Origin of the sequence: Paraburkholderia sp. SG-MS1 (genome assembly GCF_012275575.1) — a bacterium.
Taxonomy (GTDB): Bacteria; Pseudomonadota; Gammaproteobacteria; order Burkholderiales; family Burkholderiaceae; genus Paraburkholderia.
This window is the reverse complement of sequence record NZ_NPIH01000242.1, coordinates 1-57,671: the sequence shown is the minus strand read 5'-3', so window position 1 is coordinate 57,671 and position 57,671 is coordinate 1. Positions and strand designations below refer to the sequence as shown.

46 protein-coding genes (1 of these 46 running past the window's edge) are annotated in these 57,671 nt (G+C 60.9%); 21 read left to right on the top strand and 25 right to left on the bottom strand.

The genetic code is table 11. The features are described 5' to 3' along the window. On the top strand, positions 1-896 hold the 3' portion of the coding sequence (locus CIC12_RS23850; RefSeq protein WP_168667577.1) for a chondroitin 4-O-sulfotransferase. Its footprint begins 316 nt before the window's first position; the window shows 896 of its 1,212 coding nt (coding positions 317-1,212); its start codon lies beyond the left edge, outside the window; it ends in the stop codon at positions 894-896. 17 nt (positions 897-913) lie between these two features. Next, positions 914-1,540, top strand: a complete 627-nt coding sequence (gene cysC, locus CIC12_RS23845; RefSeq protein WP_168667576.1) for an adenylyl-sulfate kinase — start codon at positions 914-916, stop codon at positions 1,538-1,540. A gap of 144 nt (positions 1,541-1,684) precedes the next feature. Here the strand turns inward: cysC and groL are convergent, their stop codons facing one another. From groL to CIC12_RS23830, 3 genes are all read right to left on the bottom strand, one after another. After that, positions 1,685-3,325, bottom strand: coding sequence for a chaperonin GroEL (gene groL / locus CIC12_RS23840; RefSeq protein WP_168667575.1), 1,641 nt, complete (start codon positions 3,323-3,325; stop codon positions 1,685-1,687). A gap of 54 nt (positions 3,326-3,379) precedes the next feature. Then, complete coding sequence (groES, locus tag CIC12_RS23835) at positions 3,380-3,670, bottom strand: co-chaperone GroES (RefSeq protein ID WP_168667574.1); 291 nt, start codon at positions 3,668-3,670, stop codon at positions 3,380-3,382. A 398-nt stretch (positions 3,671-4,068) separates the two neighbouring features. Continuing rightward, a complete protein-coding gene (locus CIC12_RS23830; RefSeq protein ID WP_238812854.1) occupies positions 4,069-4,395 on the bottom strand; it encodes a proline dehydrogenase family protein in 327 nt (108 codons plus the stop codon). Positions 4,396-5,046: 651 nt separating this feature from the next. Here CIC12_RS23830 and CIC12_RS23825 point away from each other — a divergent pair. Continuing rightward, on the top strand, positions 5,047-5,628 hold the full coding sequence (locus tag CIC12_RS23825) for an NnrU family protein (RefSeq protein WP_168667573.1): 582 nt from the start codon (positions 5,047-5,049) through the stop codon (positions 5,626-5,628). Positions 5,629-6,149: 521 nt separating this feature from the next. Here CIC12_RS23825 and CIC12_RS23820 read toward each other — a convergent pair. Then, positions 6,150-7,091 (bottom strand): LysR family transcriptional regulator, encoded by a 942-nt coding sequence (locus CIC12_RS23820; RefSeq protein ID WP_168667572.1) that lies wholly within the window; start codon positions 7,089-7,091, stop codon positions 6,150-6,152. A 105-nt stretch (positions 7,092-7,196) separates the two neighbouring features. On the opposite strand from CIC12_RS23820, the gene CIC12_RS23815 reads away from it, so the two are divergent. The 3 genes from CIC12_RS23815 to CIC12_RS23805 are packed head-to-tail and all read left to right on the top strand — an operon-like array spanning position 7,197 to position 9,340. Further along, positions 7,197-7,931: an SDR family NAD(P)-dependent oxidoreductase gene (locus tag CIC12_RS23815; RefSeq protein WP_168667571.1), complete on the top strand. Its 735-nt coding sequence runs from the start codon at positions 7,197-7,199 to the stop codon at positions 7,929-7,931. 13 nt (positions 7,932-7,944) lie between these two features. After that, positions 7,945-8,712, top strand: a complete 768-nt coding sequence (locus tag CIC12_RS23810) for an SDR family NAD(P)-dependent oxidoreductase (RefSeq protein ID WP_168667570.1) — start codon at positions 7,945-7,947, stop codon at positions 8,710-8,712. 28 nt (positions 8,713-8,740) lie between these two features. After that, positions 8,741-9,340, top strand: coding sequence for an NADPH-dependent F420 reductase (locus tag CIC12_RS23805; protein WP_168667569.1), 600 nt, complete (start codon positions 8,741-8,743; stop codon positions 9,338-9,340). A 399-nt stretch (positions 9,341-9,739) separates the two neighbouring features. On the opposite strand, the gene CIC12_RS23800 is transcribed toward CIC12_RS23805, so the two are convergent. Further along, entirely contained in the window at positions 9,740-10,411 is a 672-nt protein-coding gene (locus CIC12_RS23800) for a TetR/AcrR family transcriptional regulator (RefSeq protein ID WP_168667567.1), read from the bottom strand. A 140-nt stretch (positions 10,412-10,551) separates the two neighbouring features. Between CIC12_RS23800 and CIC12_RS23795 the strand changes: the two genes are divergently transcribed. Together CIC12_RS23795 and CIC12_RS23790 are read left to right on the top strand one after the other, a co-directional pair. Continuing rightward, a complete protein-coding gene (locus tag CIC12_RS23795; protein WP_168667565.1) occupies positions 10,552-11,844 on the top strand; it encodes an NAD(P)/FAD-dependent oxidoreductase in 1,293 nt (430 codons plus the stop codon). A gap of 31 nt (positions 11,845-11,875) precedes the next feature. Beyond that, positions 11,876-12,307: a DUF3331 domain-containing protein gene (locus CIC12_RS23790; RefSeq protein WP_174772168.1), complete on the top strand. Its 432-nt coding sequence runs from the start codon at positions 11,876-11,878 to the stop codon at positions 12,305-12,307. Between the two features lie 168 nt (positions 12,308-12,475). Here CIC12_RS23790 and CIC12_RS23785 read toward each other — a convergent pair whose 3' ends face one another. Then, positions 12,476-13,267, bottom strand: coding sequence for an SDR family NAD(P)-dependent oxidoreductase (locus CIC12_RS23785; RefSeq protein WP_168667728.1), 792 nt, complete (start codon positions 13,265-13,267; stop codon positions 12,476-12,478). 73 nt (positions 13,268-13,340) lie between these two features. Further along, positions 13,341-14,105, bottom strand: coding sequence for an SDR family oxidoreductase (locus tag CIC12_RS23780; RefSeq protein WP_168667563.1), 765 nt, complete (start codon positions 14,103-14,105; stop codon positions 13,341-13,343). A gap of 133 nt (positions 14,106-14,238) precedes the next feature. On the opposite strand from CIC12_RS23780, the gene CIC12_RS23775 reads away from it, so the two are divergent. Next, on the top strand, positions 14,239-15,183 hold the full coding sequence (locus CIC12_RS23775) for a LysR family transcriptional regulator (RefSeq protein WP_168667561.1): 945 nt from the start codon (positions 14,239-14,241) through the stop codon (positions 15,181-15,183). Between the two features lie 574 nt (positions 15,184-15,757). Then, positions 15,758-16,879, top strand: a complete 1,122-nt coding sequence (locus tag CIC12_RS23770; RefSeq protein WP_168667559.1) for a porin — start codon at positions 15,758-15,760, stop codon at positions 16,877-16,879. Between the two features lie 796 nt (positions 16,880-17,675). Here the strand turns inward: CIC12_RS23770 and CIC12_RS23765 are convergent. Beyond that, the gene (locus CIC12_RS23765; protein WP_168667557.1) at positions 17,676-17,843 is read right to left on the bottom strand and encodes a hypothetical protein; all 168 of its coding nucleotides are present in this window, start codon (positions 17,841-17,843) and stop codon (positions 17,676-17,678) included. A gap of 243 nt (positions 17,844-18,086) precedes the next feature. Between CIC12_RS23765 and CIC12_RS23760 the strand changes: the two genes are divergently transcribed. From CIC12_RS23760 to CIC12_RS23750, 3 genes are all read left to right on the top strand, one after another. Next, the gene (locus tag CIC12_RS23760; RefSeq protein ID WP_168667555.1) at positions 18,087-19,232 is read left to right on the top strand and encodes a glycosyltransferase; all 1,146 of its coding nucleotides are present in this window, start codon (positions 18,087-18,089) and stop codon (positions 19,230-19,232) included. 22 nt (positions 19,233-19,254) lie between these two features. Further along, positions 19,255-20,343 carry a glycosyltransferase family 4 protein gene (locus CIC12_RS23755; RefSeq protein ID WP_168667726.1) on the top strand — a complete coding sequence of 363 codons (1,089 nt, stop codon included), beginning with the start codon at positions 19,255-19,257 and terminating at the stop codon, positions 20,341-20,343. Between the two features lie 87 nt (positions 20,344-20,430). Then, positions 20,431-21,627, top strand: a complete 1,197-nt coding sequence (locus tag CIC12_RS23750; RefSeq protein WP_168667553.1) for a glycosyltransferase — start codon at positions 20,431-20,433, stop codon at positions 21,625-21,627. A 264-nt stretch (positions 21,628-21,891) separates the two neighbouring features. On the opposite strand, the gene CIC12_RS23745 is transcribed toward CIC12_RS23750, so the two are convergent. The 8 genes from CIC12_RS23745 to CIC12_RS23710 all read right to left on the bottom strand — a co-directional run bounded on the left by CIC12_RS23745 (position 21,892) and on the right by CIC12_RS23710 (position 34,283). Beyond that, positions 21,892-23,373, bottom strand: a complete 1,482-nt coding sequence (locus CIC12_RS23745; RefSeq protein ID WP_168667551.1) for an MOP flippase family protein — start codon at positions 23,371-23,373, stop codon at positions 21,892-21,894. A 140-nt stretch (positions 23,374-23,513) separates the two neighbouring features. Further along, positions 23,514-25,748 carry a polysaccharide biosynthesis tyrosine autokinase gene (locus tag CIC12_RS23740; RefSeq protein WP_274597572.1) on the bottom strand — a complete coding sequence of 745 codons (2,235 nt, stop codon included), beginning with the start codon at positions 25,746-25,748 and terminating at the stop codon, positions 23,514-23,516. Between the two features lie 145 nt (positions 25,749-25,893). Further along, positions 25,894-27,243, bottom strand: a complete 1,350-nt coding sequence (locus tag CIC12_RS23735; RefSeq protein WP_238812853.1) for a cellulase family glycosylhydrolase — start codon at positions 27,241-27,243, stop codon at positions 25,894-25,896. 72 nt (positions 27,244-27,315) lie between these two features. Further along, positions 27,316-28,569: an O-antigen ligase family protein gene (locus CIC12_RS23730; protein WP_168667547.1), complete on the bottom strand. Its 1,254-nt coding sequence runs from the start codon at positions 28,567-28,569 to the stop codon at positions 27,316-27,318. Beyond that, positions 28,566-30,065 carry a N,N-dimethylformamidase beta subunit family domain-containing protein gene (locus tag CIC12_RS23725; RefSeq protein WP_238812851.1) on the bottom strand — a complete coding sequence of 500 codons (1,500 nt, stop codon included), beginning with the start codon at positions 30,063-30,065 and terminating at the stop codon, positions 28,566-28,568. Before CIC12_RS23725 ends, CIC12_RS23730 begins: the two co-directional genes overlap by 4 nt. A gap of 20 nt (positions 30,066-30,085) precedes the next feature. Beyond that, on the bottom strand, positions 30,086-31,171 hold the full coding sequence (locus CIC12_RS23720; protein ID WP_168667545.1) for a glycosyltransferase family 2 protein: 1,086 nt from the start codon (positions 31,169-31,171) through the stop codon (positions 30,086-30,088). Positions 31,172-31,565: 394 nt separating this feature from the next. Continuing rightward, entirely contained in the window at positions 31,566-32,924 is a 1,359-nt protein-coding gene (locus tag CIC12_RS23715; protein ID WP_168667543.1) for a glycosyltransferase family 87 protein, read from the bottom strand. A 177-nt stretch (positions 32,925-33,101) separates the two neighbouring features. Continuing rightward, positions 33,102-34,283 carry a hypothetical protein gene (locus tag CIC12_RS23710; protein WP_168667541.1) on the bottom strand — a complete coding sequence of 394 codons (1,182 nt, stop codon included), beginning with the start codon at positions 34,281-34,283 and terminating at the stop codon, positions 33,102-33,104. Between the two features lie 258 nt (positions 34,284-34,541). On the opposite strand from CIC12_RS23710, the gene CIC12_RS23705 reads away from it, so the two are divergent. Both CIC12_RS23705 and CIC12_RS23700 read left to right on the top strand, forming a co-directional pair. Next, entirely contained in the window at positions 34,542-35,963 is a 1,422-nt protein-coding gene (locus CIC12_RS23705; RefSeq protein WP_168667539.1) for a UbiA family prenyltransferase, read from the top strand. 162 nt (positions 35,964-36,125) lie between these two features. Continuing rightward, the gene (locus tag CIC12_RS23700) at positions 36,126-36,407 is read left to right on the top strand and encodes a hypothetical protein (protein ID WP_238812850.1); all 282 of its coding nucleotides are present in this window, start codon (positions 36,126-36,128) and stop codon (positions 36,405-36,407) included. A 404-nt stretch (positions 36,408-36,811) separates the two neighbouring features. Here CIC12_RS23700 and CIC12_RS23695 read toward each other — a convergent pair whose 3' ends face one another. After that, the gene (locus CIC12_RS23695; protein WP_168667535.1) at positions 36,812-39,943 is read right to left on the bottom strand and encodes an acetoacetate--CoA ligase; all 3,132 of its coding nucleotides are present in this window, start codon (positions 39,941-39,943) and stop codon (positions 36,812-36,814) included. Between the two features lie 493 nt (positions 39,944-40,436). Between CIC12_RS23695 and CIC12_RS23690 the strand changes: the two genes are divergently transcribed. Continuing rightward, positions 40,437-41,162 (top strand): hypothetical protein, encoded by a 726-nt coding sequence (locus tag CIC12_RS23690; protein ID WP_168667533.1) that lies wholly within the window; start codon positions 40,437-40,439, stop codon positions 41,160-41,162. Positions 41,163-41,650: 488 nt separating this feature from the next. Beyond that, complete coding sequence (locus CIC12_RS23685; RefSeq protein ID WP_168667531.1) at positions 41,651-41,971, top strand: hypothetical protein; 321 nt, start codon at positions 41,651-41,653, stop codon at positions 41,969-41,971. A gap of 398 nt (positions 41,972-42,369) precedes the next feature. On the opposite strand, the gene CIC12_RS23680 is transcribed toward CIC12_RS23685, so the two are convergent. Next, on the bottom strand, positions 42,370-42,546 hold the full coding sequence (locus CIC12_RS23680; RefSeq protein ID WP_168667514.1) for a hypothetical protein: 177 nt from the start codon (positions 42,544-42,546) through the stop codon (positions 42,370-42,372). 277 nt (positions 42,547-42,823) lie between these two features. Here CIC12_RS23680 and CIC12_RS33320 point away from each other — a divergent pair, with 277 nt between their 5' ends. Further along, complete coding sequence (locus CIC12_RS33320) at positions 42,824-43,417, top strand: hypothetical protein (RefSeq protein ID WP_238812847.1); 594 nt, start codon at positions 42,824-42,826, stop codon at positions 43,415-43,417. A gap of 366 nt (positions 43,418-43,783) precedes the next feature. Here CIC12_RS33320 and CIC12_RS23670 read toward each other — a convergent pair whose 3' ends face one another. Continuing rightward, the gene (locus CIC12_RS23670; RefSeq protein ID WP_168667528.1) at positions 43,784-44,707 is read right to left on the bottom strand and encodes a hypothetical protein; all 924 of its coding nucleotides are present in this window, start codon (positions 44,705-44,707) and stop codon (positions 43,784-43,786) included. Positions 44,708-44,714: 7 nt separating this feature from the next. Further along, a complete protein-coding gene (locus tag CIC12_RS23665) occupies positions 44,715-45,146 on the bottom strand; it encodes a hypothetical protein (protein ID WP_168667526.1) in 432 nt (143 codons plus the stop codon). Between the two features lie 319 nt (positions 45,147-45,465). Here CIC12_RS23665 and CIC12_RS23660 point away from each other — a divergent pair, with 319 nt between their 5' ends. Further along, positions 45,466-46,968 (top strand): hypothetical protein, encoded by a 1,503-nt coding sequence (locus CIC12_RS23660; protein ID WP_168667524.1) that lies wholly within the window; start codon positions 45,466-45,468, stop codon positions 46,966-46,968. Between the two features lie 735 nt (positions 46,969-47,703). Here CIC12_RS23660 and CIC12_RS23655 read toward each other — a convergent pair. The 5 genes from CIC12_RS23655 to CIC12_RS23635 form a co-directional block, all read right to left on the bottom strand. After that, entirely contained in the window at positions 47,704-49,938 is a 2,235-nt protein-coding gene (locus tag CIC12_RS23655; protein WP_168667522.1) for a polysaccharide biosynthesis tyrosine autokinase, read from the bottom strand. Positions 49,939-49,989: 51 nt separating this feature from the next. Further along, complete coding sequence (locus CIC12_RS23650; protein WP_168667520.1) at positions 49,990-51,129, bottom strand: polysaccharide biosynthesis/export family protein; 1,140 nt, start codon at positions 51,127-51,129, stop codon at positions 49,990-49,992. Between the two features lie 64 nt (positions 51,130-51,193). Then, complete coding sequence (locus CIC12_RS23645; protein WP_168667518.1) at positions 51,194-52,579, bottom strand: undecaprenyl-phosphate glucose phosphotransferase; 1,386 nt, start codon at positions 52,577-52,579, stop codon at positions 51,194-51,196. A 66-nt stretch (positions 52,580-52,645) separates the two neighbouring features. Next, positions 52,646-54,208 carry a mannose-1-phosphate guanylyltransferase/mannose-6-phosphate isomerase gene (locus tag CIC12_RS23640; protein ID WP_168667516.1) on the bottom strand — a complete coding sequence of 521 codons (1,563 nt, stop codon included), beginning with the start codon at positions 54,206-54,208 and terminating at the stop codon, positions 52,646-52,648. 89 nt (positions 54,209-54,297) lie between these two features. Further along, the gene (locus CIC12_RS23635; protein ID WP_168667722.1) at positions 54,298-55,281 is read right to left on the bottom strand and encodes a helix-turn-helix domain-containing protein; all 984 of its coding nucleotides are present in this window, start codon (positions 55,279-55,281) and stop codon (positions 54,298-54,300) included. A gap of 1,105 nt (positions 55,282-56,386) precedes the next feature. Between CIC12_RS23635 and CIC12_RS33695 the strand changes: the two genes are divergently transcribed. Further along, positions 56,387-56,518, top strand: coding sequence for a hypothetical protein (locus tag CIC12_RS33695; RefSeq protein ID WP_274597571.1), 132 nt, complete (start codon positions 56,387-56,389; stop codon positions 56,516-56,518). A gap of 563 nt (positions 56,519-57,081) precedes the next feature. Then, positions 57,082-57,671 (top strand): LysE family translocator (locus tag CIC12_RS23630; protein WP_168667515.1); only part of this gene is annotated, 590 nt, incomplete at its 3' end.

Genomic DNA, 57,671 nt, shown 5'->3' with positions numbered 1-57,671 from the left:
CGCCCGAGGCCCTCGTTCAGCAAGGCGCGATGTCCCTCGACGAATGGGTCGGTGAATCGCTTGCGGGCAAAAATCTGTTTGTCCAGATGCTGAGCGGTCACTCCTCGCTCAACCAAAGCAGCCTTGCCCTCGCGCAAAGCCATCTACGCCAGCATATCGGCACGGTCGGCCTCTGCGAGAACATGAGCGAATTTTTACTTCGGCTCGCCGGCATGAGCGGATTGAAATTGCCGTTCTATTTCGAAGCCAATAGAACGATCGGCACGCCGAAAGGCGACAGTCCTTTAAGCGATGCAGCCAGACAAAAGTTTCTGGACGACAATCGCCTCGATTACGAACTCTTTCACGACGCCAAACGGCTGATCAAAACCCAGGTGGATAATGCGGGTCCCGTCTTTTCTAATGCGCTGGAACTGGTCCACGTCATTCAGAAGGAAATCAATCAGCTTGAAAACCCGCACATCTACAGTTCGACGGTTTTCGGCTTTGACGAAGCGTTCCTCGCCAAAGTCGAGAGCGTTATCCGCCGATTCGATCTCGCACCGATCAATGCCTATCTGGAGTTCGCGCAAAGCCGCCAGCCCGTTCTCGCGGACATGTTCGAAGGCTTTGTCGACACGGTTGGCGACGGCGCGGTGACGGGCTGGGCCGTCAATCTCAGCCGGCCAGAAGAAAAAGTGCCGCTCGAGGTTCGGGTGGGCGACGAGGTCGTCGCGAGAGGCTGGAGCGGCGAGCCGCGCCCCGACGTGGCTGGCGCAGGCTACCCGAGCGCCCACAGCGGATTCTCCATTCCGCTGCCGGCCCATGTTCTGGGCGGCTTTCACGTTGCAATCGCCAATTCGCCAGAGAGCCTGAACAACGCGGGAATCTGGCGGCAAGGCTGGCACTGCGCCTGAGCGCCGAGGAACTCACCATGGAACAGTCCCCCACTTTCGTGCAACGTTGCCACGGCGCAATCGGCACTCAGGACCGGATGCGCATCTTTCGTCAAAGACCGGTCACCGTCTGGCTCACCGGTCTCTCCGGAGCGGGCAAATCCACGATCGCCTTTGAACTGGAACGGCAACTCGTCGGCTTGGGCCATGCGTGCTACGTGCTCGACGGCGACAACGTCCGCCACGGCCTGGCTCGCGATCTCGGCTTTGACAGGAAAGATCGACATGAAAATATCCGCCGCGTAGCGCATGTCGCCCAACTGATGAACGACGCGGGCCTCATTGTCATCGCCGCCCTCATCTCGCCGATGCGGGAAGACCGGACGATGGCGCGCGACATTATCGGGCGAGACAAATTTATCGAAACCTATCTCTCCGCGCCGCTCGATACGTGCGCACGTCGCGATCCGAAAGGCCTCTACGCGAAAGCCTTGTCCGGCGAAATCAGTTCGTTTACCGGCGTGTCGGCCCCTTATGAAACCCCCGACGACCCCGAGCTTCGCATCGATACGGCCGCGCTGACGCCAGGAGAAAGCGTCGCCCGCATATTTGCCCACTTGCGCGAGCACTCGCTGGCGACGGCGGGCCAGGAAGCCGGCGCGTAACATCGCAAGCCCGCCACCCTCTCTTTCACTGCGCTCAAAAGAAAAAACCCGCATTTCTGCGGGTTTTTTCTTTTGAGAAGCACGCCTTGCGGCGTACTTCCCCATGCGCTTCCAACCGGGCCTCGCAAGGAGGCCCAAGCGGAATTACATGTCCATGCCCATGCCGCCCATGCCACCGGGCATGCCGCCAGGCATCGGTGCATCTTCCTTCGGCAGTTCGCAAACAGCTGCGTCGGTCGTCAGCAGGAGGCCAGCGACCGATGCTGCGTTTTGCAGCGCCGTGCGCGTCACCTTCGTCGGATCCACGACACCTGCGTCAACCAGGTCGACATACTCGCCGGTTGCCGCGTTGTAGCCGTAGTTGCCCTGGCCAGCAGCAACAGCTGCCACCACGACGCTCGCTTCTTCGCCACCGTTCGTGACGATCTGGCGCAGCGGCTCTTCCATCGCGCGCAGCACGATCTTGATACCTGCGTCCTGATCGGCGTTAGCGCCCTTCAGGCCGGCGATTGCCGTACGTGCACGGATCAGCGCAACGCCGCCGCCAGCCACGATGCCTTCTTCCACAGCTGCGCGCGTTGCGTGCAGTGCGTCTTCGACACGTGCCTTCTTTTCCTTCATTTCGACTTCGGTCGCAGCGCCGACCTTGATCACCGCAACACCGCCTGCCAGCTTGGCCACGCGCTCTTGCAGCTTTTCACGGTCGTAGTCCGACGTTGCTTCTTCGATTTGCGTGCGAACTTGCTTCACACGTGCTTCGATGTTGGCAGCTTCGCCAGCGCCGTCGATGATCGTCGTGTTTTCCTTGCCCACTTCGATACGCTTTGCCTGGCCCAGTTCAGCCAGCGTTGCCTTCTCGAGCGTCAGGCCGGTTTCTTCAGCGATGACCTGACCGCCGGTCAGGATCGCGATGTCTTCCAGCATTGCCTTACGACGATCGCCGAAGCCCGGAGCCTTCACAGCAACGGTCTTCAAAATGCCGCGGATGTTGTTCACCACCAGCGTTGCCAGTGCTTCGCCTTCGACGTCTTCGGCGATGATCAGCAGCGGACGGCCAGCCTTCGCGACTTGCTCAAGTACCGGCAGCAGATCACGGATGTTCGACACCTTCTTGTCGTGCAACAGCACGAACGGGTTGTCGAGCACAGCAACTTGCTTGTCCGGGTTGTTGATGAAGTACGGCGACAGGTAGCCGCGGTCGAATTGCATACCTTCGACAACGTCCAGCTCGTCTTGCAACGACTTGCCGTCTTCGACGGTGATGACGCCTTCCTTGCCGACCTTGTCCATCGCTTCAGCGATACGGTCGCCGATCGACGAATCGCTGTTCGCCGAGATCGCGCCGACCTGAGCGATTTCCTTGTTGGTCGTGCACGGCTTGCTGATCTTGCGCAGTTCTTCGATCGCAGCTGCAACAGCCTTGTCGATACCGCGCTTCAGGTCCATCGGGTTCATGCCCGATGCGACGTACTTCATGCCTTCACGGACGATCGACTGAGCCAGAACCGTTGCGGTCGTGGTGCCGTCACCTGCGTTGTCGCTGGTCTTGGAAGCAACTTCCTTGACCATTTGCGCGCCCATGTTCTGGAGCTTGTCTTTCAGTTCGATCTCTTTTGCGACCGACACACCGTCCTTGGTGACCGTCGGGCCGCCGAAGCTGCGTTCCAGGACAACGTTGCGGCCCTTCGGACCCAGCGTGACCTTCACAGCGTTCGCGAGAATGTTCACGCCTTCAACCATCTTGGCACGGGCGGAATCACCGAATACGACGTCTTTAGCTGCCATCTTCTAACTCCTTGAAATCTTTGGATATGACCGGGAAAAGTAGCGGATTTGCGCTTACTTCTGCACCACGGCCATGATGTCTTCTTCGCGCATCACGAGCAGTTCGTTGCCGTCGACCTTGACGGTCTGACCTGCATACTTGCCGAACAGGACACGGTCGCCAACCTTCACGTCGAGCGCGACTTGTGCGCCTTTGTCGTCACGCTTGCCCGGGCCGACTGCGAGGATTTCGCCTTGATCCGGCTTTTCCGCTGCGGCTTCGGGGATCACGATGCCCGACGCGGTCTTGGTTTCTTGATCCAGACGTTTGACGATCACGCGATCATGCAAAGGACGAAGGTTCATACATACTCCTCTCTTGATTGAGACTGAAGAACGCTGAGAAAACCCGATTGGCCGAGCCAACCGGCGATGTTGTTAGCACTCTCGTGCAGCGAGTGCTAATTATATGGATGCGTGGTGACAAATTCAAGAAGGTTGGCGCGGCGTTGGCGGGACTCATGTCGAGTGTCGAGATTCACTCAACTTTGAACCTGGTTCACTTAAGGTTGAACTCGCGACCCGCGTCGGGGATTCCGCGACAGGGCACACCCCTGAAAAAACAATGGCTTAGATGCCGAGTCGCCGCGCTGCCGGGTTGCACGCTGCTGGGTCACCTAGCGACTTCTGACGACAATCGCCTTGCAAAAGTAACGCTTGCGATTGCGTTCAGGGTAAACCCTCTCAATTCATCTCACTCTTATCTACACTCGGAAAGTGGAATACATGACGCGGTCCGCGGCAACGATCTGCTCGGTCCCGATCCACCGCTCGCGCTGTAACTGCTGGCGAGTCCGATGGCTACGTATCATCGCCGACAGGATATATCCCGCAATACGTGGATTTTCTTTGATTCGCCGAGTGCTGTAGCCATACCAGTCATGCCCGTGCGGCACGGAGACGCGAACGTTAAATCCTTGCGCATGCAGAGCGTCACGCAGCGGTTCACACACCCCCAGCAACATCTCGAACTCGAATCGTGACCTGTCGATTTGTTCGCGCTGCAGCCAATTGGTCAGAGGATCGATCAATTGTGCATCGTGCGTTGCAATGCCGACGAATGGTCCCGCCTAATTGCGGTCGAAACGTGCCGAACGAAGAGTGGGTTGATCGCGGCCCGATCCATTGATGCACCGTCGACAAGATGCTCCTTCGCCTCTGGCAGCCGAGTGCTCGATCGATGTCCGTGCCATTGCAACGGCCACGGAAATGGCTTTCTCGAACCCCTGCGTCTGATGCGGCACCCAGTCGAGCATTTCGTTGATCTCCGCGGGGTCCAGCGAAGCCGGGCGCCGGCGATACGGTTCTTCCAGTAGCGCGACAGCCAAGACTGCCAACATGATTGCTGGCGATCGGCATCCAGGTTCCGGAGCATGCAGCCAAGGACGCCTGCGAACGAAGCCCGATCCACGATCGAGGCGGCCTCGAAATACGGCGGAATCCATTCAAGCAGCGGTTCGTCGACATAGCCGCTTGCGCCCGTACTGCGTTCCTTGCCTACTCGACCGGAACCAGCGACCCGGCCCAAAGTCCGCGTGTCTCCGACGCGATCGGCCAATACCGCAAATAGTGGCGATGGGGGTCGCACGAGTGTCCGCGCCCATGTTGGCACAGCCGGCATCATGCGGGACAATCGTGGCCATCTGTCGACCTCTATCGACATCCGTTGCGAGGAGCCCGTCATGTCGGTATTGATCCTGGGTCTACTGATATTCCTTGGTTCGCATTCGGTCCGGATTTTCGCGGAAGAATGGCGCAAGGCGCGGATCGCCCGAATGGGCGAGATGGGCTGGAAGGCGGCGTATTCCGTCGTGTCGATAATCGGACTGGCGTTGATTATCTGGGGATACGGGATTGCACGGCGTGAGCCAGTCATGCTGTGGTCGCCGCCAGCATGGGCGCCGCATTTTGCAAGCGTGCTTACTCTCGTGGCATTCATCCTCTTTCCGGCTGCGTATGTCCGGGGCAATCACTTCGAGGCGCTGGTCAAGCATCCAATGACGATCAGTGCCGTGCTGTGGGCATTGGCTCATCTGCTGGCAAACGGGACGCTGAACGCGGTCTTGCTGTTCGGCGCGTTTCTCGTTTGGGGGCTGTTCGATTTCGCGGCTGCGCGACGGCGCGATCGTGTCGAAGGTATTGTCTACTATCCCGATGGAGGCCTCTCACGCGACTTGATTCCTGTCGTTGTCGGCGTCGTCGCCTGGATTGCGTTCGCGTATTTTCTCCACGGGTGGTGGATTGGTACGAAGCCGATGGGGTGAAGCCTGTGTGCCGCGAACGCCTTCACTCTGCAGAGGGACGTCAGTTTGAAATTGATTCGTCGCAATTGGTACAGTCTCGGACTAGTTTTTACTGTCCCGACCGCTATCCCTTCGATCAGAACAACATAGTCTTTCTGGGACTGCTGGCGGTGGCTTTCATTTGGAGCCTTCCTCTATCAAAACAGCACGACGACGCTTCTGGACACGCTGATTTCCGATCCTGGATGGCATCTGCAGGATGCGTCCGATATCAACGCCAGCGGACAGATTATCGGGATAGGGAGGCTGAACGACACTTCGACGGCTTTCATGCTTTCGCCCACGTCAAGCTGGCCGGGGTTGTCGCGCTTCCCGTTGCCGGTACTTGTAGGGAGCCTTCTCGGGGGCGTGGCTTATCGCGCAGGCGGCTGGATAATCGTTCGCGGAAGCGTCTGCAGGCGGGCATCGGCGAATGGCAGGAGTTGACCGAACGTGGCCGATGCTCACACACGGTTTGCACCGCCACGTCGCGGAGCAACCCATCAGCGACCGCGCGTTACGCTGGCCTTGGCCTTCCCATCCTTTGAGAAGGGCCGACGATTGCCAAGGAGCTCGACCAGCCGTGCCTCACATTCGGAAAACGAGTACCCGCGCCGCTGCGAGATCATGAACGTGAGGGGCCGCATGTGCCATGCGCGCCGTTGGAGTTCGACAAGCGTTCCCTTCGCGAGGTCTTCCACGACCATGTGATGCGGCATGTGCCCCCAGCATAAGCTTCCCCTGAGCAGATCGTGCTTCGCGCCGAGGTCATTCACCCGCCACTGGCGTTCACTGGCGACCCCCTGTTGTGTCTTTTCCGCATCGGGCTGATTGTCGGTTACGACGAGCTGGATGTGCCGGCCAAATTCCTCCCGCGGGATCGGCCCCGGGATTGCGGCCAGCGGATGCGACGGCGCACAAACGGTCACCATTTGCGCGTCACATAGATGCTGCCTTTCTATGGTGCCGGGGCTCAGCTCCGGCACGTCCGTGATCGTCACCGCCAACGCGCAGATGCCTTCGAAAACCAAACGCTCGCCGTCTTGCATGGTCGTCATGCGCAGATTGATCGCCACCGTTGGAAAGTCCGCCTGCAGGGTGCGCAGGCATTCGATCAGGTGCGCACGCGGAAAGTAGGTATCCACGGCAACCGAGACCTGTGGGACTCCAGCTTCAGCAATGGCAACCGCGCGCATCTTCATTTCCTCGGTGCGCGAGATCACACCTCGAGCATCAGGCAGGAGGCTGCGGCCAGCGGCCGTCAGCGTCGCTTTGCGAGTGTTGCGCTCGAACAGCACCACGTCGAAGGCACTCTCGAGCGCGCTGATCGCATGACTGATCGCTGACTGTGCACGCCTCAGCCGCCGTGCTGCCCCGGAAAAGCTTCCCTCGTCGCACACGGCGACGAACGCCCGAAGTTGATTGATGGTGACGTTATCTAGCACAGATATCTAGAAAGTAGATGGCACTTATAGATATTCGGTCAATTGGCTTCATGAATCAAGAGCTTCAGAATGGTGGTGTCGCTTTTGTTTCAAAGGATGCATGACATGAACAGACTGAATGGAAAGACCGCCGTGATCACCGGTGGCGCTACCGGCATCGGCCGCGCCGCAGCTAAGCGCTTCATCGATGAGGGCGCGTTCGTCTTCATCTTCGGCCGGCGGCAGGAAGCGCTCGACGCCGCTGTGGCCGCCCTCGGGCCCCATGCCCGCGCAGTGAAGGGCTCGGTCACCGATCTGGCCGACCTCGACCGACTCTACGCGGCGGTGAGGGCCGAGCGCGGAACCCTGGACATCGTCTTCGCCAATGCCGGGACGGGAAGCCCGCTTCCGCTGGGCCAGATCACCCCCGAGCACCTTGACGAGACCTTCGACACCAACGTGAAGGGAACGGTCTTCACGGTCCAGAAGGCGATGCCGCTCATGGGCCAGGGCGGTTCGATCATCCTGACCGGATCGAGCGCGGGCACCACGGGTGCCCCGGGATTCAGCGCCTACAGCGCGAGCAAGGCGGCCGTGCGCAACCTCGCCCGTACCTGGGCGGAGGACCTGAAGGGCACCGGCATCCGGGTCAACGTGCTGTCGCCCGGGCCGACCGCGACCGAACTCGCGAAGGCAGCGCTAGGCGAGGAAGGCCAGAAGGTCTTCGCCTCGATGAATCCGCTTCAGCGCATGGCCGATCCGGCGGAAATCGGGGCCGTGGCCGCCTTTCTCGCGTCATCGGACAGCAGCTTCATGACCGCCAGCGAGGTCGCCGTCGACGGCGGTCTGGCGCAACTCTGAGGAGAAAAATCAAATGACACAATCATTAAAGGGCAAAACCGCTCTCGTTACCGGGGCATCGCGTGGCATTGGCCGTGCCATCGCCGAACGTCTTGCCAAGGACGGTGCGACAGTGGCGCTGAGCTACAACGCCAACAAATCCGGAGCAGACGAGGCGGTCGCGGCCATCGAGAAAGCCGGAGGCACTGCGTTCGCGGTCCATGCAGATCTCGTTGATCCGGCGAGCGTCCCGGCCTTGTTCGAGAGACTCGACGAGGAATTCACCCGGCGCAACGGAAGCAAAGCCCTCGACATTCTGGTCAACAACGCAGGCAATTCCGGCTGGGTTGGCTTCAAGGACGCGACACCGGACAGTTGGGACACCCTGATGGCGGTCTACGCCCGCGCACCTTTCTTCATCGTTCAGGCCGCTCTGGATCGTCTCGCCGATGGCGGACGCATCATCAACATCTCTTCCGCTGCCGCCACGAAGCCCGTGACGGCAGCACCCGTCTACTCGATGGCCAAAGCGGCCATCAACAACCTGACCCACGCGCTCGCGGCCGAGCTGGGGCCGCGCGGAATTACTGCGAACAGTGTAGCGCCGGGTTACACGCGAACGGACGCGAACGCCGCCTTCCGGGAGAATCCCGAACTCGTGAAGGCAGCCGAGGCCGAAATCGCGCTGGGACGCTTCGGCGAACCTTCAGAAATCGCTGCCGTCGTGGCGTTCCTGGCCTCCGACGATGGTCATTGGGTAACCGCCCAGACGATTGAAGCGAGCGGCGGCTACAAGCTCTGACCCTGCCGAAAAACCGAAGGAGAATCTCATGAGCTACGCAATCATCGGCTTCGGCAAGATCGGCCAGGCTCTGGCCAGGACGTTTGCCCGCAACGGCATCGAAGTATCCGTTGCAACCACGCGTGACCCGGCGAGCTTTGCATCCCATGCGGCCGTGATCGGGCCCACTATCATTCCCACAACCCTGTCGGAAGCCGTCAACGCCGAGATCATCTTTCTGGCTGTCCGTTTCGAATCGCACCCGGAGGTCGCAAAGGCGCTGCCCGACTGGAAGGGAAAGATCATTGTCGACGCAATGAACACGCAAGCCCCGCTTGAGGAACTGGACGGTCTTCCATCCTCTGCAGTCGTCGCGAAGGCGTTCACCGGCGCCAATCTGGTGAAAGGCTTCAACCATCTGGTCGCTGCCGTCCTCGACCAGGACCCGGCCGTACACGGTGGCAGGAGAGTCGTGTTTCTGGCGAGCGGCGATGACCGAGCCGCAGCGGAGGTTGGCGCGCTTGCGGAAAAACTCGGTTTCGCGCCAATCAAACTTGGCGGGCTCTCTGAAGGCGGCCTGCTTGTGCATGCGCGCGGAAATAGCTGGGGGCAACTGATCTTCAAGGACTTGATCAAGTTCGACCGATGAACCACGGTTTCCGGACATTTCGCCGAGTTTCAGCGGCGGCTTCTGGTCCGTGAGCTTGCCCTTGTTCCAAGGTATCTTGGCGGGGGTCTCATCGTCAGTCGCTTCCATCACTGGGGGTGTAAAGCGCTCCGACCCAATGCCAGGTGATGATGATGGTAGAACGCCGGAAAATTTCAAAATTACGTTCCAACAGCCTGGTCAGGTAACCGTTCGCGAAGGCTAGTTTCCGAGCGTAACGGCCACTCGAACGTCCATTGAAGCCCGAGCGCGAATAGCCGATGTTGGCCGACCAGGCCGACGGCGTACGCATCAAACCTACCCGACCCGGTCGCTCACCGACACCATCTAAAGGACCGCTTTGCGGCGGATTGGCGAGAGCGGCGTTCGGGTCGTGGCGGTTCAGCCGAGCATGGCTAACGCAGTCGTCAGAACAGCACGTTTGAATTCCCTGGCGCGCCGCGGTAAGGAAGTGAACGGACTCAGCACATGGCTATAGGCGACGGTTTTGCTGATGCCATTGGCGAGCATCATGAACATGATGTGGGGATCCTGCCGCGGAATCTCACCTGCGTCGATAGCATCGATCAGCAACGGCACGAACACGTCATGAAACGGCCGCACCACCCGCTCGATCAGCAGGTCAAGGCGCTCTCCCGTTTCGGTTGCGGCAGTCGAAAAAAACATGCCGACGTCCGGCGTGAGAAACACCTGGTCGATCAGAATCGACACGGCGGCCTCGACACGCGCTCGCGGTCCGAGACCCGACGTCTCCCGCAAGGCGGTAGCCTTCGCGACCATGGGAGCCGCTTCGTCGGCAATCTGGTCCACCACGGCGATCCACAGCGCTTCCTTCGAGCCGTAGTGATGCGCGACCAGCGCCGGATCGACACCCGACGCCCTGGCGATTTCGCGCACGCTCGTCGCCTCATAGCCGCTCCTCGCGAACGCCCCTCGGGCGCTGCGAAGCAATGCGTCGGCGCCGCCCGCGTCGCGGCACGCTGGACGGCCACGCGACCGGCGCGGCGTGGGAGTCGCCTCGGTGCACTGGGCAGGATGGTCAGGGTGTTTCATCGGCGATGGAAGTTCGTGTTCAGGGAAAGCTACGAATTTTAGCGGGTGTCGCACCGCGAATAGCCGCGGCACCGGTTTGACATGAACCTGTCGAAACCTTACTATCGCACTTTAATTCATCACTCGTAGAATATCTGATTATGCGCCAGACCACCCGGATCGTCATCGTCGGCGGCGGCATCGCTGGACTTCTGCTCGCGACCAGACTGGGCGACACGCTTGGCCGCAGCGGCCGCGCTCAAGTCACGTTGATCGACAAAAGCGCAACCCATGTGTGGAAGCCCATGCTGCACACGATCGCGGCAGGCACGCGCGATATCCAGCAACAGCAGATCATCTATCTCGCGCACGCCCGCGACCACGGCTTCAGCTATCAGCCGGGCGAAATGGAGGGCCTGGACCGCAATGCGCGCATCGTCAGGCTGGCCGCGTTGCGTTCGAAGGGCGGTGAAGTTGTGATCGGCCCGCGCACGGTCGAATACGATGTACTGATACTTGCGTTAGGTAGTCGCGCCAACGACTTCGGCACCCCGGGCATACTCGACCATTGCCATTTCATTGACAGCCAGGCACAGGCTGAAGTCTTCAACGAAGCATTGCGAATCCGCATATTTCAGAGCGTTGTGAGGAATAGCCCGTTGCGCGTGTCTATCGTCGGCGCGGGAGCGACCGGCGTCGAGCTGGCCGCCGAATTGAGCCGCTTGCTCGAAGTGGCGTCCAGTTACGGCGACCCCAGCATCCGCTCGCGTCTGAAACTCACCCTTTATGAAAGCGCACCGCGCGTACTGGCGGGGTTTCCGCCGGCGGTGTCGGCGTCCAGCGAGGCACAGTTACGGCAGATCGGTTTCACGGTTCGAACGGACACGCGAGTGACCGCCGCCGAACCCGATGCACTCCGGTTGGGCGATGGCAGCCAGCAGCCGGCGGATTTGATGGTATGGGCGGCAGGCGTCAAGGCGCCTGATTTTCTAAGCAAACTGGATGGGATCGAGACCAATCGTTCCAATCAGATCATCGTCAGGCCAAGCCTGCAGACGCAGGACGACGACACAATATTCGCCCTCGGCGACTGCGCGACGTTGACGCTCGCCGGCAATGAACGTGCTCTGGCACCCACGGCGCAAGTCGCCACGCAACAGGCGCAACATCTCGCCAGGCACTTGCCGGGCTGGCTCGGCGGCGGCTCATTGCCCGACTTTGCATTTCACGACTTCGGCGCGCTGGTGTCGCTGAGCGACTACAACGCATTTGGAACGCTCGGGCAGTTCGGATTCTTCCGTGGCGGGTTCATCAAGGGACGTTTCGCGCAGATCAGCCACGCCATGCTCTACCGGCAACATCAGCAGGCTCTGCACGGGTTCGGCAAGGCCATGATGCTGTGGACCGCCGAGCGGATCAATGGCCTCGTTCAGCCGAAGATACGAATGAGCTGAACGCCACCCCACTTTTGACGGGAGTACTGTCATGGATCAATGCGTGAGCGCCGACATGGCATGGCAGCGCACTGTCGGCCAACTCGATGCGGGATGCGCGCATCAATTGATCGCGCGAGTCAGGCATATAGTCGATTCGCACGGATCAAGCGGTTTGCCGGTCAAGAATGAAGACGTTGCGATCGCGCTGCTTGATCGACCCAGTCCACGAACGGCCACCGTATCGTGGAGCGATCCCCGAGGGTGCAAGTATGGCGAACAGGTTTGGCGCCTGGCGACAGCCAGACGATCGGGTACATGCGCCTTGAGCGGACAGAGCATCGCCGCGGGCGATGCGATCTACCGCCCCTCAAAGGTCGAGCCGCCTCCAGCCAACGCGGCTGCCATGATGCTTGCAACAGTCGTCGAGCTCGGCTTTACCGATGAATGTGATTCGAGTCCAACGAGCTACCCGACTTCATAGAGCTGCCAACAGGTAACCAAAAGCCACGCCAGGGCGAGAATGCAGATCGGGCCCGGCCGATGGCCGATCGTCAGGTGGCTCACGAAGGAAGCGCAGCAGCCGGGCCCGTTGCGTCGGAATATTGATCGAGAAACCTTGCACAGAGCACGGCCCACTGCTGGCGTGGATCTAGAAAGCGCTCTTGATAACCCCGCCGTCGGCTCGCAACGCAGCTCCCGTCGTGGCCGACGAAAGCGGACTGGCGACATAGGCCACGAGCGAGGCGATTTCCTGCGGCGAACCGAATCGCTTGATGAGCGATGTGGGACGCACCTTCTCGAAGAACTCCTTCTCGAACGCTTCGAACGACTTACCATCGGCCTTCGCAAGCGATTCCACAAAATCACCCACTCCCCGCGATTTCGTTGGCCCGGGCAGCACGCTGTTGACCGTAATGCCCGTGCCCGCAACCGCTTCGGCCAGTCCGCGCGAGACCGCAAGCTGAGCGGCTTTCGTCATCCCGTAGTGGATCATTTCGGCTGGAATCTGCACCCCGCTTTCGCTCGAAATGAAAATGACACGCCCCCAGTTTGCCTTCTTCATTGCAGGCAGAAACAGGCGAGCGAGACGCACCCCGCTCAAGACGTTGACGTCGAAGAACCGCTGCCAGTCCGCGTCGGGAATCTCTTCAAACGGCTTGGGCTCGAAGATGCCCAGGTTGTTCACCAGAATTTCCACGTTCGGATAGCGCCGTGCGAGTTCTTCTGCTGAAGCGGCCGTACTGAGGTCGCCCGCAAATCCCTGCACGTCGGTGCCCGTCTCGGCTTTCAGTCGTGCGACCACGTCATCCACGGATGACTGCGAGCGGCCGTTCACGATCACACGAGCGCCTTCCTGCGCCAATGTGCTGGCGATAGCGAAACCGATGCCGGCTGTGCTGCCGCTCACCAGTGCGAGTTTGCCTGTGAGATTCAAGTCCATGAGTGGTTTCCTTTCTATGCATGAAGTAAGGATGGCGGCATCGGGGCTTGAGTGCCGGATGCCGCCCGGAGTTTCACGTACGGGTAATCGATGCGCCACCATCGACCAGTGAGGCGGTGCCCGTCACGAAGGACGAATCGTCCGACGCGAGATACAGCACCGAACGCGCCAGTTCTTCCGGCTTTGCGACGCGCTTGAGTGCATGCAGCCCGGTGACGAACGCCTGCGATTCGTCGCTGTCGTTCATGTCGCGATACATCTCCGTGTCCACGGCGCCCGGCAACACCGCGTTGACGCGCACACCTTGCGCGCCGTACTCGGCGGCGAGCGCCTGCGTCAAACCGATCAGTCCGGCCTTGCTCGCCGCATAGGCCGCAGTGCCGGGAAACGCGAACGAATAACCGACAAACGTCGACGTGAAGATGATCGATCCGCCACCTTGCTTCAGCATTTCGGGTATCTGGTGCTTCGCTCCGAGGAACGCACTGGTCAGGTTGGTCGCCAGCGCGGCGTTCCAACCGGCTTCGGAAATGCCGGTGCTCGGGCCCATTTCGCCCAGCGTACCGGCGTTGTTGTAGGCGATGTCCAGACGGCCGAAACGGCCGACTGCAAGTTCCACCAGCGCCTTCGCGAAGTCCTCGGATTGCACGTCGCCTGCGAGATACGCGGCTTCGCCGCCTTCGCTAGCGATCTCCGCGACGAGCGTGTCGAGTTCCGCCGCGCGACGGGCGGCAAGCACCACCTTGGCGCCCTCTTTCGCGAACAGCTTCGCAGTAGCGCGGCCGATGCCTGCACTGGCACCGGTCACGATAGCGACTTTTCCGGTCAAGCGTTGCATGCACTCTCTCCTGAGTATCCGGCCAGTGCCCTATGCCGTGGCCCGTGAGAGGAATATAGGCTTCAGTCCCGATGGTGGAAAGGCCGAAAACATGGTCGTATCAAACAGCTTTTGTGAATGATGGGAGGTCTGAATGGACCGTTTGCGTGCCTTCGAGGTTTTCGTGACGGTGGTAAGCCGTGGCGGCTTTGCGCGCGCCGCGGATGTGCTCGGCACGTCGCCCGCCAACGTGACCCGCTATGTGAACGAGCTGGAAGCGCACCTGGGCACGCGCCTGCTGAATCGCACGTCACGCACGCTCTCTCTGACCGAGGGCGGCGAGACGCTGTACGCCCGCTGCAAGTCCATTCTCGACGATGTCGCCGAGACGGAAGGGCTGGTGTCCTCGGCATCGGTCGAGCCCCGCGGGCGTCTGCGCATCAATGCGCCCGTGAGCTTCGGCATTCTGTATCTGGCGCCGCTATGGCCGGAGTTCATGCGGAAGTACCCCGGCATCGAAGTCGACGTTGGGCTGATTGACCGCGTCGTCGATATCGTCGATGAAGGCTACGATCTCGCCATCCGCATTTCACGAGCCGGTTCCTCCAACCATGCAGCTCGCAAACTGGCGACATCGAAAAACATTCTGTGCGCGTCGCCGGACTACCTGGCTCGCGCGGGAATGCCAGCAGCACCAGCGGACCTGGTCCAACATCGCTGCATCGGATACACCTACGCAGCCACCGGCGATGAGTGGCAACTGATCGACGGTGGCGGCAAGACTCACATGGTGAAGGTCGACTGTCACATGCATACGAATAACGGCGATACGGCGCGCGCCGCAGCGCTCGCCGGGCAAGGCGTGATCTGGCAACCCACATTCCTGATCGGCAACGACGTACGGGCCGGCACGCTCGTTCACGTATTGCCGGAGTATCGCCTGCCCGAGATCGACATACTCGCCATGTACCCGAGCCGTCGACACCTGAGCGCCAGAGTGCGTGTCATGATCGATTTCCTGGTCAATGCGTTCGGCGGGACGCCCCCATGGGATGGGGACGACACAAACCGGACAGATGTGACGTCGAGGACGAGTTGAAGGGGCCAACGAACGTCGGGACACGAATTCGCGCGGACGTCCGCCGCCTCGGTGCAGACGACATTCGAATGCCTGCGCGATAGCAGCCGCCGACGCCCCTAAACTGGCCGAATCCGCGCCCACGGCGAACGCACCGGATCGACCGCGGGCAAATGCCAATCCCGCCAGACCGCACTGGTGGTCCGCTCCATGTCCGGCGGTGGTCGACCCATCACGGCCCCTCGGCCAACTTCCACCCACGGCCAAACGTCGACGAATTGCAGCCATTCAGGCCTGCGATTCGAAGATCAAGACTTAGCCAGCCACTGCGTGCCCGATCGGTGCGCACACACCGGCTGACACCGATAAATTTCGTCGCTTCGATGCCACAGTGACTCGTCCGGAATAGGCGGCTCACTGAGTCACTGCGCCTTTTCTGGCAGGGGCGTCTGCAGAATTGCTACGAATTCATGACGGATTAACTTGAGAAAACGTAACAGTCCAATCCAGGCTGGAAATAGTCTGATGCTGCTCCTGCGCTCTTATACTCGCCCCGCTGTTTTCTGACTCAACCTCAACACGCTCGAGCCAATTCATGAAGAAAATTTCCTTCGCCCTCGCTGTCTCCGCTGCGCTTGCTACATCGGCGGCACAGGCACAAAGCTCGGTCACGCTGTACGGCCTTGTCGACGCTGGTATCGCCTATACGAATAACGTTGGCGGAAGCGGCCGAGTCGCGCTGGCGAGCGGCAACATCAGCGGGAGCCGCTTCGGCCTGCGCGGCTCAGAAGATCTCGGTAGTCGCCTCAAAGCCATCTTCGTGCTTGAAAATGGCTTCAACGTGAACAACGGCACCCTCGGTCAGGGTGGCCGGATGTTTGGTCGACAAGCCTATGCTGGGCTGACCAGCAACGAGTTCGGCACCGTCACGCTGGGGCGCCAATATGACTCAATGGTCGATTTCGTCTCGCCGCTGTCAGCGACGGCTGGCACGTTTGGTGACTCGGGTTTTGCGCACCCGTACGACAACGACAACCTCCAACATACCGTTCGCTTCAATAACTCGGCCAAATTCACCAGCCCCAACTATGCCGGCTTCAAGTTCGGCGGCATGTACGCGTTCAGCAACAGCCAGAACGGCTTTGCCGTCAACCGCGCCTACAGCGCGGGCGCAAGCTACGACTATGGTTCGTTGAAGGTGGCTGCCGCTTATCTGCAGATTAATGGTTCGAGCGCTTCGAATGCCACGGGTGCCGCTGACCCGACTGAGTTCAGGGGTGGCTTGACTTCGGATGTGCAGCGCACGGCGGGCGCCGGTTTGAGCTACGGTTTCGGCCCTGCTGTGGTGGGGTTCGTCTACACGCACAGCCAGTTCCAGGGCACGAGCGCGTTCGGTCTGAAAAACGGCTCGGCTCATTTCGACAACTACGAACTCAACGCGAAGTACGCAGTTACGCCGGCACTCAATCTCGGCGTTTCGTATGCATACACGGATGCACATCTGGACGGTGCGACCTCGTACGGTGCAGATCCGAAGTGGAATCAGGTGAACGCGATCGCACGGTACTCGCTATCGAAGCGCACGGAGCTCTATGCTGAAGCAATGTACCAGCACGCAACGGGCAACAAGAACGTCGCATTTCTGTACAACGCCGGTGGCGCATCGTCGACGGGCAATCAGGTCATGGGTTCGGTCGGTATGTTGACCCGCTTCTAAGGTGGCCCGACGCAGAGCGGTTTTTTCCCCTGTGCCAGCGCGAAACAGCAGTGCGCGCCGGCAAGAACATGTGCCGCCGAAACTCATCTGGACACGGCCGATGCGGCTCGGCTGAGAAGGCCGCGTTCAGATGAGTCGGACTGTCGTCGTGGGCCCCGACCAAGTAGTAAAGGCGAAGTGAAGGCGGAAATAGCGTCCGTTACTTTCGCCACCCGACTTTCTTCGGGTAGTATTTTCGCCCGTCCATATGGACGGGCTTTTTTTTCTTCAAAAACAGCGACTGCCCGGCTTTTTCCACCCATTCCAAGTCGGCCCTTGCAGATCGGCGAACGGCCGCTCAGCGGGACGCACGTCGAACTATCTGCGTATAACCGATGATCAGGGAATACCCCTGGCGTGCAAATGGCTGAGAAAACGACAACAAGGCAAACACCATGTCGATCGCGCCAGCCATGAGGTAGGGAAACGAAAGCGCCGAACGTATAACGAATCTTCTCGCGAGCACGTTCGCTAGTAATCTCGCCACAGCAGATTGAATCTCGGGCGGCGATTCGAAAGATCCATCCCTTAACGCCACATACACCCGAACGTGGCGATCAAACTCTATCGACCGATCGAGAAGACGGGAGGCCTTGCTCGACGTGTAGTCGATGTAATTGCAAAATCGCCGGCTGCACAGAATTGCAAGAATCCAATTCGTTATCCGCACAAAGGCGTGCGACATACGCGCGTACCCCTTCAGACTCCGCTTGCCCGCCTTCCCGTCATCCTTCACCCCGGGTTGCACTGCATCTGTTCAGCCACGTCCAGTGTTGGCGTGCAGTGAGCCCCCTTTGAGCAGCCACACCGCCCGCAGCGCGAACTCAAGCGCGTACCGTGCACGCTTGTCTTGCCTGTCACCGTTCTTCTTCTTGCCTGATTTGATCTGCTCAACAGCAGACTCGTTTTCCCACGGCACGCCCATTCCGATATCCGTCTATCCGGGTTTCAGCGTGCGCTATCAGACAGAGCTATGGCTCACGCGAGGAGAAGATCACCCTGCGCCAGTGCTTCCATCTAAGGAAGGTCTGCAAAAGTCCCGCATTTGATGATTGGGCTTCGATGATTTCCATCACCGAAGCATCGATTGAAAACGGGCCGTGTGAACACGCATTCAGTTGGACAGTTCCAACTCGCCTACCACAATCTCGATAACGGGATCAGACATATGAAAGACATCGTGCATATCACGGAAGCCTTCGGAGGGGGGGTTCTGTCGATGCTGACCGAGCTTTCCAACCGCGCCGCGGAAGCGGGGGCCAATGTATCCGTGATTTACTCGTTACGGCGAGAAACGCCTGCAAACTTCGAAAGTCTGTTTCATCCAAAAGTAAAGATGACCCACGTATCGATGTGCAGAGAGATCAGTTTCAAGAAAGACTGGTCGAGCCTGCTCGCGCTCGTTCAAAATTTACGTGTCCGTAATCCGCAAGTCATCCACCTTCACTCGTCGAAAGCAGGTGTCCTCGGGCGAGCCGCGGCCAAAATAGCGTCCCCTCACGCCAAAGTATTTTATTCACCGCACGGCCCCGCCTTTCTCCGGCGTGATGTATCGCCTGCGAAACAGTACACCTATTTGAGCTTTGAACGTCTCGCCAATTTCATTGGCGGAACGATTGTTGCATGTTCACGTAGTGAACTTCATGAAATCAAAGGCCGGGTTCACGCGCACTCGTCTGTCCTGATCGAGAACGGCGTCGATATCAACGAAATCCCCCAGCGCTGCAAACGAAGCGACGACAAGGTGATGATCGGCATGACCGGCCGCGCTTCGTTCCAGAAAAACCATGAGGTGTTTCTCAAGCTGGCGAATGAATTTCGCGATCCCTCCGTGAGCTTCGTGTGGATCGGCGGGACTGAAGAAGAAGTGCCCGACGTGTACCGCGGCGACGCGGTCACGTGCAGCGGCTGGGTCACCCGTGCGCGCGCGTTGGAGCTGATGTCGCAGCTTGACGTCTATGTTCAGACGTCACGCTGGGAAGGAATGCCGATGGCGCTAATCGAAGCACAAGTCGCGGGCATTCCCGCGGTGGTGACCAACGTCGTGGGCAATCGCGACATTGTCATTCATTGCGTTACCGGCTTTGTGGCGTCCAACGAAGAGGAGTTAGCGAAATATCTCGCCCTTCTACGTGACAACCCGACGCTTCGTCAGCAAATGGGCGCCGCAGCGAGAAAACGGGCTATGGAGCGCTTTTCTATGGACCTGATCTTTCGCGAATGGCAACTGCTTTACGGCCTGGCCGACGAGCGCATTACCCGCAATGAGCCGCTGATCGTTGACATCGCTCATCCTTATGACGTCAATAGTTAACCGGAGATTACGGTTGAAAAACATGCAACCTGCCGCACCCTCATTTATCTACAACGGTCGATTCGCTACACAGAAGACGACCGGGGTACAGCGCGTGGCGCGTGAGCTGATCGCTGCGCTCGGACATCTGCCCGGCAACGGTGGCGTTACCCTTGTCGTTCCGCCGCAGCCGGAACTGCAGTCCGTGGACGGCACCCATTTAGTCAAGATCGGCTTTGGAAAAGGCGTGTTCTGGGAACAGCTCGTCCTTCCCTTATTCGCGGGCCGGCATCGTATTGTCAATCTCAGCAACTCGGCCTCGATCTTTCGTCTGAACCAGGTCATCTACATGCACGACGCGGCGGTATTCGATGTGCCGGCTCATTTCTCGCGGCGCTTCCGTGCATGGTACCGATTCATGTTCTGGATTCTGGCGCGAACGTCGAGTTGCGTGGTGACCAATTCGGATTTCTCGCGGCAGCGCCTCGCGCACCATTGCGCTGTGCCGGCAGAACGGATCAGCGTCGTTCCGCTTGGGGCGGACCATCTGGATGCGATCACACCCGACGCAAGTGTTTTGCAGGAACACGGCCTCGTGGCGAAGCGTTTCGTTCTCGCGGTCAGCAACATGAACCCCACCAAGAACTTTGGCCGCATTCTCGAATCCTTCCGCCAGCTCAACGATCCTTCGATTGATCTGGTGATCGTTGGTATGAAGAACACGAGCGTGTTCGGCGACGTTCAGGACATGCGAGCCATCGCGCCCAACATCAAAGCCGTGGGGTATCTCAACGACCAGAAGCTCAAAGCCCTGTATCAGCATGCGCACTGCTTCGTATATCCGTCTATTTACGAAGGATTTGGCATTCCACCGCTCGAGGCCATGCGCTGCGGCTGCCCGGTTATCGTGGGCCGCTCTTCGGCATTACCGGAAACGTGCGGCGACGCAGCGCTCTATTGCGACCCCTTCTCTTCAGAAGATATTGCGGACAAGATGCGCACGCTACTCTGTAAGTCCGACATTAGATCGATCATGATCGAGCGTGGTTATTCGCACGCGGCCAGATTCCGCTGGGACTCAAGCGCCGAGATGCTCCGGCAAGTCATCAATCGTTCCTGGCGCAACATATAACTGCGCTTTGCAGTCTGGCGGCCGACTTTCGGGCTCAGTCCGGTCGGCGCGGCCGCCGGGCCTATTCCGAGTTTAAGGAGAACATCAGTGAGGCTGGGCATTTATTGCGATTCGGGTGTCAACGGCGGTCACGAAGAAATGCTCAAGCGGCTGATTCTCGCGCTTGTGAAGTCTCCGGGAATTGCTAGCTTTCATATTCTGGTACCCACCCAGAATAAGCCAATGTCCGATTTTGCCAGCGACATTGCGGCCCAGTATCGCCAGGTCGTCGTCACCTCGCTGCCGTTCACGACCGAGTCGATTCACGGCAATCCTCTCGCGCTACTGGCGACGTCATGGAGCACCGCGGCCAGATTACGCACGCTGAATCTGACGAAACTCGTGATCGCCCAAGGCACGATCGTGTCGGCAATCACCGGTTTGCTCGCTGCGCGACTGGCTCGCACGACTGCCGTCAGCTACATTCCACTGATAGATGATGCCGCGCAAGCGGGCGCGCCCATTGCCGAACGCGTCAAATCGCGCGTTAAGCGGGCGTTGTACCAGCTGCCGCACCAGTACATCACGCTCAATGATCATCTGCGCGAAAAACTGCGGAAGCAGGCGCCGGACACGCCCGCCTCGATTCTCGAAAACTACGTCGACAATCGATTCAGCCGTTCCTCGCTTACCCGTGAAACAGCGCGTAGCTCACTTGGCTTGCCGCAAAGCGGAAAGTTCATTTGCGCGCAAATTGGCCGGATTCACTTTCAGCATAAACGGCAAAGCTTCCTGCTCGCTGCCATCGAAAAGCACCCCAATGCCTTTGCGAATAGTATTGTGCTCATCATCGGTGACGGCCCCGACGCGGATAAGTTACAACAAGCTGTGCAAGGGAGCGAGGTTCTGTCGCGTTGCGTTCGCATCATCGGCCCGCAATCCGACGTACTGCCGTACATCCTGGCGAGCGACGTCGTCGTGTTGCCGTCGGCCTATGAGGGCGTGCCGCTTGTGATGATCGAGGCCGTGCTGGCCGGGCGCCCTATCGTGGCATCGCAGGTATCGGCACTCGGCTCTTACTTGCCGGCCGAATTGCTGTTTCCTGTTCACGATCACGACGCGTTCGTCGACAAGATCTTTTCGGCACCTGCCTACCCGCTCTCTGGTCTGACGGATTCTTTTCGGGTGCGATTCTCTCGTGAAGCGTTCGATGCTCAGGCGCAGGAAGTCTTATTGCAGCCCGTGCCGCAACGTCGCGTTGCGACCCATCTCGAGCACAATACCGCGGATCTCGGGACAAAGTAGCGCGCCCAGGTTCAGCAGGAATGTGGTATAGAAAGCCACGGCAACAGGCAGCAATCTCTACGGCCTCGATCATCACGACATGATGTCGTGATGATCGAGGCCTTCTGGCTTACCGGCTGCACTGCTGTTTGCTGTTCACGATCAATCAGGACGCGTTCGTCGAAAGGATCTTTTCCGCGCCCAGCGCCCCCGTTCTCCGAACCGGTGGATTCTTTCCGGGTGAGGTTCTGTCGAGAAGCGTTCGACGCTCAGACGCAGAGAGGATTACTGCAGTCCCTGCCGCAACGCCGCGTTGCGGACCATTTTGAGCACAATGCCGCGGATCTCGGCGCACAGTAGCGATCGGTCCAGCAGGAAGGTTGCACCGAAAACCACCGCGCCCAGCGCAATCTCCAGAACGAGCTTCACGCCAGGGTGCACGGACCCGGGCAGCAGACCGGACGCGATCCAGACGCTCGCCACCATCGGCGCGGTCATTCGCAGCGGAATGAAGCAGGCATGGAGATATTCGCCGAAACTCGGACCCAGCACGCGCTTGATCAAGAGCAGATACATCGGCAGGAACGCGATCACTTCGACCGCGAGTAATCCGAATGCGACGCCCAGTGCCCCGCCCAGATAAGCACCAACGATAATGGCGGGCACCATCGTCGCGGTTTTCGCCAGGTTGAACCAGAAACTCAACCTGATCTTTCCCGTCGCCATCATCAGCGAGGTGACCGGATGGCCTATGGAACGGAATGCCCCTACCAGACAAAGCACTTGCATGATCGGTGTGATCCAGAGCCATTTCGCACCGAACATGCTGACGACAAAATCGGGGCCCGCGATCAGAAGCCCAAACACGAGCGGAAAATTGAACATCGCCATGAAACCCGTCAGCTTGAAGTAATTCGTACGAAGCTTCGCCGTGTCGTCCTGGATGATCGAAAAGACAGGAAAGAGTACGCGCGTGAAGAACGGGTTGAGCCGCGCCGGAAAACCAACGGCGCAGTTGTGTGCGAGGTTGAAGCCCCCAAGCGTTGCCGCGCCTAACGCCCGACCCGCCACGATGCCGCCGAAATTGAAGTTCAGGTAGAACACCATCGCGTCCATGGCCTGAAAAACGCCAAAGCCCAGATACGACCTCGTGTCCGCGAGTCGGAATCGCCATGCAGGTTTATGCAGCTTGCGCCCGCTTACATTGAGCATAAGCGTACGACATGCCGTTCCGGTCAGCGCACCGAAAATCGGCGCGTAAGCGCCATAGCCGCGCATCGCGAAGACAAGCGTCGTGACGAACAGCATCAGCGTGGACGCAACCTCGATCTTCGAGAGCATATTGAACATCAACTCCCGCTCCATCAGGGACCGGTACTGCAAACCATGCGGCGAGATGAAGAACAACAGTGCACCGAGACCTATCAGCGACTTGAGCTCAGGCTCCGAAAAAAACCACGCCGCGAGACCGCTTCCGGCAAGCAAGACCCCGCCAAGAACCGCACCGAACATGACATTGAGCCAGTACAGCGATGACAACTCCTGCGTCGTCACGTTCTTACGCTGTACGATTGCCGTGCTCAGTCCCATGTCGAGAAACATGTCGGCCAGCGTCGTGAACAGCGAAACCATACTCACCAGACCCAACTCGGCCGGCCTTAGCAAGCGGGCCAAGATGGCCACCTGCACGAACTGTACGCTGACCGTCAGGATCATCGACGTCGCCGACCACTTCGCCCCGGAAATCGCTTTTTCTCGTAGTGACATTACTTTCCTATCGTCCAAACTACACAGGGCAGCACCGGCGCACGCGTATTCGGAAAAAATAACAGCTATAGATCAGCGAGTTGCAGGAGTGTGTGCCCGGACCTGATTGGCGGTCCACCAGAATCAGGTCCGGAGCGGGTTCAATAACGCCGCCCGCCTTTCAGGCCGTACTCGTCATTCTCGCCATATCGCGACGGCAGAAAGCCGTTGAAAATATGTCCACCGACGTTTGCACCGACGTTCGCCAGACGCTGAAGCGTTTCTTCCAGCTGGCGGGATCCGGTATGGTCGGCGCGCGACACGAGCAGAACCAGATCGCAACCTTGCGCCGCGATCGTCACGGCATCGCTCACCGGAAGAACCGGCGGCGAGTCGATCACCACGAAGTCGTAGGTTTCACGCAGCGTGCTGAGCATTTCCCGGAAAGCGGGACTGCTGAGAAGCTCCGCAGGATTCGACGGATAAGCGTCGCCGGCGCCCATCACCGATAGATTGGTCCCGTCCTGCCTCACGATCGCTTCATCGAGCGTCGCCGTTTTCTTCAGTACTTCCGCGAGTCCGGGCCCCGCGGGGTCCTGCTGCAGACGGCCCAGTTTCCCCTGCCGCATGTCGCCGTCGATCAGAAGAACGGATTCTTCGGTTTGCGACAACAGATAGGCGAAGTTTGACGAAACAAAGCTTTTCCCCACGCCTTGTGTCGGGCCGGTGAACAGAATCACCTTGTTGGTCCGGTCGCTGCTGACTTTCGCAAGCATGGCTCGCACGCTGCTCGGCAATGCGCGCAATGCTTCGACACTCGGATCTCGCGGACTGCTCACCGCGAGCAGTTTCATCGGTTGATCCTGGTTGTTGCGCGAGTCGACGCCGCCACGCAACTGCGCCTTGGATCGCGCAACCACGGCGAGACGCGGCAGATCGGAAACGTAGTCAATTTCCTGCGGTGTGCGAAATTCCCTGCGCTGAAGCGACACGAAGTGAACCGTGACCGCTGCGGCAAACAATCCGCCGAGGAACGAACCGAGCAGGATGATCGCCTTGCGCGGCCACGACGGCTTTTCCGGCGCAATGGCCCAGTCCATGACGTTCACGCCGGAGGCAGTACTCGCTGCCGCGACTTCGAGCTGCTGAACGTTGGCCAGCACGCCAGTGTAAATCTGCTTGTTGATGGCGACATCGCTGGACAGTCTCACGAATTCGCGCTGGGTGGCCGGCAGATTCTTCGTGAGCTCGCCGGTGCGCGAAATCTCGCGGCCCACCTGCTCCAATTGCTGAACCAGTCCTCTGTACGTCGGGCTTTCCGGACCGAAGAGCTGACGCTTGTCTTCAAAGTCGAGTCGCAACTGCGCTTGCCTTTCAACGAGCCCATTCATACGAGAGATGAGCGATGCGCCCTGTTGATCCATGTCGATCGCCTGATTCTGCGTCCGGAAATCATTCAGGCGGTCTTCCGCAGTCTGCAGCTCGGCCTTCAGTTTCGGCAGCCGTTCGCTCAGGGTTTGGAGTTTCATGTGTGCCTGAGCAGCGCGATCGTCGACGTTGCGCTTCACGAAGGCATTGACGATCGCGTTGACCATCCGTTCCGCGCCCAGCGCTGAAGTCGACTGATAGCTCAACCTCATCATCGACGAGTCCCGCAGTGACGTATTCTGAGCGGTTACGGAAGTCTTCAACCGACTGCTGACGTCTTCGTAAGCCGCTTGCGGCGACAGCCTGGACAGCGAGAACTCGATACCCGGCCGCGCGCGCAGTACGTCGATCCGCAGTTTGCCGGACGCGGCTTCATCATCGTTCGTGACCTGAAAAGTGGCGGTTTCCCCAACACGGCCCTGGACAAGTTGATGGCCGTCCTTGTCATACAAGGTCCAGTTGCCGTCTTCACCTGTCACCACGCGAAACTTTTCGCCCAGCGCGGCGTCAGGCACCTGGAAGATTCCTGGCTTCAGTTGCTCGCCGCCCCAGGCGAATCCGCTCAGCCCCAGAAACGGTTTCCTCAACCGGTTGCCGGCAGCATGGCGCGACGCGAAATAGCGGCCAATCAACGGAAAGTAACTTTCCGTTTGCACCACCGTCTCACTCCCCGTTGCCGCGATTGCTTCGCCGACGATCGTGCGCGAACTCAGAACATCGGTTTCATCGTCCGCGGACTGGTCGGCGGACATCGTTCCCGATACGTCGGACAGCGCGCTGATCGATGCGCCTGGTTTGATCTGCACGCGCAGCAGCGCGTCAGCCCGGTATTGCGGCGTCGCGCTCAGAATGTACAGGCCGCCCGCCAGACAGCACATGCCGACAATCGTTGAAAATAGCAACTTGTGTCGAGCGATGCTCCGCCAAAGGCCGGAAAATCCGTCGTTTTTGGCGGGAATTATGCCCATTGGCGATTGCCCCATGTATGAACTCATTTTATTTTCCGCGATAAAAGACGAGGGTGACCTCGTTAGAACACACAAGCTTCCACTTTCCAGACCTCTGTCCAAGTGGAACTGCCCGGGAACTTCCATTCACGCCGTATGTGTAACGCTACGACGGCACGCTGACAAAAACCGGCCCCAGCGTTTCAGGGACTGCAAGCAAATCCGTGTTCGTCAAAACCTTGCCGTACATGTCAGTCACGACTGCACGAGGCGGCAAGTGCGACGCGTCCAGCTTCAATGCATCTCCGTCGTCATAGGACCAGAGCACATATTTCACCGTGCCCGCACTGGTCCCCAGTTTGAGGACGATATATCTCTCGTGTTCGTTGATGAAGTACTTCGCACTGGTTGCATCGGCCGTAAATGAGAACAGATACTTCGATGCGTCATAAGCCGGCAGCCTGTTGTTGTTCTCATCCAGCAGGCCAAAGTTGTGCTCCTGATTCGTTGGGCTCGTGCCGTCGTTGCGCATGTCGTAATAAGCCGTGAGCCCCACTTCGGCGATCCAGTCGACCAGAAATCGCCGCACTGCATATCTCGCCTGGAGTGCACGCGCTTTCGGCGAATGCCCGTTGTCGATCCCGGAGACATACTTGTAGCCGTAGCTCGGGTATGACCATTCCGTTGCCCAGATGGCCGGTGCATTCTTGTAGTTCGCCAGGTCCTCGCGCAATTTGCGGTAGTCGGCGAAGACCGACTCCGGATCTTGCTGCCGGTAGGGATGCACACTGATCGCGTCGGCGCCACGCAGCGTCGCGCTGGAAATATCACCGACGGCCCGAATGAATGCACGGTTGATCTGCTGCACGCCTCCCGACGCAATCTTGACGTTCGGATTGGCTGCGCGGGCTGCCTTCACCGCTGTCGTCAGCAGGTGCCGGTATCTCGGGGGAGACGGGTCAGCCAGCCAGTACATTTTGTGATCCTCTTCGTTCCAGACTTCGAACCTTACATTGGCACCGCGATAGCGTTGCGCGGACTGATAAACATACGTGTAGAACGCCCCAAGCTGGCTCGTTGTCGTCGGCGGCTGATCCGGGCTGAACTCATAATGCTTGTAACCAAGGATAAACAGCACCCCCAAACCTCTTGCCGCACCATCCGATACCAGCTTGTCGTATGCGCCGAAATGCCAGCCGTCGGGGGCCTGGACGTCTTCCCAGAAGAGATCCGTGCGAACAAAAGAGAAGCCCACGTCTTTCACGGCATCCAGCAAGCGCGTATCGTTGACCTCGTGGATCGCCACACCCGTATCGGCCCGAGCCGCCGCGAACGAAGGCAGCTGGACGTAGGGCTGTTCGTCCTTCGTTGCCACTCCGCTCAGGATCACCACCGACCCCGCCGGCATGGCAAAGGCTCGAATAGCCAATGAACCTGCAAGCGCAAGCGCCAATCCGACGCAGCCCACAAGGAGAATCACGATCCGACCCGATCGCCTGTCTCTCTGAACTTTCATCTACCCCCCTGGCCGCCCTCGTCGGCTAACTGCACCCCGTCAACGTCAGTTCATTTTTTTGTGTCCGGATCATCAAAACGTCGATCTCCGATGCCTGACGGACAGCACAAAACCGGGACGCATATGGAAGCGCTGTACGCCGACACCTAGCCAGAGCGTCTTCGCTGTGACGCCAAAAAAGAGCAGGCAGCCGAGCGATTCAAAGATATCCGTGGTGATCCCGCTGATCAGTAGAAACATCATCATCGTCCACGCCACTCTATCTCTCGAGGCACTGGAGAACAGTATTCTAGATAACAGAGTGGTGAAGATAACCAGTCCGATTACGCCAAAGTTCGCGATCGCGTACAGCGCAATATTGTCTGAATAGCCGATGTTGAAACCGAAGTTGTTGCGGTAGTAATCGGTCGCCGCGCCAAACCCGCCAGGACCGATCCCAAACCAGATCAGGTTCTCGCGGATCATGCCCTGCAAGAGGAGCGGCCATGTACGCTCGAAGCGATCCTGGAAGGAACTGAGCGCGCCACCGTCAAACATCGAGTCATTGATCGCCGCCGAGATCGCGAACGCAGCGAGCGGCACGAGAAGCGCGGCCGCAGCAGCCCAGATCACGCCTTTGCGGATGGTTTCCAGCCTGCAGAAACGATCTATTCCGAGGACGATCACGAGCGCAACCAGCGAGGTCTTGTTGGTGGTGGCCCAAATCGAGAGTCCCGCCACCGCGAGCATCATCGAAACGAGACTGAGCGAGCGGAATCTCGGCAGCAGCCAGGTGGCCAGCAGGCCGATCATGAGCCCTGTTGCGGCGCTGTCGCGCCCAAAGCCCGGTAAACGCGGCGCCTCTCCGACGTAGTTCGAATTCGTGACGTGTACCGCCGTGCCGTCCACCACGGTGTTCGCTCCGACCCAGGGCAGCGGATTGAAATAGCCGAAATAGTTCACGAGCACGCCGGCCATACACACGATGGCGATGACCACGACCGCCATCCGTGCACCGGGCCTCTCGAGAATCGCAAGCGCTTCTGGCGGCGCCAGCATGGTAAAGAACATCGGCAGCGTCATCCACGCCCAGAAAATCGCCGCGTTGAGGGTGACGCCATTGAAAAGCGACACACATATCTGCATCGCGAAGAACAGGAATACGAATACGTGACTTGCCTTGGGACGTCTCAGGACGATGAGCGTGATGCATACGGCCATCATCATCTTCGGCAAATAAATGGCCTGCGGCGCGCCTGCCAGCGACGTGTAGTAGCGAATCGCCCCCGACATGACATCGCTCGTCACACCGAGGAAGAAGGTCAATATCCAAAGCGGGCCCATCATGAGTTCCCCGCACTGATCGGCGCTGCATGTTCATCGCGTTCGCGCGCAACCGGCGCGCGAAGCGTTGTGTTTTCCACTGAAGCGTCTTGCGCAGCGAGGCCCAGGAAATTCCGCATTACATTGAGCGTAATCCGCGCAACGATGGCGTGGCTGCCAGCATTTTTATCCATCAGAACGCGCGGCCAGTCGGTGGTGCCGCAATTGAACACCTGCCCCGGGTTCGCCCCACCGCCGAGATCGGGCGTAAACACGCCCATGGCAGCGGCGCCACCTACATCCCAACCCACGAGCTTCGTCGAATCAGCCAGCGTCACGAATCCGTTCGGTGTGGGCGGCACGCCGTCGGCCTCGTAGCCGACCAGACGATCTTCCGCGCCGAATGTCTGCGCGTCCTTGACGTGCGTCCCGGCGAAGACCCAATGGTCCGCGAGCCGCACCGTATAGCCGATAGGCTCGCGTTCGGGTTTGACCCATTTGCGCCTGAGCCGGCTCCAGACACCGTATTTCGCGCCGCCATAGCCGTAGCTCAACCCGAGAAGATTGCTCTCGCTGTAATCCGGCCAGGATTCGGCCAGCCGGTTCATTACCTTGATATTGCTCACGTCCGCATCCGCCCCGAAATCGACCGGGCGGTAGCAGGTATTACCGCTGAACACGGCCAGATTGCCGCCGCCGGCAATGAAACGCGCGACATGGTCGCGCATCGGCTGACTCCAGTATTCATGGTGTCCGACGCTCAGCATGCAGCGATATCGCGTCAGATCGAGGTCGGTGGCGCGATGCAGGTCCACATCAGTGTAGAAGTCACAGGCGAAATCGTGCGCGCGCAGCCAGCGGATAAACTTCGCGTCCCAATGCGTGAAATGCTGGCGCGGCGAGCGCCGGTCATAGGCATCGTCAGGATAGCCAAGTTGAGCGCCCAGCCCGCCGCCCGGCCGCAGAAGCGTGACTTTCGTCTGCGGGTGCGTGCGGTGAACCGGATCGCCGTAAAAGCAGCCGCCGCCCATCGAGTTGTAAGCGTGGTACGTCGCGATCGGCACCACGTACGCGATCGATGCGGCCGGTGAACGGGGTCGCACGATAATGAGCGCCATGCTGTCGCTGTCCGGCGGCGTGGCGAAGACCGGCTGACGCGCAATGCAGCGGCGCCCCAGATCCGTCAGCGCTTCGCCGCTCGGGCCGACCTCGTACGCAATCGCTGCATAGGCCCCGCTTTCCAGCCCCTCGATATCCGGCTTCACGGTGATCGTCGGCCAGTTCCAGTCCGTGTCGAATCGAACCGGCATGCGCTCGCGCGTCGATTCGAATACGTACTTGCCATTGATGAGCTTTGCCGTTACGTCCCGCGTGCCCGTCGCGACCACCCCGCCCACGCAGATCATCGATTCCGCGTCCTGTTGCTGATAGATCGCGATCGAGAATCTGTTGCGCGGCTGCACCGCGAGGTCGAACGACTCGCCGGCGGTGAAAGATGTTTGTAGTGGATAGAGTTGCATGCCTCGCGCGCCCCGAAAAGTCACTTATGGTTGCCGGCCCAGCGATGGCCGTTTGCAGCAGGCGGATCGATCCGCCGTGGTGCGACCGCGGGTGCCCGCAGTTCCATGCCAAGCGCCCGCTTGATCACTCGCTTCACCTTGAACACGCGACGGTTGACCAAGATCTGTGTGCGAAAGCGCAGTGCGGGCAACGGCTCTTTGTGCTGGACGGCGAAATTTCCATACCTTGCGGCGGTCGCCTCGACGAGTTTCATTGCGGCAGGAAACACGGACGAGTCGACACGCGAAGTCAGAAAACACTGGATGGCGAAAAACTTATGAAACAGCAGAAGCCAATAGGCTGCATCCTGTCCAGATCCGCTCTTATCCAGGGCCTCGGCTGAGAACTGCGCAACACTTTCGACTGACTTGAGTGTCGTGACCTGCGTGATACTGCCTGGACGTCGACGATAGTAGTACAGCCGATCAGGAATGCCGTACAAAGTGCGAGCACGCTTATAGACGATCGGCATTGCAGAGCATTCTTCGTAAACACGCCCGGCTGGGAAATCCACGCCATCCCACAGGTCGCGGCGAAAAATTCGCGGGCAGCAATGCATCTGGCAAATGCGTGCGAATTCCAGCAGCCTCGCGGTATTGTTGGTACGCAGGCCGACCGTTGCGTCGTTCACGATCTGAAGCTCGTCGACGATTCGACCGTCCGGATTCGCCATACCCACGTTGAATTCGATGATGTCCGCCGTGTCGGCATCGAGCAACGGCATAATCATGTCCGAGAAATTCGCCGCCCATTCATCATCGGAATCGAGAAAGGCGATATAACGGGACTTCGCGTGCTTCATCGCGGTGTTGCGCGCAGCACACACGCCCTGATTTTCCTGATGAATCACGGTGATACGGTGCTCTGGCGCGCCTTCCTTTATTTTGAGGATCTGAGCCAGCGTGCCGTCCGTCGATCCGTCGTCGATCACGATGATCTCGAACTCTTCGGAGCGAGGCTGAGCGAGGGCTGATTTGATTGCCAGACCGATATAATGCTCGACGTTATACGCCGGAATTATCACGGATAGAATTGTCTCGCCACTACCTTTATCCACTGGTTTCATAGGACGGGTTACCTTTGAATATCGATTTTTCGAAATCGCCCCGCCCTTTACGTAGGCAATGAGGCGGATACCACCCCGGCGCGTCCTGCCACGAGCTCCAGCAGACATCACAAACCGTGTCTCCGGAATAACCTAAGCGGACCGCGCGAATCGCTCGCGTGACGCTTTGTTCGCTTTGTGAGCCGCTCCGACTTCAGATCGATGTCGAGTCGTTTGACGGCAATCCTGTGATTTTTTTCGGCACGCCCCTCGTTGTACGCTCCCATATTCCGCTGCGGCGAACGGTACCGTCCGTTCGGAAGCCCACAGTGGAGGCACACATGCCCGACAGCGAGCCCGCCCGGTCGTCCCGGCAAAGCCAGACAATTCCGTCCGCCGGACTGTGGGGCGACGGTTACGTGGCCAGTTCGCGCTGGCCGCTCCCACTCTCCGCCACACCGCTCGGAGCCCGATTCGCCCAGTAAAGGAGGCCGAGCAATGCAAGCGCGCCCCATAGCGCGCAGGAGCCACCGAGCCCGTGCCCTGTGAAGATGTACGACACCAATAGCACCGCCAGCCCCACAGCTCCGCCGCGTGACGTGCTGCGGTTGAGCAACGCGAACATCATTGCAATGTAGATGACCGGCAACACTCCGTAGTGGTGATCCCAGGCGATCGGCGAGGCCATCGTGAACGACAGCGCCGCACCGAGGAAGTCGAGCAGCCCGGAGGCCCCCTTACCGCGCAGCGGAACCAGCAACGCCGCACCGACGATCAAGGCTGAGGTAACCAGCGTGCCGGCGTAGACGATCGGATTGAACGACGGAAATTCGTGGATCTTCCATACGGCCGGCGTCGCGTCGGTGGCAAGCAGCCTGTTCAGCAAGCCATTGACAGACTGGTTTTCAATGAACGCTTCACCGGTCCGCGACAGCGCACGCAGCACCGCGACGTAATCGAGATGGTTTTGTATGCCGAACACCGCAAACGATGCGACGCCCCCCACCGCCGCGACCACGCCCCATCCCACGAGGAAGCGCCACTCACGCCTTAGCAAGCCCCACACCATGAACATGACGAACTGCGGCTTGAGCAGACATATCAAACCAATCAGGACACCTGCCAGCTCCTTGCGGCCAAGGAGCCACGCCAGCGCGGACAGGGCGAACAACGCGTTGATCCAGACCTGTAACTGTCCCAGATCGAACGCCTTGAGCAACGGGCAAAACAGCAGCGCGCCGAATGCACTGATGATTGCAAACTGCCAGCGCCGGCGCGCATGGCCCGGCGAGCGCCGCGCGAGCGTAAATGCCAGCGCGCCTGCAGCCAGAACGTTGGCGAGGACCATCCAGAAGTTGATCCAGTTCAGGAGCGCGTTGGACGGAGCGATCCCCCATTGCGACAGCGTATGCAGAGGCAACAGGCTACTCGGCGGGTATTGGAACTTGACCCGCTCCACGAAGAATATGTGCTCGTAGAGACGGCCGTCGGCGTGCTGCTGAAACCAGCCGAGCGCGGCGCGCATGGGTCCCCAGGAGTCGTCGACGTCGCCCGGGTGCCGTAACGAGCGCACCCAGGTCAATGCGTAATTCAGGACGGATGGGTGCTTGCCGATGATCCCCAGGTGCGCGAGAAGCCGGTTCGCAATGTCCTCGACCACCGATGTGACGAATACAACCAGGCCCAGCGCGAAGAGATGCCGACGCGATCGGCTCGCGATAAAACCGCCCCCTGTTTCAGGGCCACTCATGTTCAGGGCAGCATTGGAAGACATGGCTCGACCCTCTCGGATGGCTCAGGATGTTTCTGGAGAAAAATTGGCGGCAGGTCGAGCATGACGAAAGATGCGCCCACATGAAATGGCGGAGTTCATCGAAGTGTGTGTTATCTCACCTATCACGCGCGCCAGCAGAACCGGAACGCTACGAGCGTCCGGCCGCAAGAGGTCCTGTTAGCGCGGGGCTACCTCGTGCGCGGCAACCGGTTCACGGGTTGCCGGCATACGCGCCTGTGCCGCCGGCAGTGGTGCGCTCTGCCGTTGAGCGCGCGCGGCCGCCTGCTGCAGCGCGCTCGAAATGGTTGTGCAGGTCACAAACGCGAGCGTCATCGTCAGCAGGCTCAGATTGCGCAATTCGTCCCGATAGCAGAAGGCGATAAATAGCGGCACGGTGATCACGAGCGCGATCCACGCGTGCGTACGCACGACCGACGGCAAGCCGCGCCAACTGGCCTTCAGCAAGAGCGCGACGAGCAGCAGATGCACTACGTTGAATCCCTTCGTCGTCAGAATCCCGTAGTTCATCTCCATCCGGAAGTAATTGCGCGGATTGATCAGGTACTGAATGTGCGACATGAGTTGATACTCCATCGCGCCGCCGGCGTTGCCCGCGTACCGGAATTTGATCAACAGGTTGACCACTGCGGCGAGCGCGAGGAGGCCGCCGGTCAGCATGATTGTCTGCTTGCGTGAGTGGCGCAGGGCGATGAACGGGACGAGCGTCAGCACGAACAGAAGGTACGACTCCTTGTTCAGCGTCGCGATCGCGGTGACGAGGACGAGCGGAACGATCCGGCGCTTTACCGCCAGCCAGATTCCGAGCGCCATGAACATCAGTTCGGGCATGTCGTAGTAGTAGCCGCCTTCCGTCAGGATCAGCGGAAAGACTGCGGCTATCGCAAGCGGCGTGAGGGTCGCCGCGACCCTGTCGCCAATGATCTCGATGCAGGCGGCCCGAATCGCGAATAGCGCCGCGAACATCGACAGAAAAGACATTGCATAGACAAGAAAATAGCGCAGTGCGTACTGCGGATTGGCCGCGTCGGTGGCGCTCGGGAAATATCGGTGAATGGGGTTCGAGACCGGCGCATCCTCGGCCAGCTTGTTCAGGAACGTCGTTTTGGTTGTTTGCGGAATCACGCTGTCGATCGCGTTGGCGGTCATCGGCAGCAATTGCCGATAAACGAACGGTCGTATGGCCGTGCCGTCCAGCATCTGCGGGAGCGAGTACTTCTCGCCCTCGGAAAAATGCCACTTGACGAAGAAGCCACTGAACGATGCCGCCGCGGCGAGGTAGTAGATGAAAGCCAGGAGGATCCACGCGGTAGGACGGGGCAACGCGACTCGGTTCGACATTGGAAGCTCCTGAGCACATGGCTGGATATATCAGCCGATTCCGGCACTAATCCCGCCATCGTAATGGCGCGGCAATTCAAGTCTGTGCGATAGCGCACTCCAAGGCGATTTGCTGCCTCCGGCGGCGCTGCTCCGCCATGTGCGATGCCGAACAGATGCCTCAAGTACCGGGCCTTAGGATCGGCACTGTGGCCTGCGTACGGCCGCATGCCCGAGTTTTGCGCCGATCAATCGCTTCTTCTGCCAATAGGTGTTGCCATGTCGTCTCACGCTCTTCCATTGTGCGTCGATCTTGACGGCACGCTTGCGCGAACCGATCTGTTGGCCGAATCGCTCCTCGTATTGCTCAAGAAAAACCCGCTCTACCTGTTCATGTGCGTGGTTTGGCTGACGCGCGGCAAAGGTTACCTGAAGGACCAGATCGCGAAACGTGTGACGATCGACGTCGGGATCCTGCCGTACAACGACCGGCTGGTCGCCTACCTTCGGACGGAGCAACAGAGCGGACGCGAGCTATACCTGTGCACCGCGTCCAACGAACAGTTCGCAGAGCAGATCGCTGCGCACTTCGGCATTTTCAGCGGCGTCATGGCCAGCAATGGCGAGTTCAACCTCCGCGGCAACAACAAGGCCAGCGCACTCGCGGGCCGCTTCGGCGAGCAGGGCTTCGACTACTGCGGCAACGACATGGCCGACGTGCCCGTCTGGAAGCGGGCGCATGCCGCGATCGTAGTGGGCAACCAGAAGATGGCAGCCGCTGCCCGCAAGGTCAATCAGCAGATCATTCTGTTCGATGAAGTGAGGCCGCCGCTGCGCGTCGTGCTGCAGGCGACGCGCGTCTACCAATGGTGCAAGAACACGCTGGTGTTTCTGCCGCTGCTTGCGGCGCACCAGTTCACGAATGCCACCGCGGTCCTCAACGCGACCATCGCGTTCTTCGCCTTCAGTCTGTGTGCGTCGTCCGTGTACCTGGTCAACGACATGCTCGACCTCGACGCGGACCGTCGCCATATTCGTAAGCGCAACCGGCCGTTTGCGTCCGGCAAGCTGCCGCTGTCGTTTGGCGTCGCGCTGACCGCCGTATTGCTGACGCTCACCGCGATACTCACGACGTTTCTGCCCGCGAAGTTCGTGCTGGTGCTAGGCCTGTATTTCGCGCTGACGCTGGCCTATTCGTTCGTACTGAAGCGGCTGATGCTCGTCGACGTGTTCTCGCTCGCCACGCTCTACACGGCGCGAATAGTAGCGGGCGGCGCCGCGGGACAGATTCCGCTGTCGTACTGGCTGATCCTCTTCTCAGTGTCGATTTTCCTGAGCCTTGCGATGGTCAAGCGCTACGCCGAACTGAACGTGATCCTGAAGGAAGGCAAGTCTGCCGCGGCCGGACGTGGCTATATCACGCAGGATCTGGCGATTTTGCAGTCCTTCGGCACCGCAGCCGGCTACACGGCGGCTCTGGTGCTCGCGCTGTACCTGAATTCGCCTGAAGTACAGCTGATGTATCGTCACCAGGAAGGTCTCTGGGCATTGTTCGGGCTGATGCTGTTCTGGGTCAGCCGGGTATGGATCATGGCATTCCGCGGCAAGATGCACGACGATCCGATCGTGTTCGCGTTGAAGGACAAGGTGAGCCTGTGCGTGTTGACGGCGTGCGTCGCCAGTATTGTTCTGGCAGCATAGCGATCCGGGTCGGTCAGCCGCAACGCAACGACCGGCGCGATGCACACCGGCGCACCGCGCCCACTCGATAACAACGACTAGCGACGAATGGCGATCTTTCTTCTTTTTGCAGCCGGCACGCTCAGTGCGGTTGCCAGTGTCCTGCTGCGCATTGCGGCAACCATGAACACCGTACAGACCTCCGGCGGCCTGCTGTCTCTGGACACGCTGACGGGCGGGCCGATGCTGATGCGCGCCGGCGCAATCGGCGCCTACGGGGCCGGTTTCGTCCTGTACGCGCTCGCGTTGCGTCGTGTGGAACTGAGCCTCGCGTACCCGCTGATGGTCGGCATCACGATCATCGAGTTGTTCGGCTACGGCCTGTTTGCGGGCGAAGCGGTGACGGTCAAGACTGCGGGCGGCGCGGCGCTACTCGCGGCCGGCATCTATCTGATCTATTCTTGACCCGGCATTGCGCATCTTTCTGGACACGCCGTGTTTGAAGCTGGGTGACGTGCCCTCCTGTGCGAACGGACAGCAAGCAACGCCGGCACGATCTGCGTGAAAGATGGAATGGGTCGCGCTGGTGGGTCCGCAGTACTGCACCATGGCGCACGTTGCCGATGGCGCGCCGTCGCAAAGGCTCGACAGTGCATCGACCCGTGAATGCCTTGGCGACGCTGCCCGCATTGCAGATGACAGGGAAAAGCCGCAACGCGCAGGATCGCGCGCAGGTCGAGCAACGGACTCGCGCGGTGGACGGAGGTGGCTCAGGCAAAGCGTGATGCTAGCGTTGCCGATAGGATCTATCCCGGCGAGGCAGCCCGGCAGGTCGCCGGGCACACCTCATCCAGTGTTCATGACAGACGCTAGGATTCGATCACGGCCCGATTGCCCGACAACGCCGCATCGAGTGCCGCGGCAACCACATCCGCGTTAGGTCTGAAGACCATATCGCTGTGACCGCCCGCCACGTCGATGACCTTCAGTCCGCGGCATGCAACCCGCTGCCAAAACGGCAGTGGATTCCCACGGCCCTCGATTCGCGTCGACGCGCGAACATACAGGATCGGGCCGGCGCGATACCGTTTCGGCCGGTACGTGGCCATCGCAACCTGCATGGCCTGGCGTACGCGCAGCAGCACCGGGGGCAGCCCGACAGCATCGGGTTCGAGCCTATGCGCCGTGCGTCCCAGGCGCAGGCGCGTCCGGTCAACCACCGCCGCGATCTTGGCGGACACGTAGCGGGTACGCTGCGCCGACAACATGCCGCGGAACGTCCGCCATTGCTCGATGACGTAGCGGCCTTCGTAACGCATCCATGCATCCCACGGCAGATAGCGCTCATTGACATAGGTGTCGACGAGGCACAGCATCTCGACCCGTTCGCCCGTGCGATGCAGTTGCTGGGCGATCTCGAGAGCGATCAGGCCGCCGAAAGAGTAGCCAGCCAGCGCATACGGCCCGTGCGGCTGCAACTGCCGTATCTGCGCCACGTAGTCGCGCGCCATGTCGATGACATGCTGTTGCGGCGCTTTTTCGCCCTCGAGACCGTGTGCGTTGAGTCCGTACACCGGCCTTCCGTTTCGCAATGCGCCAATCAGCCCGCGGCATTCCATCACCGAACCGGTGACGCTGTGCGCAAGAAAAAGCGGCGTCCCGTTGCCCGCGCGCATCAGCACCATTGCGCTCGACGGCGCGCTCGCCGGGCCGGCTTCAAGGATTGCGGCGATTTGCGCGATGGTCGGTGCGGTCATCAGGTTCGTCAGCGAGATCGTCTGACCGGTCGCATCGTGTATATGGCTCGCCATCTCCGCGGCGAGAAGCGAATCGCCGCCCAGATCGAAAAAGTTATCGTCGCTGCTTATCGGTCCAAAACCGAACATGCGTTCCCACAATGCCCGCAGGTACGTCTCTCTCTGCTCGCGCGTATTGCCGGGCAACGGCAGCGAGCCTTTTTCAAGGTTCAGTGCCGCTTGCCGGCGGATGGCGTCGAGACAATCGGGATTACGCAACGCCCCAGCGTTTCTGGGCGGCACGCCGTTGATGGCATCGCGCGCCGCGGCCTCCGAGGGCTTGCCACTATGGGTGGTCGGCAGAGCTTCGACCGCGAGGACCAAACCCGGCACATGCGCGGGCGATGCACGGCGAACGAGGTCACCGCGCACGCGTGACAGCAACGCGGCGGAAAGCTCGACACCGGCTTCCAGTACCAGCAGCAGAACGATGCCTCGTTCGCGCGAACCTGCGGTCAAGGTCGCATTCGCCCCATTGCGGCCTGCATGGGATAACGAACCGGCCGCATTCCGATCGACCACCATCGCGTCACGAATGCCGGGAATGTCGTTCAGAATGCGATAGATTTCCGCGGGCCCGACGTTCACGCCGCCGACGTTCAGCACGCCATCGGAGCGGCCATGCATGCGCGCCGATCCTTGAGGCGAAAATTCGATCAGATCGCCGTGCGTCCAGGCGCCAGGGTTGGCCGCAAAGTACGACGCATGAAAACGTGTCCCGTCGGTATCGCCAAAAAAACCAACCGGTCGCGAAGGGAACGGATTGGTGCAGACGAGATGGCCGATCCCGACTGCCGGTCGGCCGCTATCCCACGCCTGGACATCGAGCCCCAGACTCTTGCATTGCGCTTCGCCCGCGTAGACCGGCAAGTTCGGATTGCCAAGTACAAAGCAGCCGATGATATCGGTGCCGCCCGAAATCGACTGCAGCGGCAACGCTCCGACGTGCTCTTTTACCCAGTCGTACTGCGAGTCGAACAGGACCGCGCCGGTCGACAGCATCGCGCGCAGCGCCGAAAGGTCGAACTGCCTGGCAGGCTCGAGATTCGCCTGCTCACACATCTTCAGATAGGCAGGGCTGGTTCCAAACACGTTCACGCGGTTATCGGCCGCAATACGCCACAAAGTATCGACCGTCGCAAGCGGACCGTCGTATGTGACGATCTCGACCCCCGATGCAAGCGCCGATAGTTGCCAGTTCCACATCATCCACGCGCAGCTGGTCTGAAAATAGAGCTTCTCGCCAGGGCGCAAGTCGGTATGCAGCCGATGCTCCTTCAGGTGTTCGAGGAGCGTGCCACCGGCACCATGCACGATACATTTCGGCTTGCCGGTCGTACCCGACGAAAACATGATGAACAGTGGATGATTGAACGGAAAGCGCCGCCAGACGAAGTCCGCCGGATCGGATTGTGCAATCAGCGCGCCAAGCGAAAGAACCGGCAGCGTGATGCTGTCGGACAACGGTCCATCATCGAGGCTGACGATGCCTTCGAGCGAGGGCATCGCCGAGGCGAGGCCTGCGACGTTCTCTGCAAGCGGCGTGCCCCGGTCGGTCGCACGCGTGACCGTGTGCGCGAACAGCAGCCGTGGCGCAAGCGGTACGAAACGATCGAGCAGCGCATCGGCGCCCATCTCCGGGGCCGCGCTCGCCACCGTCGCGCCGAGCGCGGCGACGGCCAGCGTACAGATGACGGCCTGCGCGTCGTTGCGCATGACCATGGCCACACGATCGCCACTGCGCAACCCGAGACGTTCGAGCGTGCAAGCGAGGCTCGCCACTCGCTCGCGCAGTTCGCCGCGCGTCAGGCGCACAGTCGGCGCGTCTATATGACACTCGGTCAATGCAGGGGCGGCGGCACCGGCGATGGTCAAACCGAGCAGACTATCCGCATAGCTCAGTTCGAGGCGCGGAAAAAACTTCGCGCGTTCGATGTCTTCGCCGACGCAGACCGGCTCGACTTCGCCTGAAGTTTTTATATCCGTACACCACTTAAGAAAGCAACGCCAGAAGCTCCGGTATTCACGTACCGAAAATTCGTGCAGTCGTGGGTAATCGGACAAAGGTAAACCCGTGCGCGCGTGGAGTGTTGCAGCAAATGCGCTCATTTGCGATGCGGCGATCCGTTGTGATGACGGTAAATAGACTGGCGTGCGGGTGCTGTTAGCGATCCGAATGGGATCGCGGCGATCGAAGGAAGTCATGTCTGGAGCTCTCAAGAGGGAATAGATACCCCGCGGCAAAGCGGACGCATATGTACCCTGCTTTAACGATTCACGAAACACTTTGCCGATCCGGTCCTGCATGCTCGGCGGTGCTTTCGAAAGAATGAGAAAGATTGGGAAAGAATGTACGCGCGCGTCCGGCACTGGAATGTGCTCTAACGAACCAACTTCTGCGATCGTTTTATCGAGTGCCAGGTGGCGCTGATTCCCGAGTCAATGCTATTCGGCCATTACACCTTTCATCCTGCTAACAGCATTAAATAAAAGCCCTTTCATCTATTTACCCGGTAACACGCTGAGTGCGTCGGAATTCGCGTCGCTGCTTCGTTACGCTCAACCAGCGTCCGATGTTCTATACGCTTCATCACTTTGTGTTGGCCAACGTACATAGCGAAATGCGGCCAACGCCTATTTTTCATCACGAGACCTACGCATTCGGGAACAAGATTCAATATCAGAGAGATTCCGTCCTATGCAAACCCTGTCAGACGCACGAGGTCATTCGCCCGCGAAGCGCATTCAGATAGAAAAAGGCGTCGCGCTGAAGTCTTTTAACAATGTGATTCCTCTTGAAGCAATTGCAGAAATCAACGAAGTCATCGATCATGCGTTTGGCAGCCTGCCGCAACGTGCTCAAATAAGCCTGATGGCGGCCGAGTTGATTCGCCGTAGCGAGGCATTCCGGCAACTCGAAGAGACTATTTGTGCGAATACACGCTCGATGGCGGCTCGGGCCGGAAAGACGGACTTGCCGCTGCAACCTTTTCACGTGATTCGCTGCTCGAGCGCAGCGACGCGGGCGGAAAGTCATTGCCGCCATTACGACTCCCATCTGCTGACGTTGCTGATTCCGCTACAGCTGGCGCCGGAGAGTGACGCCAACGGCGATCTGGTGATGTACCGCCGCCCTCGCCTTTCGGTCTCCACGCCGGGCAATGTGATATGCAAGATTCGCCACGGCATTCAGCGCGGCCTGCCGCTCAGCTGGCGGAAATGGCTGACGTGGCACGATCTGCGACGCGGCAATTGCGATCGCGTGCCGGTGCAGGTCGGCAGCGTCTACGCGTTCAATGGCTTTGCGCTCCAGCATGGGAATCTCGAGGTCGAGACGGGACAGCGCCGCACGCTGCTGATCCATTACTATGATCCTGGTCATTCGCTGGGCCTTAGCGCGATGCTGCGTCGTGCACGGCACTGAGAGGCATGGCCTGCAATAGAAAGCTCCGGAAATGTCGATGATGTGCTTCCAGGAGTGGCTGGTTTAGAAGCTTCTACAGAAAAATCCCATGGCCTCGATTCAAGTGGTCGCGCGTTTTTCTATTGCGGGAAAACTGAGCGGCGCAAGCGGTTTATAGGCGGCAGCGTGCATCGTCACCCGCATTGCGGCCCGGGTATCAGTGAGCGGCCGCGGGTTTCAACAGGAAAAAAACTCGATGCCGTGCGCACCGTGATCGGTGAACTCCACATGCAATTTTCAATGCGGCAACGCCGGAATAACGTGAGAAGTCGATTTACGTTGCACGCATTTATCTGCATCGTCGGTTCGCACATAGGCCTTACACGAGCAAGATGGGCCAGCCAATGCGCGGGGGCGAAACGGTCGCGAGTCCAACTGAGGATATCGGTGAGCGGGGTCGCATTGCTATCGTAGGTAAAGTGTAGAACGGCAATTGGGCCCGGCGAAAGGTGGCTCAGCAGAGCCTCGGCGAGCTTCATTCCACGTTCGACCGGAATATGCTGGATCACGATATAGGAATTGATCAAACCGAACATTCCGTGGAGATTCGCCAGCCCATCATTGGATCGCCGAATTCGACATTCCCGATGCCTTCCCGGCTGACGTTTTTCGCCGCTTCTTCCAGCATGGATGCAGAAACGTCGATTCCAACCGCGCTTTTTTATTCGCCTCGACAGTGGCATGATCAAACGACCCACGCCACGGCCGAAATCCGTGGCCCTCTCGGCCCGAAAGTCCCGATTCAAATGTCGATGAATGGCATTGAATAGGCTGGACACATTCGGCTCTCCGCTCTGGAAGGGCTGTTGCCTTCCATCGGTCGACAGTTCGGGCTCCCGGAACTGAAGCCAACTTACCACCCCGTAGTATGGCGATGATTTTCCCCATTTTTCCCAATGCGTATCGGTGGACACATCGTTTGTTTCCCCCCGGTGGCGCGAGGTTACATACGGTCATTGCGGCATGTTTCCTGAATATTCGCTGCCGCACATCGGCGTCGAAAAACATTTTCCGCGAGGCTTTTGCCGTGCATGTCTATGCCTCCTTGGCAACCAGGGGGTCTTCGCCGATGAAGTTGGAAAAGGTAGTGTGGGCGACGAGCCGGGCCGCGACATGTCTGCTGATGGAAACGTGGCAGACACCCAAACCAGAGAGGCCTCTACTGCCCTCACTTTCGCGCTGGTGTCCGTAGCGAATTGCCGGCCGGCCACTTTAAACGTTCGCAATTCACCTTGATCCGTGCCGCGAATTCGGAGGAATCGCGATCGCGCAGCGCGCTCATCTGGGTATAGTCCTTGTCCGCCGTCGCGGCAAGTTTCCCATAGTGGTACTTGATGTTCTTCATCCTGCGTCCTGACGGACCGCCATCAGCCGTCGGGATTCCCCATGTTTTTCGCCGTTTTCCGCCGTCTCGCATTCAATGTGGCTTGTTTGGACAGCACGATGGCGTTTTCGCGCGCTATGCGGACTCTTGCTTCCACAATACGCAGTGTTACGCTTCACAGAGAGCAGCCTTCGCGACAGTGAGCCGCCCTTCAGCGGCAGAACCAGCAGCCAACAGACACGTCGCGAAACGCATTAGCCAATGAAAAAGGCGAAACATCGCTGCGGGAGCCACTGCGATGGAATTTAAAACATATACCGTACTGACGCTCATGGTGGTTAGCAACGCTGCCCTCGCATGGCAGCCGCTCACCTATCCTGTCCAAAGTCAAAGCCCTTACCAGCGCAGCGTCGACACCGCGATGTGCTTTGCGCAGGCCAACAAGACCAAGATCGACATCAAGCGCGAACCGCAAATTCCGCCGCGCCCTCAACCGGCCAGCAAAGCCACGTCGACCGGCGTACCGTCGCGTCCACCACTGCCGCCCAGCACTTTCTCGGCCACGCCGATGAGCGCGAGCATGCCGGCCGCCGCGGCCGCGCCCGGCGCCAGCGAGCCGGTGGCGACGGCGGCGACAGCCGCAGGCGCTTCGGCACCGCGTCCGGCGAGCGCGCCAGTGGCGGGTNCCGCCACGACGGCGGCCACGCCGGCATCGGCGGCAACGACGGCGGATATCGGCGCATCGGCGGCTGAAGCCGGTTCGTCGGAGCACGCGAATGCGGCGTCGAGCGTCAAGCTGCCGCCGCTACCTGCGCCCGAGCCGCCCATGACCCAGTATTGGGCCGCATACGGCGCGTGCATGCAGGCGCGAGGCTACGTCGTCGCACAGTAAGTCCCGCTTGCAAACCTCCTGGCTCCGTGCCCCGTTCTTTTGATGGCGGCATCGGCATTCGACGCCCGTTAGCGACCCGGCCATGCTTAGCGACACGACCTTCGATCAGCAGGATTCCCAACGATGTGGCCACTGCGGTGCGCCGCTAAGCGGCCGTTTATTGCCGTGTCCTTCGTGCCGCACGCGCCCCGCCGATACGTTCGGCGCACGCGCGGCGCGAGCGCCGGGTCTGCCCGTAGCGCTGAACCAGCGTCAGCCGGCACTCGCGCCCAGCGTGCCGCCGCGTAGGATCTGGAGCCCGTCGTCGCGCGCAATGGTCAAGCGCTACGATGCGATCGAAGAACCGCTTGCGCCGGCAAGCGTCTATCAGCGGTTGCGCCGACCGGCCGCGGCTGTGGCCTCGGTGATAGTGGCGACATCCGCGGTGTACCTCGGCTTCATCCATGGCGATGAGACGCGCGTGGGCGCGCCGATCGAGACATCGGGCACGGTGCTGGCGCAGAACGGCAAGGCGCCCGGCGCTGTTGCCGGCAAGGCTGGCGTGGCGCACGCGCAGCGGCCGGCGAGTAGCGGTGCGCAGCAGGCCGCGTCCGCGCGGTTCGCGCCGGTCGCGCCGACGGTCACGGCGCCATTGGAGCAGCGCCGCCCAGTCCTGGCAGCGCCTGATACGAAGGCCCCCATTGCGGCGGCGTCCGATGCGAAGCGTGCCGGTGCTTCATTGCCCAACGAGAGACGCGCCGTCGCATCGGTGCCGGATGCGAAGTCCACCATAGCGTCGGCACCTGATACGAAGCGCGCGGTTGCATCAGTGCCCGATACGAAGCCCGCCATCGCATTGGCGCCCGATACGAAGGCCGCCATTACGTCGGCACCCGATACGAAGCGCGCCGTTGCGTCAGTGCCCGATACGAAGCGCGCCACGGTTGCATCAGTGCCCGAAGCGAAGGCCGCCATTGCGCCTGCGCTCGATACGAGGCGCGCCGTCGCATCGGCGCCCGATACGAAGCCCGCCATCACGTCGGCACCCGATACGAAGCGCGCCACCGTTGCATCAGTGCCCGAAGCGAAGGCCGCCATTGCGTCGGCACCCGACACGAAGCGCGCCCTCGCATCGGCACCCGATACGAAGCCCACCATTGCGTCGGCACCGGACACGAAGCGCGCCGTTGCATCAACGCCCGACGCGAAGTCCGCCATTGCGCCTGCGTCCAGTGCGAAGCGAGCCGTTGCGTCGGCACCCGACGCCAGGTCTGCCGTTGCGCCCGTGTCCACCACGAGGGCCACCGTCACATCGACGTCAGATGCCCAACACAGCCCCGGCAGTCAGCCGATCAGCCCGGCGGACAAATTGCGCGCGGACGCAGCGCGGAATCTGAAAGCCGCGCGAGCCAGTCTGCAGGCGAACAATTTGTCGGCGACGAAGACACGCCTCGCCGCGGCCGTCGCGGCGCAGCCAGGGAACCGCGACGCGCAGCGCCTGCGCTCTGCCGTGAGTATCCGCGAAGAGCAGCGCGACGCGTTCCTTAGCCTTGCGCGAGGCTGCGGATACGTCGGGCATTGGACGTGCGTGTCGCACAACGCCGGCAATGCGCTGGAGATCGATTCGAGTAGCAAGGAGGCGCGGCGTCTCCTGACAATGGCGACGCAGCGATCCGAACTCCAGATCCCACCGCCCGTCGAAGCACCGCCCGAACCGCCGCCCGCGCCACGCGACCTGCTTACGCATCATTGAGGGCGATCGATCGCATTGCCTTCGTCATCGGCACTGGTGCTAGCACGTTCGTGCGCGCGGCTGTCTGGACACCCGACGCGGACTCCGGGTTCTACTAGCACCGCTGGCGGCGGCACATCTGCGTGTGCGCCTACTTCAATACCTTGACCGACAACAAGCCCAGGTTTGCGCGTGTTGCATGTCGCCCCTTGCCCGGGCAATCAGCGAGGAATGCGGTCGGGGTAACTGACAATCGGGGAGATTCCCGCACAATGCCCCCTGTGAGACCGTCTGCTATAGACCGACGGCGTCATGACCGCGACGGTGAGGATCAGCGATGCGCCATCAGTATGCAACGCCATGGATTTGGCTTTTTCTGTTACCGCTTGCCCTGGACTACAAGGCAACCGACGCGAACACCGGCTACTTCACGCAACTCGGCCTCATCCTGCCCACGGCGTTTGCGGGCGTCGCGCTGCTGCTTATCGCTCCCCGCTTTCACGAGCGTTCGCAGCTGCGTTCGGTCGTCACCATCAGCGTGCTGCTGTGTGTAGTCGGCAGCGTCGTCGCCCAGCTGGTTCAGGACAACGACACCGGCAAGTATCTGCGCGCCCTGCTGCCCTTCGTGCTGTTCCTGCTCGCCTATCTCGTCGCGTGCCGGCCGTGGAGTGCCGACCGGCTCGCGCGATTCGAAAGGGCGTTGTTCGTCGCCAACCTGATCAGCCTCGTGCTCACGTTCTTCTACGGCATGGCAACGGGCGGTGGTCTCGACGACGTGCGCGAGCGGATCATCTCCGTGACGCTGCTCGGCTTGCAAGCCGTACTGCTGCACGAATTCATCGTGGCGCGGCGCTTTCCGGTCTTCAGCGTCGCGGTGTTCGCGGCCACCGTCGTGGTCGAATGGCTGAGCGAGACGCGCAGCGTGCTGGTCGGCACGGCGCTGCTGTTCCTGCTCGCGCTGGCGCTGAGTGCGCCGACCATCCGTCATGCGCGACGCGCGCTCGCCCGCGGCCTCGTGGTCGGCACAGTGCTGGCCGGCATGGCGGCCATCGTGGCCTGGCGCTTTCCGACCGAGGCGGAACACCGGACCCAGCTCATCTTCGCGTCCCAGGAGAGCGTCTCCGGCACGGACCTGGCTGCGATCACGCGACTCGCCGAAATGCGCGATCAGTACGACCAGGTCACCGCGTCGGCGGACACGCTGCTGTTCGGCGAGGGCTTCGGCCACTACTATCGCTACTCGCCCGTCTATCTGCCGTACCTCGCGGACCAGTTCAGCGAGCAGGACTTCTACGCGATCAACCAATGGGCTGCGGGTCACAACTTCTGGGTCTATCAGTTCTTCGCGGGCGGGCTGGTATTCGGCATTGCCATGCCGCTGGCGATGCTGGCCGCGCTGGCGATCTGCGTCTTCTCATACCGCCACGGGCGCTCGGTCCTGCCCAACGCGCCGCTGCTGCCCGTGCTTGGGCGCGCGATCATGCTGTTCGCCGCGCTGCCGGCCACTACCATCGGCGGCAATCCGCTCGGGCCGCGCTTCTCGGGTCTGATCTTCGGCGTCGCGCTCGGCCTGATGATCGCCACGTACGCGCGCCTGCAACGCGCGCTGCCGGCGAACACCATGCGCACGACCCGCGCGCCAGCGCCGCCGCCGCGAGTTCCGGTCCCGATGCCCGAATTGCCGGGCCGCATCCACCCCGGCATGGGCCGCGCCGATCTCGCATCGACACTCGGTACATCGCGCACGACCGGCGCCGCATCCAACGAAGGCCGGTTCGGCGCACTCGTGCCGCACGGCTCGCACGTGCCGCACGCCAACCGGCCGCGCATCGGCCAATGAAAATTCTCGAGTTGCTCGCGGGCGTCGATCCGTGCGGAGGCGTTCCGGTCGAAGGCGTGCGTCGTAGCGGCATAGCCATGCGCGACGCGGGACACGTGCTCGAAGTCGCGAACTGCGACGCACCCGACGACGGCTGCGTCCGGGCCTTTCCCGTTTCCGTGTCACACCTGCGTATGGACCGACGCCCGCTACGGCTATTGCGGGCGGCGCGCGCCGTCAATCACCGCCGACGCGAAACGCTTCGACGCGGTCATCGTCCTTCAGCTGTGGCGATGCGATAGCTTAGCCGCAGGGAAAATGCTGCACAGGGGCGACGTGTCGCACTGCGTGTACGTGTACAGCATGCTCGAGACGTGGTTCAAGCAAGCCATGCGCTCAAGCATCTGAAGAAGTGGCAGTACTCGCCGTGGGCCGAATACGACGTGCTGCGCGATGCGTGCCGAGGTCATCTTCACGACCGAGGAAGCACGCATGGGCGTGCGTGAATCGTTCTGACTGCATCGCGCCAATGAACGGATCGTGCCGCTCGGCACGACGGACAGTGCCGGCACTCGCCCCGGGGCCGCTCGATGTGAGCGAAGAGGCATGTCGATCTTTCTTCGCTGCCGGCGCGACTGTTTGGATTCCAGGTTGCCGCGATGCACCTCGCTTCATCACGTGCGGCTTCACTGCAACGCCCATGTATATGCCGAAGCGGTAGCGCGATCGAGCGGACCGCGCAAGGAGGTCGCGCCCTCAACCAGCGACACTGTCGTAACCGTAATAGCCGCCTTGATAACCCGACCCCAGGAACGCGCCTTCCTGCGGCACGTCGGTCAGCAGCACGCCGCGCATCGCGACGCCGCTGTTGCGCAAGCGCTTCGCGGCCTCGGCGATCTCGTTGGCCGGATGGCGGCCGTGACGCACCACCAGCAGCGTCGTGCCCGCGTATTTGCCGATCAGCGTCGGATCCGTGACCGCGAGCACCGGCGGGGTGTCGACGATCACGAGGTCGTAGTATGGCTTCAGTTCGTCGAGCATCGTTTCGAAGCGTTTGCTCATCAGCAGTTCGGCCGGATGCGACGGCAGCGAGCCCTTGGCGAGCACGTCGAGACCGGGCAGCACGTCGCGCTGGATCATCGCGTGCAGATCGCCGCCGCTCAACACGTCGGACAGACCTGGCTGATGCGCGATGCCGAAGTGCGAATGGACTTCGCCACGCCGCATGTCGCCGTCGATGATCAGCACGCGCTTTTTCGCCGAGGCGACCAGCGCCGACAAATTCACCGACAGGAACGACTTGCCCGCATCGGGCCGCGAGCCGGTGATCATCACGACGTTGTTATCTGCGTAATCGAGCGAGAGCTGCAACGAGGTGCGCAGATTGCGCACGCCCTCCACCGCCATGTCTTCAGGCGCCTGCTGCGCGAGCACGTGCAGCCCGCGACGGCGCAGACTCACTTTCTCCTGCAGCCGCAGCTGCGTCTGGCTGCGCGGGACAACTGCGAACACCGGCACGCCGAGCATCGATTCGAGTTCGTCCGGGCGTTCGACGCCGCCGTATATCGCGCGTTTGAGGAAGGTCAGCAGGATGCCGAGCGCGAGGCCGCCGCCGAGTGCGATCAGAATTGCCTCGGCACGCTTTGGGCGCACCGGCTCGTCGGGTGTTTCGGCGAAATCCACCACGCGTACACTGCCCGTCTGCCCCGCCTTTGCCATGCGCACTTGCTGCACGCTGTTCAGCAGATTCGTATAGAGCTCCGTATTGACGCGCACGTCGCGTAACAGCTGCATGGCGGTCTGTTCGGTGTCGGGCATCACCGCGACGCTGCGGTTCATGTTCGTCTGCGCGCCCTGCAACGCGGCGATCTGCGCGTCGAGTGCGGCAACCATCGGATGACTTGCCGTGAAGCGCTGTGACATCTCCGCGCGTTGCTGTTGCAGATCGAGCAGCCTGCTTTTGTTGTCGACGATCTGCTGCAACAGCAGGCGGCTTTCCTCCCCGAGGTCGACCGTGCCGTGCGCATTGCGGAACTTGTTGTAGCGTTGCTCGGCTTCCTCGAGCGCCTTGCGCGCGCCTGACAGTTGCTGATCGAGGTACGCCAGCATGTGCTCGCTTTCGCTCGAACGGCTCTCGAGGTCCTGCCGCAGGAACTCGCGCGCCATGTTGTTCACGATCGCCGCGGTTAATGCGGCGTCGCCGCCTTCAAGACTCGTGCGGATCACGCCGGATTGCTGCGTGGCTTCCTGCACCACCACCGCTTTCTGCAAACGGTTCACCGTGCTCAGCGTGGACGCGCGCGACAGTTCGAAACGCGAGCCGGGCGCGCCGACCAGCTTGTCGACGTGCAGCGCGATCGGCCCGTCGGCGGTATCGGTTTCGATGGTTTCGCCGACCCGCCCCGACAGGATCGCGATACCGTTGCGGTCGCGCAGCATATAGGTGCCGTCGGCGCCCGCGATCAGCGTGAAGGTCGTGTCGTACAGCTCCTTCGACGTATCGAAGCGCGACACAGCGATGCTCTCGCCGCCCCACGCGAAACCCGACAGATTGATGAACGACGGCAGCCGGAAACCCCATTGGCCATACACCAGCCCCGCGATCATTCGGCCGATGACCGGCAGATAGCGTGGCGTCGCCGTGATATCGAGGTGCAGACTTTTGACGGCCTCCTCCGTGACTAGCCGCGACTTCAGCAACTCGATCTGCGCCGCGGTCGATGGCCTCGCGTCGAACATGCCGGGCAGCGGCGGCAAGGAACTCTTGCCGATCGCGCTGACATTGGCCGACCTGTCCTCGACGTGAAACAACACGTCGGCACGATACGTGGGGGGCGCGAGAAACGCGTACGCGCACCCCAGCGCGAGCGCGATCAGCGTCACCGTGCAAATGGTGCGCCAACCGCGCACGATCGTGCGGAGATAGTCCGACAGGCGAAGCTCGTCCGATCCGGACACGTCGGTGTAGCGGTTTTCGAAGTTGATTGCCATGTTCTTCACCCAGCAAAGCCCGGCGGTTCAGGTTTCAGCTCGCGCGTCGTGTCATTTCGTCAGCACCACGCCCGTCACAGCCGCATTGATGGCCGGCAGCAGCAGGTTCAACACGCGATTGAAGCGAACCAGTCCGCCTTGGCCGACGTAGACGATGTCCTTCGGCTGAAGCTCGAACTGATTGGCAAGCACCATCGAAACCGGCGAGGTCGCATCGAGGTGATAGATCTGCGGCGACTCGCTCGTCGAATCGCGGATCACAAACACCTGCTGCGCGGCGGCCGTGTTCGAATCGAAGCTGCCGCCATCCGAGATCGCCTGCGACAGCGTCAGCGAACCATTGCGCAACGGCAGGACGGTGGCCGGCTTGTTGACCTCGCCCATCACGTACACGCCGCTGTCTTCACGCGCCGCCACCCGGATCAGGTCGCCCGGCTGCAGATAGATCTGCGACGGATTACGGCCGCGCTTGATCAGGTCGTCGACGTTGATCGGATAGATGACGCCGTTGCGGACCAGCTCGACGCGGCTGCGGTCGGCATTCGCGCTGAAGCCGCCGCCCTGGTTGATCGCCATTGTGAGCGACATCGGAATATCGTTGAGCGATTGCGCGCCAGGCGTGCGCACTTCACCGTCCAGATAAACCTGCGAATTGCGGAACGACGCCACGCGCACCGTCACTTCGGGCTTCTGATAAACCTTGCTCAGACGGGCGTGCAACTCTCTCTGGATCGTCGAGACGTCCTTGCCGGCCACATGCATGTTGCCCGCGTACGGGAACTGGATGTCGCCGTTTTCGTCGATCAGGAAGCCCGGAATCGCATCCGCATTGCGTGTGCTCTGATTCGGTTGTCCGAGCGCGGCGGCCAGTTCCGGGTGATCCCAGACCACGATCTGCAGCACGTCGCCGGCGCCGACCCTGTAGATGGGCGGCTTGCCGAACAGGCCAAGCGTCTGCGACGGCAGCGCCGCCGACGTTTGATCCGCATTTATCTTGCGCAGCAGCGCGAGGTTGATATCGGTAATCGGTATCTGCTTTTGCTGCGCGGCTTCCGTGCTGAATTCACCCCCTGTGTCCTGGATCGCGGCCGGCGTGACCATCCGTTGACCGGGTGCGATCCCGCATCCGGAAAGCAGCGTTGCCGTAGCGAAAACCAGGAGACTTCCCGTGCGTAGACCAAGTGAGCTCATGATATTTCCTCCGTGCGCGCGGCAACCGTTCCAAAGGCGGTAGCGCCGGCGTGTTTTTAATTGCTTAGTAAGCGTTTCGATGCACCAGTCCAGCGACAATCGTCGCGCCGATAATCCGCATATCGAGCGCGAACGACCAATGACCCAGGTAATACAGGTCATGTTCCACCCGACGCTCCATCTTTTCGATGCGGTCAGTCTCGCCACGGAAGCCGTTTATCTGCGCCCAGCCCGTGATTCCCGGTTTGATCCGGTAGCGATTGATGTAGCCGGCGACCACTTTCTGATAGAGGTCGTCATGCTCGAGTGCATGGGGACGCGGTCCGACGACCGACATGTCGCCACGCAATACGTTGAAAAATTGCGGCAGCTCGTCGAGGCTCGTGCGGCGCAGGAACGCGCCGATTTTCGTCACACGCTTGTCGTCACGCGTCGCCTGGCTCAGCACGCCCTTGGCTTCGGTATGAAGACGCATCGAGCGGAACTTGTAGATCGTGAAGACCCGGCCGTCCGCGCCCTTGCGCTTCTGCTTGAACAGCACCGGGCCGCGCGACGAGAGCTTCACCGCGATCGCGATGGCCAGCAGCAGCGGCGCGAGTGCGATCAACGCGGCGGTCGCGAACAGGCGGTCGAAGATTTCCTTCTTCAGCATCGAACTCGCCGAGAGCGGCGACGCCACCAGATTGATCGCCGGCATGCCGAGCAGCTCGACCACGCCGCTGCCTTCGAACAGCGCGTGACTGCGCACGTCGGGCATGAAACGGATGTTCACGAGATCGTCGCGGAATCTGCCGATCAACGCGCAGATCAGCGGCTCCTCGCTCAGCGAGAGCATCAGCCACAATTCGTGCACGTCGTTCGTGCGGATATAGTCGGCGAGTGCGTCGACGCTGTCGAACACCGGCACACGCGAATTCGTCACCGACGTCTCGTCCGGACGCGTGTTGTAGACGGCAGTCGCACGAAAACCTGCGGTCGGTGCGGCTTCGATGCGGCGCAGAATGGCTTCGCATTGCGTGCCGCTGCCGACGATCGCGACCTGGTGCAGATTCATGCCGGCTCCGCGAGCGCGCGCCAGCACCGCGTGCGTGATCAGCCGGTACGAGATCAGCAAACCGCCCGTCATCGCAGTCCAGTACGAGAACCACAGCCGCGACACGAGATCGCTGCGATGCAGTGAATACATCAGCACGAGCGCGCAGCCCTGCACGATCAGCCACGCGAGCGAGACTTGACCGGCGAGTGCCAGCTTGGAGCGGCCGCGCCACGATTCGTAGACGCCGAACGCCGGGAAAATGGCCAGCGCGAACGCGGCGGAAAACATCACGAGCGCCCAATAGAATCCGGATTGAGCGAGGTAGTCGAAGCGGATCTGCGACGCGAGCGCCGCCCCCGCCAACACCAACGCGACATCGAAAACTCGCGCGAGCAAATCCTGAAACTTGCGCATTTTGTTGACCTCTGTGCTTACGTCGTTACTTGCCGTGCCTGTTAGCAGATGAATCCGGCGGACTGCTCAGGAGCAGCGGCCGTAGTTGTCGTCGAACCTCACGATGTCGTCTTCGCCCAGATAGACGCCTGACTGGATTTCGATGATTTCGAGCGGCACTTTTCCCGGGTTTTCGAGCCGGTGTCGAGTGCCGAGCGGAATGAACGTCGATTCGTTTTCACTCAGCAGGAACTGCTCTTCGCCGCGCGTGACCAGTGCCGTGCCGCGCACGACTACCCAGTGCTCGGCGCGGTGGTGGTGCAGTTGCAGCGACAGTTGCGCGCCTGGTGTGACGACGATGCGCTTCACCTGAAACCGCTCGCCGTGGTCGAGCGAGTCGTAGAACCCCCACGGGCGGCGCACCTTGCGATGCGCGTCGGCCTCCGGCGCGTGCTGTGCCTTGATACGCGAGACCAGCCCCTTCACGTCCTGGACGTGCGAGCGGTCGACCACTAGCACGGCGTCGGCGGTTTCGACCACCACGACGTTGGTGGTGCCGACGCACGCGACCAGCCGCCCTTCCGAATGTGCATAGCTCGATACCGCGCCTTCGAACGCGACCCGCCCACGCCCCGCGTTGCCGTTGGCGTCCTTGTCCATCGCGGCCCACACGGCGTCCCATGAACCGAGGTCGGACCAGCCCGCCTCCAGTCTGACAACTACGCCGGCGGGCATCGCGAGTGCATCGCGGCCCTGCGCGCCGCCGTACGTTGCTGCATCGGAGGTGTCGATCAGGCGCTCCATCACCGCGTAGTCGATCGAATCCGCGGGCACGCCGAGGAATGCGTCCAGCAGCGGTCGGAACACGGCCTCAGCGGTGTTGCCGCCAACGAATGCGCGCTCGCACGCCGCGTGCATGTCCGGCTGCAGGCGCTTGAGCGTGTCGAGCCACACGCTCGCCCGCACGATGAAGATTCCGCTATTCCACCAATAGGTACCGGCCGCCACGTACTGCGCGGCGATTTCTTCCGCGGGTTTCTCGACGAAGCCGTCGATCGCATGTCCGCCGTCGCCGAGTTCGGCGCCGATCCGGATATAGCCGAAGCCGGTGTCGGGCCGCGTGGGCGGCACGCCCAGCGTCGCGATCGCGCCGCGCTCCGCGTAGCGCGCGGCGCGTTCCAGCGCACCTTGCAATGCCTGTACGTCGGCGATCGAGTGGTCGGCCGGCATCACGACGAGAATCGCGTCGCCGCCGTCCGCACACGCGAGCGACGCCGCCAGCGTCAACGCCGGCGCCGTATCGCGGCGCGCCGGTTCCACGATAAGACGCGCGTCGACGCCGTTTGCGTGCAGCTGTTCGGCGATCACGAAGCGATGCTCCTCACCGCACACGATGATCGGCGCGACATCCACACGCCAGCCGGCCGGAAAGCCCTCCATGCGCCGCGCGGTTGCCTGCAGCAATGAATCCGCGCCGACCACGTCGATCAATTGTTTCGGAAAGTTTTCGCGCGACACCGGCCACAGCCGCGTGCCCGATCCCCCAGCAAGAATCACCGGGACGATGCGCGCGCAACGCGCGCCGGATGCTCCGCCAGCGACGTCATCCGGTCCGGACAACGCAGCGCTTCCCGCTCCCTGAGTCAACATATTCGGATTCCTTATAATTCTCAAAAGTCTAAGGAAATACTTCCTGGCGCCGTATTGCTCACGCGCCCGTCAACGCGGCCCCGCCCGCGCTATTCGCCAGCCATGCGGCGGCTTTGAATCCTGAATTCGGTGGGTGAAATTCTCATCCGTTTGCGGAACACTTTTGCAAGGCGGTCACCATTGCCCATGCCGGTGCGCCGGGCAATCTTGTCGACCGGCAATTCCGATTCGGTCAACAGGCTGCACGTCACCGCAAGGCGTTCGTGCAGCAGAAAGCTCGATGGCGTGATGCCCATTTCCATCTTGAAGCGGCGCAGAAAGTTGCGCTCGCTCATTGCCGCGAACTGCGCCGCGTCGGCGATCGAAATCGACTGCTGGCAATTTTCCTGAAGCCAGCGAGCCGCCGCGCGCACCTTGTCGCCGGGGCTCAGGCCGCCGTCTTCGCCCAGCAGCGGCGCTAGGTTCGAACACGAATCCGCGAGCAGGCGTTCGGCCACCGAGCGCGCCGTGGCGCCGCCGAGGTCGCGCTTGATCATCGCGAGGGCGCTTCTCATCGACTCCAATCGGTCGCCCGCTTCGGCGGGCGCCTCGGGGTGCCGCGCGCCATCCGCCTGCTGAGCGGGCTCGGCGCTGCCCTTGCCCTCCGGCGCGTAAGCCGCCTCGAGCAGCACGCGCCCCTCCGCGATCGGCCGGATCATGCCGGTGTTACGGCGCACGCGCCGCAACCATGCAATCAGCCGCTCGTCGCCGGCGGCGGCGCTTGCGCCTTTGCCGCCCGCCACGTACAACGCATCGAAGCCGCCGGAGTTCCGCGCATCAAGTCCGTCGGTCCACACGCGCAGCGCGGACGATGAGGTCACCATGCCGCCATCGGCCGAGAGGAACGACACGTCGTACAGCGAGCCACCGGCGTTCGAGGCGGCCAGTTCATTGGCTGCCTGGAAAACCTCGGCCACTACTCCGGCGCCCTGCAGCGAGCAGTCGTTGAACATCAGTAGCGCGATGCGACGCATCCCCCTGGTCGGCGCGTGCACCCACCGCAGCATTGCAGACTCGAGACTCGCGCAGGTCATGGTCATCCTCTCTACAGAAAACGGATCTACTCTTTGCGGTCACGACACAGAGAACCCCGCTCTGTGCTGTGCATCATGCGACGACCCTTCCAGCACTTAACCGCCATGACCGAAAGCGCAGACATGTTGGCGCGCCCGCGTCACCGCCGGCCAGTGAAAGCCGGCAATAGCCCGCCACCGCGCCGCTTCTCGCTAATTAATCGCCGATTCCACATATGAATGAATAGGCATTTTGCGAATCTTAATGCAAATAAAACGGCGACTGCGTACGCCAGCGCACACTACACGACCACTCGAAAACGGCGCACTTACAATTCGATCGTCCCAAACGCCCAGCAGTTTTAAGTAATTTTTTTCGGGACGAACCATAGGATGAGAGTAAGCGCCCTCGTCGGCCTTGTCTGTGCCGGACCCCACGTAAATTTGCTCCGACCACAGAACGTCGCACCGCATTTCCGAAAGAGACATCCAATATAGGCACTTGAAAGCCGACCAGATTATTTAATTTATTGTTTTCGGCAATCGGGAATATAAAGCTGGCGATTAATGTTTCAGAGTTGAAACACCACAACTTAGAGCGCGTCGCAATCGGCGCGCGAATGGCGGATTGCACCGAGCGCAAATCAGGTCGATTCCGCCAGTGAATTGCGCAAATGCACTATGCGCTTTGCCCAGCAGCTTCCTTGCGAGCCAGGTGAAGGCCGTTGTGACCTCGTGCATGTGCAATTCGACCAGGCATTGCGAGCGGATAGTCGACGCCGTGTGGGCGCAAATACAGCACCTGGCGCTTCAACAACGGCACACACGCGACGTGGTATATCGCAACGGTGCACAGCATGTCGTCAAACGTTGTCGCGTGGCGCGGGATGCCGGCTCGGCCCGTGCGGCACCCGCCGCTATTGGGACAACCTCAGCGCGCACGGTCACCGCGACGCGCGACCACATCCGATGCCAACGTGGCCCACAAGCGGCGCAATGCGCCGATAGTTCGGCGCTTCACGACAGGTTCGAAGCCTGCTGGCGTACAGAACACCCGCGCATGGACGAGTTAGGATGCCTGACAACATGCTGGAACCGCTTCTATTCTATGAACGCTTTTATATGGATGACACTGATCCTCGCTGCGATGATCGGCGCGCTCCTCTTTACGACGATGGGAGCATTGCTGTTCGCCTTGCTGCTTGGCAACGTCTCGGACCGGCTCGCCCGCACCGCCGAGAATCATCGCGACTATTGATGCGCTCTCGAGCGGTCCCGGCATTGCACTCAGGAGCCCTTGCATCGATCGATCTGATCGTGGCGATGCAGACAGCCGCATCCATAAGGACGAACCGCTCGGCTCGGCATTGGGCGAATTCAGGCCCATTCACGCGCCGCCCTCGGCGGTCCTGGGTATCAAAAGACAGAAATCCCAACAGTAACGGCAAAATCAGCGCACACTACCTGACTGCTCCTGTGAGGAGCGAAAATCGCCAATTGGGAGTCCATCATGGCAAAAGGTCAGATGCGCAGTAACCGCGAAGTCAAGAAACCGAAGCAGGAGAAGAAACCGCAACCTGCTACTTCGCCATCGGGTGGGACACCGATTCGCGTAGCGCCGAGCGTTTCGGCGACCCAGAAGAAGCACTAAACGCGAGCCGGCCCGCCTTCGCAAGGCGGGCCGCGTTACTTCAGCCTGCACTTCCGCGCTACTTCTCCACTGGCCGATGGCGATCATCACACCGCCACGCGCCACACACGTTCGCAACGAAACGAATCACCCCGTGTCGCGAACCCGAACCACCGCTCAAGGGCTTTCCCATGTCGACCACCAGTCTTTTCTTGACCGCCGCGGGCGTCGGCCTCGCGATTGCCGCGCCGGTCGGCCCGATGGGCATGCTGTGCATCCGCCGCACGTTGACGGGCGGCGCGCGCGCGGGACTGGCGATCGGCTTCGGCATTGCAACCGGCGATGCGCTCTACGGTCTGGTCGCCGCGCTGGGCCTCGTCGGCATTTCGCAGTTCATGCTCGCCTACGACCGCCCGCTGCATCTGCTCGCGGGCCTGTTCCTGCTCTATCTCGGCGTGCGCACGCTGCTGCAGAAGCCGGCCGCCGACACCTCGAATGGCAACGGCGACGGCAAGCTCGCGCAGGTGGGCCGCGCCGGCGCCTTGCGCGCGTACGCGAGCGCCTTGCTGCTCACGCTGACCAATCCGCAAACCGTCATCATGTTCGCCGCGCTGTTCACGACGCTCGCGCCGCGCGGCGCCTTCTCCCCGGCCATTGCGCTGACCACGGTGGGCGGCGTGTTCGTCGGCTCGATCGCGTGGTGGTGCGTGCTGGTGAGCGTGGTGTCGCTCGCGCGTCACGCGATCGGCAGCCGGCTGCGCGTCGCGATCGACCGCGTGGT

What these genes read in the sequence shown, in the direction of transcription:
- cysC (WP_168667576.1), top strand. Translation starts at nt 914, where the DNA reads ATGGAACAGTCCCCCACTTTCGTGCAACGTTGCCACGGCGCAATCGGC.
- CIC12_RS23825 (WP_168667573.1), top strand. Translation starts at nt 5,047, where the DNA reads ATGTCGGTATTGATCCTGGGTCTACTGATATTCCTTGGTTCGCATTCG.
- groL (WP_168667575.1), bottom strand. Translation starts at nt 3,325, where the DNA reads ATGGCAGCTAAAGACGTCGTATTCGGTGATTCCGCCCGTGCCAAGATG.
- CIC12_RS23770 (WP_168667559.1), top strand. Translation starts at nt 15,758, where the DNA reads ATGAAGAAAATTTCCTTCGCCCTCGCTGTCTCCGCTGCGCTTGCTACA.
- CIC12_RS23710 (WP_168667541.1), bottom strand. Translation starts at nt 34,283, where the DNA reads ATGTCGAACCGAGTCGCGTTGCCCCGTCCTACCGCGTGGATCCTCCTG.
- CIC12_RS23655 (WP_168667522.1), bottom strand. Translation starts at nt 49,938, where the DNA reads ATGGCAATCAACTTCGAAAACCGCTACACCGACGTGTCCGGATCGGAC.
- CIC12_RS23730 (WP_168667547.1), bottom strand. Translation starts at nt 28,569, where the DNA reads ATGATGGGCCCGCTTTGGATATTGACCTTCTTCCTCGGTGTGACGAGC.
- CIC12_RS23725 (WP_238812851.1), bottom strand. Translation starts at nt 30,065, where the DNA reads ATGCAACTCTATCCACTACAAACATCTTTCACCGCCGGCGAGTCGTTC.
- CIC12_RS23760 (WP_168667555.1), top strand. Translation starts at nt 18,087, where the DNA reads ATGAAAGACATCGTGCATATCACGGAAGCCTTCGGAGGGGGGGTTCTG.
- CIC12_RS23680 (WP_168667514.1), bottom strand. Translation starts at nt 42,546, where the DNA reads ATGAAGAACATCAAGTACCACTATGGGAAACTTGCCGCGACGGCGGAC.
- CIC12_RS23720 (WP_168667545.1), bottom strand. Translation starts at nt 31,171, where the DNA reads ATGAAACCAGTGGATAAAGGTAGTGGCGAGACAATTCTATCCGTGATA.
- CIC12_RS23660 (WP_168667524.1), top strand. Translation starts at nt 45,466, where the DNA reads ATGCGCCATCAGTATGCAACGCCATGGATTTGGCTTTTTCTGTTACCG.
- CIC12_RS23645 (WP_168667518.1), bottom strand. Translation starts at nt 52,579, where the DNA reads ATGCGCAAGTTTCAGGATTTGCTCGCGCGAGTTTTCGATGTCGCGTTG.
- CIC12_RS23715 (WP_168667543.1), bottom strand. Translation starts at nt 32,924, where the DNA reads ATGTCTTCCAATGCTGCCCTGAACATGAGTGGCCCTGAAACAGGGGGC.
- groES (WP_168667574.1), bottom strand. Translation starts at nt 3,670, where the DNA reads ATGAACCTTCGTCCTTTGCATGATCGCGTGATCGTCAAACGTCTGGAT.
- CIC12_RS23690 (WP_168667533.1), top strand. Translation starts at nt 40,437, where the DNA reads ATGCAAACCCTGTCAGACGCACGAGGTCATTCGCCCGCGAAGCGCATT.
- CIC12_RS23635 (WP_168667722.1), bottom strand. Translation starts at nt 55,281, where the DNA reads ATGACCTGCGCGAGTCTCGAGTCTGCAATGCTGCGGTGGGTGCACGCG.
- CIC12_RS23805 (WP_168667569.1), top strand. Translation starts at nt 8,741, where the DNA reads ATGAGCTACGCAATCATCGGCTTCGGCAAGATCGGCCAGGCTCTGGCC.
- CIC12_RS23745 (WP_168667551.1), bottom strand. Translation starts at nt 23,373, where the DNA reads ATGTCACTACGAGAAAAAGCGATTTCCGGGGCGAAGTGGTCGGCGACG.
- CIC12_RS23775 (WP_168667561.1), top strand. Translation starts at nt 14,239, where the DNA reads ATGGACCGTTTGCGTGCCTTCGAGGTTTTCGTGACGGTGGTAAGCCGT.
- CIC12_RS23735 (WP_238812853.1), bottom strand. Translation starts at nt 27,243, where the DNA reads ATGAAAGTTCAGAGAGACAGGCGATCGGGTCGGATCGTGATTCTCCTT.
- CIC12_RS23810 (WP_168667570.1), top strand. Translation starts at nt 7,945, where the DNA reads ATGACACAATCATTAAAGGGCAAAACCGCTCTCGTTACCGGGGCATCG.
- CIC12_RS23815 (WP_168667571.1), top strand. Translation starts at nt 7,197, where the DNA reads ATGAACAGACTGAATGGAAAGACCGCCGTGATCACCGGTGGCGCTACC.
- CIC12_RS33695 (WP_274597571.1), top strand. Translation starts at nt 56,387, where the DNA reads ATGACACTGATCCTCGCTGCGATGATCGGCGCGCTCCTCTTTACGACG.
- CIC12_RS23700 (WP_238812850.1), top strand. Translation starts at nt 36,126, where the DNA reads ATGAACACCGTACAGACCTCCGGCGGCCTGCTGTCTCTGGACACGCTG.
- CIC12_RS23705 (WP_168667539.1), top strand. Translation starts at nt 34,542, where the DNA reads ATGTCGTCTCACGCTCTTCCATTGTGCGTCGATCTTGACGGCACGCTT.
- CIC12_RS23790 (WP_174772168.1), top strand. Translation starts at nt 11,876, where the DNA reads ATGGATCAATGCGTGAGCGCCGACATGGCATGGCAGCGCACTGTCGGC.
- CIC12_RS23765 (WP_168667557.1), bottom strand. Translation starts at nt 17,843, where the DNA reads ATGGGCGTGCCGTGGGAAAACGAGTCTGCTGTTGAGCAGATCAAATCA.
- CIC12_RS23785 (WP_168667728.1), bottom strand. Translation starts at nt 13,267, where the DNA reads ATGGACTTGAATCTCACAGGCAAACTCGCACTGGTGAGCGGCAGCACA.
- CIC12_RS23800 (WP_168667567.1), bottom strand. Translation starts at nt 10,411, where the DNA reads ATGAAACACCCTGACCATCCTGCCCAGTGCACCGAGGCGACTCCCACG.
- CIC12_RS23640 (WP_168667516.1), bottom strand. Translation starts at nt 54,208, where the DNA reads ATGTTGACTCAGGGAGCGGGAAGCGCTGCGTTGTCCGGACCGGATGAC.
- CIC12_RS23755 (WP_168667726.1), top strand. Translation starts at nt 19,255, where the DNA reads ATGCAACCTGCCGCACCCTCATTTATCTACAACGGTCGATTCGCTACA.
- CIC12_RS23665 (WP_168667526.1), bottom strand. Translation starts at nt 45,146, where the DNA reads ATGATGCGTAAGCAGGTCGCGTGGCGCGGGCGGCGGTTCGGGCGGTGC.
- CIC12_RS23780 (WP_168667563.1), bottom strand. Translation starts at nt 14,105, where the DNA reads ATGCAACGCTTGACCGGAAAAGTCGCTATCGTGACCGGTGCCAGTGCA.
- CIC12_RS23650 (WP_168667520.1), bottom strand. Translation starts at nt 51,129, where the DNA reads ATGAGCTCACTTGGTCTACGCACGGGAAGTCTCCTGGTTTTCGCTACG.
- CIC12_RS23795 (WP_168667565.1), top strand. Translation starts at nt 10,552, where the DNA reads ATGCGCCAGACCACCCGGATCGTCATCGTCGGCGGCGGCATCGCTGGA.
- CIC12_RS23740 (WP_274597572.1), bottom strand. Translation starts at nt 25,748, where the DNA reads ATGGGCATAATTCCCGCCAAAAACGACGGATTTTCCGGCCTTTGGCGG.
- CIC12_RS23695 (WP_168667535.1), bottom strand. Translation starts at nt 39,943, where the DNA reads ATGACTTCCTTCGATCGCCGCGATCCCATTCGGATCGCTAACAGCACC.